This is a genomic window from Occallatibacter savannae, assembly GCF_003131205.1.
Taxonomy (GTDB): domain Bacteria; phylum Acidobacteriota; class Terriglobia; order Terriglobales; family Acidobacteriaceae; genus Telmatobacter; species Telmatobacter savannae.
In genome coordinates this window covers 1-57,671 of sequence record NZ_QFFY01000007.1, presented here as the reverse complement: position 1 = coordinate 57,671, position 57,671 = coordinate 1, and the positions used below count along the sequence as shown (strand labels likewise).

The following is a 57,671-nucleotide window of genomic DNA, read 5'->3' as shown; positions in this document are numbered from 1 at the left end:
GCGATTTCGGTCGTGATTACGGCGATGGAGATTCTTGTCGATAACTCGGGATATCCGACGGAAAAGATTGCGCGGAACTCGCATGACTATCGGCCGCTTGGCCTTGGGTATGCGAACCTGGGCGCGCTGCTGATGTCGTTTGGTATTCCGTACGATTCGGCGACCGGACGCGATCTGGCTGCTGCTCTGACAGCGATCATGTGCGGGCAGGCTTACCTGCAGTCGGCTGTGCTGGCGGCGAATGCGCCATCCCTGGCGTCCGCCACGCCGCTTACCGCGAGTGTGGAGCGGCAGGGCGGAGCTTGCCCTGGGTTCTATGTGAACCGCGAGCCGTTCTTGAACGTGATCCGCATGCATCGCGCGGAGGTGAACAACATTGGCAAGTCGCGTACCAGCGGCGAGCCGTTCATGCTTCCGCAACTCGAGGCGTTGATTGAATCTAGCCGCGAGTGCTGGGATATGGCTCTGGTGTACGGCGAGCGGTATGGCTATCGCAACTCGCAGACCACGGTGCTGGCGCCGACGGGTACGATCGGCTTCATGATGGATTGCGACACGACGGGGATCGAGCCCGATCTTGCGCTGGTGAAGTACAAGAAGCTTGTGGGCGGCGGCATGATCAAGATTGTGAACAACACGGTGCCTGCAGCGCTGTTCAAGCTCGGCTACAACAACGATCAGGTTGACGCGATTGTGAGCTACATCGATGCGACCGGAACAATCGAAGGCGCGCCGGGCATCAAGCCGGAGCATCTGCCGGTGTTCGACTGCTCGTTCAAGCCGGCAAAGGGCACGCGTTCGATTCACTACATGGGCCACATCAAGATGATGTCGGCGACGCAGCCGTTCCTTTCCGGGGCGATTTCGAAGACTGTGAATCTGCCGAACGAGGCGACGGTTGAAGACATCGCGGAAGCCTACGCCGAGAGCTGGCGTCAGGGCATCAAGGCCGTGGCTATCTACCGCGACGGTTCGAAGGGCACGCAGCCGCTGAACACGAGCATCGACACTAAGAAAGAAGCGACGGCACTGGACGTGGCGGGGCAGCGCGTCCTGGCGCAGCTCGCGGCTGGACAGCCTGCGGCCGATGCGGATATCAAGGTGCTCGAATCGAAGCCTACCGAGAAGGTTGAAGTCGCGGCGAAGTCGGTGGTTTCGGCAGCCGGTGTGTTCCAGCGGGCGCTCGATGAGATTGCGAAGGCTGCGAACATTCCACAGTTGACGGCGGCGTTGTCGCCCGAGGCTCAGTCGCAGGATCTGAACGCGCCGCCGCGCGCAGTGCGCCACAGGCTGCAGGAAGAGCGGGCGTCGGTAACGCATAAGTTCTCGATTGCGGGTCACGAGGGGTATATCACTGTAGGTTTGTATCCGACGGGACAGCCGGGCGAGATCTTCATCAAGATGGCGAAGGAGGGTTCGACGGTATCCGGACTGATGGATGCGTTTGCGACCTCGATCTCTTTGGCGCTGCAGCACGGTGTTCCGCTGCGCGTGCTCTGCGAGAAGTTTGCGCACACGCGGTTTGAGCCCTCGGGCTGGACGGGCAACGAGCAGATCGGCTACGCGAAGAGCCTGATGGACTACATCTTCCGCTGGCTCAATCTGCGGTTCCTGTCGGGCGAGCAGCTGACGTTGTTTGCGGGGCTTGCTCCGCAGGCGGCGCCGATTCCAGAGACGCCGACGATTCTGGACAGCGAGCCAGAAGCGGATGAGCACAACCAGCTGTCGAGACTTGCAGAGGAGATGGCGAAGCGCAGCTACTCCGGCATGGGCAGCACGTCGGCGCCGGGCGGCAGCATTGCGCCCGAGGCGACCAGCTCAAGCCAGGTTTCGGGTAGCGCTCCGGCACTGCAGGATCGTGGACTCTTTCACGCGTCGGACGCGATGAGGGGGATGTACGAAATGGGCGATGCGCCAAGCTGCTCTACCTGCGGAGCCATCATGGTGCGCAATGGAAGCTGCTACCGCTGCATGAGCTGCGGGTCGACGAGTGGATGCAGCTAGGAACTAATTGCTACTTTTACGGGAGCAGAGAGAGCTATTCTTTGCTCCTGTTTTCGTCTAAGGGGCATATTGCGAGCTAGAAGTGTTTTTAGTTTTCCTGTCTGTTCCATAACCGACTTAGATCAAGCCGTTTCTCAGGCATAGGGCGCGTTGGGTGGTAATTTACTTCGGCGCGAGTTGGACGGCTTGTCGTATGGCTTCGAGAAGGCTGCGTTCGTCCGCCACTCCGGTTCCCGCGATGTCGAATGCTGTCCCGTGATCGACTGATGTCCTGACCACCGGCAGCCCAATGGTGATGTTGACGCCAGACTCGAGTCCGAGCACTTTCACGGGGCCGTGGCCCTGATCGTGGTACATGGCGATGACCAGATCGAAGTCGCCGCGCTGTGCGCAATAAAAGAGTGTGTCTGCGGGCAAGGGACCCTCTACGTTCCAACCACGGCTCCGACAGGCTTCGATTGCCGGAATGATTTTTTCTTCCTCTTCGCCATGTCCGAAGAGTCCATTCTCGCCGGCATGCGGGTTGATTCCGCAGACACCGATGTGCGGGTTCACGATGCCGGAACGCTCAAGCGCATCGCGCCCGCGAGCGATGGTGCGTTCGACCAAGCCCGGCTCAATGCGGGCGATGGCGTCGATCAAGCCGATGTGCGTCGTCACGTGCAACACCTTCATCTTCGGGGTGGTCAGCATCATGGAGACTTCGGGAGTGCCGGTGAGATGGGCGAGGGCTTCGGTGTGGCCGGGAAATTTGTGGCCTGCCAGGTGGAGAGCTTCCTTGTTCAGAGGAGCAGTGCAGATGGCGGCAACTCGTCCAGCCAAGGCGAGGCGAGCAGCCAACTCAAGGTATCTGTAGGCAGCCTCGCCGGCTTCACGCGAGAGTTTGCCCCAGGGAAGGTTCTGCGGGATCAGTTCAAGATCGATGCAATTCACCGTGCCGGAGGTGAAGCTTACGTGCTCCAAATCAGACTCCGAGATGCTTTCAACCTTCAGTCGTGTGCCGACGATCGAACCGGCCGTGCGCAGGCGACCGGCATCGCCGATGACCAAGGGATGACACAGCTTGTGCACCTCGGGGGAAGCAAGGCTCTTCATGATGATTTCAGGGCCGACACCAGCGGCGTCGCCCATCGTGACTGCAATGATTGGTAGTTGCATACTAGATCTCGCGAAGCTTCAACGGGCTCTTCTCTGAAGTCTGTGGTGGCACGCGTTTGAGTTTAGCCAAGAACTCGTGGGACCGCACGAGGGTTTGCGGTGAGCCGAATGCGCCTGCCTTCGTGATTACGGGCAGAGGACGCAGCCAACGGTCGGCAACTGAAAATGCCAATCCCGGCTCAACCTCGCCCAACAGACGCAGTCGATCAATTCCGAATTCATTGAGGACGGCTCTCGCTGTTGCTCCACCCGTTGCAACTACTCCACCCAGGAACTGTGCGCATGTGGAAGCTACCTGCGAGAGAGCCTCCTGAATGAACCGTTCTTTATAGCTCGGGATTCGGTCGACGCCGTTCAGAGTCAGCAGAACATCTCTGCCGGACTCGAGCTTTTGCATGACCTCAGTTCGTATGCTCGAGAATCCCTGCATGCTTGTGGGATCTGCACATACGGTTGCAACTTCCGAATCCTCCCGGAGAAGTCGTACCTGCTCTCGCGAGATAGACGAAGTTGTGCCGACCACGAACAGAGTAGGTCCGTCAGCGAAGTTCCATTCGCAGGGGCCTGGCTTCGGCGTCATGCCGATTGCGCGTGGAAGCTGGCAGGCGAGGCCGGCGGACCCAACCAATGCGGTGATTGCGGGAACCTCTAGTGATGCCTCTGCAATTGCACAAAGATCGGAATCGGTTTCCGCGTCGCAGACGACAACGTCGGATTTTTCTGCGGATCGGTGAATCGCTTCGTGAAGACTGGTGGGGCTCGATCGAACTGTGTCTATATCGATGAGTTCAGATGACAGATGGGCATGGGCAAGGAGGTGAGAGATATTGGATTGGGGTGTGCCGGCCTCGGCTTGCCATATATCGGTTTCTTCCAGAGGCACTCCGCGCACGAGGAGGCGCCCGTAAACCATGGTGCGGCCGAGGGCTGGGGCTGCTGGAGCCATAAGGATCGATATTGTCGAACTTCCATGATTGGAAGAGCGTCGTGCGCTGAGCAGAGCAGTCAATTCTGCAGCGACGTTGCCTCGCAATGTCGAATCGATCTTTTTGTAGAGGACGTATCCGGGGCCGCCGGCAAAACGCGCATCCCATCGACGAACTAACTGGGACGTCACCTCGGAAGCCTGTTCGACCGGAAGGCATCGGGTGTTCGCGTCGATGGAGAGAATGTCCGCGTCCGAGCAGCCTTCCTCGCATCTCTGGTCGTCCAGAGGATGCATCAGGATCACGGCCTTATAACCGAGTGCGGCGGACGAGGCCGCGCAGTCAGCCGCGCCGGTCAGATCGTCGGCAATGATCACCATACCGGGCAAAGTCAGACTCCACCATTCACTGCCTTGAGGATATCCGCGAAGACCACCAGGCTGTAAGGAAGGGAGCAGCAATCGCAGTGACAACTACACTGCACGCTACGAGAACGGTAGCGGGAGCGGCGGCTGCAGCATACTTGGGGTTTGCCGCAGCAACCAGGGCGGGAACAGCGGCCGCGTTGCCCGCGGTGGTTGAAGCGGCTATACCAGCGGTCCCGTTGCCGCCGATCAGCCGGTCTGCGCATGCGAGGAAGAGGGCGGAGAGGACAAGCACCGAGATCCCGAGAGCCAGCCCGGACAGCCCTGCCTTCCAGACGAGTTTCAGATTGAGAGTAGCTCCGAGCGCGAACGCGAAGAAGGGAATCAGCACAGGCGCAGCTCTGCCGAGGAATTCGCGAAGATCGGGATCGAGGTTTCCGAGGAGCATACCAATTGCGAGTGGTAAAACTGCACCGACCAGCGCCTGCCAGGGGAAAGCAGACAGGCCCGCGACGCCGAGCGTGACCATCGTAAGGAAGGGGCCTGATTCGAGGGACATGACTGAATACGCGGCGGCATCTTGGGGACGGCCAAATTGATTCATCAAGGCCATGTACAACCCACCATTGGTGTCGTTGATCGCGGCAACTACAGCAAGGGTTGAAAAGCCAGTGAACCACCCAGTCGCTACCGGCTCAATGCCTAGCCAATGCCCAATAAGGATTCCGGAAGCGATGCCGAGAAGCACCTTCGTTCCGAGGAGCACTCCACCTTTTTTCAAAACGCCGGGAAGGGATCGAATAGAAACAGTGGCACCAATGCAGACGTAAAAGACTGCGAGGATGGGCAGCGATCCGGTAAAGAGGGCCCCAGTGAAAGAGCCGAACAGCCTGGGTGTATTTGGCGCGATTGTAGAAACGATAGCGCCCACTGCAAGGGGCAGCGTCATCATGCCGCCGGGCACACGTTCTACGAAGCGCTTGATTGGGATGGACGTTAGCGCCGGCTTGGCTTCAGCGGTGCGAGAGGGATGCAATGCACGGTGAGTTTAGCATGCGGATTAAGAGTGGTTGCCGGCACTGCGTGCTTTGGCGACAGAATTTGGAGATCAGTGCAATTGCGGTTCGGTATATTCGAAGCGAATATGTACCCGACCGACGATGATCTCATCGTTATCAAGCAGGAGAACGCCTTTGCTGGCGCCCTTAGGCACGGTAATCAGTGATCCGTCTCTGAACAGGGTTGTACCCTGAGCGCTGCCGTCGTCAAAGAGACGAAAGCGCAAGGCTTCGGCGTCGAATTCGATGTGGGCGTGCGAACGCGAGACTGTGGCGTTTACTCCGGAAGCTTCGTCTTTGAGTGCCACATGATTTCGGCGAATCGGACGGAGGTGGCTGTCCAGAACCTCTGACAGACGGCCGATGTTGATGCGCTGTTGCGAAAACAGATATTCACTCTGGTCGGCGATGCCGGTCAAAAGTGTCAACCGGATTTGGAGTGGCTGGGCTGATACCTCTTTGAGTTGCGTGTTGCTGTAGGTGACGTCGAAGCCATGCGCTTTCACGTCGGGGGGAAGATCGTCGACGAGTTCGATTTGGATTTTGAGATTGGCAGGGTACTCGATGGAGGCATCCTCGAAGTAGCCTTTGATATCGCGTTCGAGAGACGCTCCGTCGACGAAGACCTTTTCGTATGAGCGTCGGCGGTCTGCTTCGGCAAGTATCTGGACCTGGATATTGGAGTAGCTGAAGCCACGTTTTCCGCGAGGCAGGGAATCGACACGGGATCCGATTTCTTCCAGAATCGCTCGATGGACCTCGATGATTTCGCGGCGCTGTTCGGGCGAAGAGGACCGGAGCAGCGCGCGGAGCGCCCGGTCGATTCGCTGTTCGATTTGCTGCAGACGACTCATTGTTGCCTCTCGAAGTATCCCATGGATTTTGCTTCTTTCATCAGCTCTGCGGCCAGCGGGGCTGCTGCCGTGCCGCCATATTGGCCGTTCTCAACGAGCACTGCGAATGCGAGCTTGCGCGCTCCGCCGTACGGAGCGAACCCGATGAACCACGCGTGCGAAGCGGCATGCTCGAGCTCGGCGGTTCCGGTCTTGCCGGCAATGGGGAGGTCGGCGAGTTGCGCGCCGCGACCGGTTCCGGAGGTTACAGCGTCGCGCATGTAATCTCCGATGAGAGTGGCTGGTTGGGGGCCGAGTATCGCCTGGGGCGGCTGCAGACGCGGATTATTCGCGTCGGTGATCCAACGGCCGTAAGGCATCGATCCTTTTTGTGCGATGGTGGCAGCAACGCGCGCCATCTGGAAGGGGCTGGCGACCACCTGGCCCTGTCCATAGGAGGCTTGCGGGAGTTCTTGACGGAGGGTCTGGGCATTTGAAGGGTTCGCAACCGAGATGCCGAGATGGTTTGCCGTATCGAATAGCGCTTCCGCGCCGACCACATAGGTTCCGAGCTGAGCGAAGTAGGCGTTGCAGGAGACGACGAGACCAGTGCGCATCGCGATGTCTCCATGCGGCTCGGTGTCTTTGATGTCGTCGTGAATCGGGCGCCTGAGGCCTCGAATGAAATTGCCAGTGCGTCCGTCGGGGAGGCGCTTACATTCGAATCGGCTTTCGGCGCTGGACGGGTCTTTGCGTAGAGCTGCGATCGACGTGACGATCTTGAAGGAAGAGCCGGGGGGATAGAGCCCATAGCGCGCGCGATCGAGCAGCGAATCGTCGGAAGATGCGGGGTTGAGCGCAGCAGGAGAAGCGCTAGGCCAGGGGTAGCTTACGGAGGCCAGCAGGTCTCCGGTTGCGGGGTCCATGATGACGACCGCGCCGCGTGTTTTCCCGAGCTTGCTGAGTTGGGCTTGCAACAGCTCTGACGCGCGGACCTGCAGTCGGGCGTCGATGGACATATGCAGGTTTCGGTCGCGGTCCAGCACCTTTTTCACCTGAGGTGAATTTGGCTGCCATCGATGGCGCAGCAGGGGCAGGAGTTCGCGATAGTCATAGCGGATGCCGTAAGTCTTCGTGGCGGCGTGGCGATCTGATGTTTCGACGACGGTCGCGCGATCGTCAAAGCCCTGGAGCGCGGTGCTGAAATCGCGCTCTGCAAGAGAGCTGTTTGTTGCCGACCAGTTTGCGTGAGTTCGCAAATCGCCGAGCAGGTGGAATGCAAGAGGCCCAAGCGGATAGAAGCGTGTTGTTCCTGGGTCTGGGGCCGCTGCAATGGTCACGCCCATGCTGGCGTATGCCTCACGGCTTCTTGAAAGCTCGTTCCAGTCGCTGGTGGCGAGCGGGAGCCCGTTGCGGTCGTAGATGGTGCCTCGTGGAATGGAGTGTGCGATGGAAAGGAGGCGGGGATTGTATTCGTAGCGGCGCTGACCGTCGGCTTGCAGAGCCAGGGCTCCTGCGCCGGCGGTGGCGTCTGCGCGAACGACTTGCAAGTATGCGGCTTTTACGAGCAGGACTGCACCGATGGCCGCGAGGATATAGGCGAGGCCGCGCGTACTCGCACGGAAGGGCTGAGTTGTGGCTTCACCGGTCGAGCCGTTGGATGCGAGGGAGAAGAGAATTCCGACGATGGCGAAATTCGTGATCAGCGCGGTGCGGCCATAGCTGAGGAAGGGCACGACAACGCCTGAAAGCGGAATGAGGTCCAGAACTCCGCCGGCGATAAGGGCAACCTGGAGCGCGAGTGCAAGGGACAGGCCAAGAGCGAGGAAGAAGTTGTAGTCGGATCGTGAGCGAAGGGCCGTACGGATGCCGAACCAGACCAGACCGCTGTAGATGGCCAGCACACAGAGCACGCCGACGAAGCCCCATTCTTCGCCGAGGGCGGCAAGGATCAGGTCGGTGTGAGCTGCGGGCATGAGTTGGGGATCTCCCAGCCCGAGTCCGGATCCGAAGGTCCCACCGCTTGCAAAGGCCCAGAGGGCGTGGGCCACCTGCTCGCCACCGCGCACGGAGTTGTCCCAAGGCGAGAGCCACATGGAGATGCGTCCGGCAACGTTCTTTGGGAATCCGAGATAGTAGCCCGATGCAAACCCGGCGAGAATCACGGCGAAGCCGCCCAGCGCGAACAGGGAACGGTTACGCGCGACAGCGTACATGGCGAGGAAGAGGCAGGCGATGAGCAGCGCCGGTCCGAGGTCTTTCTGAAGGAAGAAGAAGCCCAGCGAGACGACAACTCCGGCGAATACCGGCAGGAAGTACTCGCGCCTCGGCACCTCGATCCAGCGTGAAAGTTTGGAGGATCGAGCGCCTTGTTCGCGCAGGGTGCGAAGGAACTCCCAGCGTTCTGCGAAATATCCGGCGAGGAAGAAGACGATCAGGATTCGGATGACTTCGGCAGGTTGGAATCCGAATAGATTCACCTTCGCATCGCTACCGGCGGGTCCGGAACCAAACAGGATGAGTGCAGCGGAGAGCACGAATGCTGCGAGCAGGAACACATAGCTCAGCTTCCCTGCAAGACGGCGAAAATCCAATGTGGCCGCTGCCGCAAGCACCACGCAGCCGACGGCGGCTCCTTCGGCGAAGTTTACGAAGGCGAGCGTGTCTCGCAGGGGGTCGCGCAACGTGACCATCAGCGTCATGCCGATTCCAGTCAGCAGTTGCACGGCGGGCAGCAGGTATTGCGGGCCTTCGATACGTCGCAGGGTCCAATAGAGGTGCACGCCGAAGAAGCAACAAAGAAACAGGACGCTCCATAGAACGAGTTGCCTTGTGAAGAGGCCGGCTTCGCGGACAGCGAACAACGGCTTGAGACGGGCTACATCGGCCGATGTGAGTAGCGCGATGGTGGTGGCGTCGGGGTGAGTGGAGAGGGTCAATCGGGCTCGCGCCTGCAACTCGGTGAGGCCGCGGGTTGAGAGAACCTCGCTGATTGGCACACGAAGCTGGCCGATCTCTCCAACATGGGAGATTCCTTCGCCGTTCGCGGGGAGGTGTTGGAAAACCTTGCCAGCGATATATTGGCGCTCGGCCGCAGAAGAATTCGCCGGGAGGTAGGGAAGCAATTGCTCGCGCCTGTCGACGGTTGAAAGGTTCAGAGGTGCGGGTTGAACATCACTCACGCGCGATAGCCGCGCACGGGCCGTAAGAGCTAATGCGGACAGGATGACGATTGAAGTTACGATGAGCAGCAGGCGCTCTACGCCTCTGCCTTCCTGCCGCCCAGACGTGAAGTGATCCCGTTTCTCTGTTCGATCTGCAACCGTTCTGCGAGTGATGACCATTGGTTCCTTGCGCTCTATCGGCGGCTCGTTAAACGAGCCTGGAGTTTGTTTACCCTCTGGAGGCTTGCCGCTGCACCGGCCCAGGGTAGGATGCTTTGGTACAACTCCCGGGCATGGTTCAGGTTCTGGTCGGCGATCTCGTAATACCGTTGGGCGTCGGAGCTATCTCTGGCGCTATTGCCGAGGTCGACGGCCCGTTCGCCTTGATAGCGGTAGCCGTCAGCCAGTTCCGCCGTCTCTCGCTTGCCGATTTCATGCCCTCTTCGATCCGCTTCTTTGATGGCTGCCTCTCCGTGCTCGAGATCGTGGAAGGAGTAGATGTCGAGTCGTGCGAGGCCGAGCCAGGGATCTGGAGACTTCTTCATATACTTCGCTGCATCTTCGAAGTCCTGCCGCGACTCCTCGAGAAGCCTGCTGTCGTGTCTCGCGGTGCCCCGTATACGCGCGAGATGACCGTCGATCAGGCGGAGCTTGCCGTGGATATCTTTGTCGTTGGGTTCGAGCTGCAGGGCGTGAGATGCCTCGGCCTGTGCACGCATCCAGTCTGATTCCGGCACGAGGGGCGGATCAGGCTCCTCATACCTCGCAATCACATGGTCGACGTCGTTCATCAAGCGATTGCTCAGCGCATCTCTGGCTGACCACAGGCTGATACCAACATGAGACCGCGATGCGAGCTGGGAGTAGCGGCGCCATGCCGCGTCGAGGTCTTTTTGCTTTTCGCTTTTGAGATCGCTGGCAAGCTGGTCGGCACTTCGCCAGACCATGTATTCGTTCACAGCGTAGAAGACGGGTACGAGGAACAGCACGAGCACGACAAGCGCGATAACGCGAAACAGATCTTTGAACCAGCTACGTTTGCTTGGCTTCGCAGGCGCAACGATGGGCCGGAAGCCGGAGCTCGCGGTGGAGGTTGAGCGTGGTGGCGCCGTCGCCGTGGTCTTCCGCGTGGCGTCCGACTCTGCTGTCGCAGTTGAGCCGGTCGCAAGATCGGCTTGCGTCCGGACGGTTTGTTGCGAGACTCGGCGGGTGGCTTCGGGGTCTGCGGCGGATTGGATTCGGACGGTCTTCTCGTCGATGGGCTTCGATTCAGTTCGAATCTCTTCGATGGCGTGCGCAAATTCCCGTGCAGTGGAGAATCGGATCTCAGGGTAGGGGCTCAGAGCGCGGGCTACGACTCCGCGCAGAGGCTCAGGCCAGGAGGTTGGGATCGGCCGGAGCTGGTGGTAATCACGGATCATGTGCTCCAGCTTCGATCCGTTCTCAGCCTCGAAATACGGATGGCCCTCGAGGATTTCGTAGAGAACGACCGCGACTCCCCAAAGATCGGAGCTGACGTCGACTTCACCGGTTCTCAGTCGTTCAGGCGATGAATACTGAACGCTTGCAAACACATTCTGAGTGAAATTGCGCGTTGCCGAGAGCGCCTTGGCAATTCCGAAGTCCAGCACCTTGATTCCGCCGTCCGGTGTTACGCGGATGTTGCGAGGCTTTACGTCGCCGTGCACGATGCCGCTTGTCGCGCGGCCGTCAATGGTCGCGGCCAGATGATGAGCGTGGTCCAGTACATCGAGCACATCCTGTGCGATGCGCATGGCGAACTCTGGGGGCAGGCCTTTTCCCCTGATCAGTTCGGAGATGTCCTCGCCTTCGATGTACTCCATGGAGATGTAGAAGTAGCCCGGCATCTCGCCGAATTCATAAATCTGAGCCACGCGAGTGTCGAGAGCGCAGAGCTGCTTCTGCAGTTCCGCTCCGCGCCGCTCGGCCCGGAGGATCTCCTGGCTGTCAGCGTCGGCGCCGAGATCGATCAGCTTCAAAGCGACGCGCCGACCGCTCTCCGGGTCCTCCGCCTCAAACACACGGCCCATCCCACCGGCGGGCAGTTTGCGAAGGAGTGTGAAGCGGCCTGCAGTCTGAACGCTCATCGTGTGACTACTTTGACGCTGAGCTCCCCGCGTTTCGATGCAGGGGCGATTTCGTTATCTTTCAGCAGGGTGCCCTGGTTGAAGAAGGGAGAGATCCATACCTGCTCCTTGCCGTTCCCCGCAATCACATTTGCCCAGAGGTGCGGAGTAGCCGAACCTCCGACGAACAATCCCGGGAGGGGCTCGGAACCATGCCCATTGTTGCGGATTACGTTGTGGTCGATATTGGCAGATGTCAGGCCGTGGACGTAGACGCCGGTACCTCCGTTTGCTTCGATGGTCGATCCTTGAAGTGAAGATTTGCCACCGTCGATTTCTACTCCGGCCTTGCTCATCCCGGTCACTTTTAGGTTTGTAAGCTCAACGTCTGAGTTCACGAGCTGGATGCCGATCTCGCCGGGGCCGAGGATCTCAAATCCCGAGAAACGCGCGTCGTGCACAGAATCGCCGATGACTGCCACGCCGGGAGCGATGATCTTCGCGCCGTAGACTTCGAGACTGACGAGCGAGACGCCGCTACGCAGATGCAGAGCTTCGTGGTACTCGCCCGGCGCGACGGAGATGGTGTCACCTGTTGAGGCTTTCTCTAACGCTTCTTCGATGCTGCTGATTCCGCCCGGGCCGACCGACCAGGTATGAGGCCGCCGTACGGTTCCGAGGTTGAGTTTATTGCCGGATGAGGTCTGCTCGATGTAGGGGCGCAATATGCCGAACAACGCTGTGGCTACGAGCAGGCCTGCGAGGAACCACAGCCAGCCGAAATTGGCAGATGTCCGCACCTTGCGTTTCTCAGAGATTCCGGCGTACTGAGCCGTCTCGACGAGAATGGCCGATACATTGTCTTTGCCTCCTGCATCGTTCGCGGCTTCGATCAAGGCGAGGGCTGCGGCATTCGGATCTGCGGCGTGGTGTTCAACGATACGTCGGATCTGTTGCGCAGGAACCTGGTCCGTCAGGCCGTCGGAGCATAAAAGCAGCGCCGAACAGTCCGGTAGAACAAACGAATGGACTTCGACGAAGTCAGGATCGTCGGGCGCGTGGGGTGCGCTGCCAAGATCGCGATAGACCTGACTTCTGCGCGGATGGCGCATCGCGTCTTCTTCGCTGAGCTTGCCTGCGTCTTCCAATTCGCCGACGGGAGAGTGATCGCTCGTCACCTTGCGGATGCTGGCGGGTTCGAGCAGGTAAAGGCGCGAATCTCCGACATGTCCTACGACAACTCGGTCACCTTCAATCAGCGCAAGCGTAGCGACGCAAGCCATTCCTTTCAGTTCTGGCTGCTGCGCTGCCAGATCGTAGATTTCGGTGCTGGCGAGCGCGAACGCCTCGCGCACTCTCTTTTCAGCGTCGCCGGTCTGGCGAGCGAGCCGCATGGCGATGATCCTGGCCGCCACCTCGGCAGCGCGTTCTCCAGCTGCTTGTCCGCCCATGCCGTCTACGACGAGGAACAGGCCTTTCGGCAGATCCACGAGGACCCTGTCTTCGTTGTTGGATCGTGTGCGACCTGTGTCAGAACGGCCGGCGGCGATCAGTCGTGGGGGCATGTGTTACCTGCTCCGCCGGAAAAGCGCCCAGGCAAGACCGAGGACACTGAGGACTAACACGATCAGAAACGGGATTCGTAGATAGAAGAGCGTTGTGGTCATTCCGTCTGTCTCGCCTCAAAGTGCATGACGAGCACATCGGCCAAGGCGATATTCGCGGTGGCGGGTAGGGGAACCTCGAGGTTGCGATCGACTGCGCCGCCTCCACTGCGGTCGATGCTGGGCGGTACGGTGGCACCATCGACCGCGGTTCCGAATTGGCTGAGATCCTTGAGGAAGAAGCGACCGCTCGCGGTATCGTGCCGAATGCGGCAATGCTCTCGCGAGATGTCGGGGAGTCCCTCAACCTTCAGGTCGACCCAGACGGCCTTTCCGCCCCGACCAACGACGATCTCTTCCTTGGTGATGGCGAAGACCTTTTCTCCGCCGCCGTTGCTGTATCGGAGTGTCGCGAGCACAGGCGGTCGAGCAACCGCGCCGGTCTTCTCGGAGCGTCCAGAGTTCTCGCCTTCCGCTCGGCGGGTGACAAAGGTTGTTTTCGCGCCCGAGCCGAAGTCCGGAGTTTGCGCGGTACCGAGGTCTGAATAGATCTCGATCTCCCCCGGACGCAGACGGTCATCCTCTGCGGGATGGAAATCGATGCTCCAGTCTGTCTCCTGGATCTTGTATTTCGGGGAATCGCCAGGCTTGCCGATGCCTAGCCGCTGCATGAGCTGGGGTTGTCGCCGCACCTTGTTCAAGCTCTCGAGGTGTTCGGTCAATGCCTGTTTGGCCTCTCTGCGAATTACCTCTGCGACAGGTGAGATTAACTCGTAGTCAGCGGGTTGGAGGTACACGTTGAATCTGCAGGGCAGGAGGGTCGTGTAGCGGAGCCTGAATTGCCCAACCTGCGCGTTGTGAAGGATCTCAGAGATGATTTCGTCGCCGTTTATCCGGCTCGCCGGAGTCTCTGACACGCTGCATGCCCCCCAAAAACTTGTTTGAAACCCGGGAGTGGATCGTCCCAGTGTGTCGGGGAGGGAGCCACTCACCTTTCGATCAGATGCACGAAGACTGTTGACCGGTCGTCGCTTACGCGGACGGCCCGCGAGCCGTCCAGACTAAGGAGTACGCATTTCGTGGCGGTATGGTTCTCGGATGATCGAGACTGGCGTGAGCTTGCGGCGGATCATTCGCAGGCCATTGTTTCTGCTGTACTTACCGTCGCGCGTGTAAAGTCGGTCGTGGAGTGCCCGGGTTCATTGTGAGCTCGCCGGGAGACTTCCATCGAGATTCAGGTTCGGGGACGGAAGGGAGAATCCTGGCTCAGCCTTTTCACCTTGCCGCTGTTGAGATCTAGGCGGAAGTTCGAGTGTTCAGAAGCCTTATAATTCTCCCGCATTGCACTTCTGACAATTCCTACTGCAGATCCATTCCTACTGCAGATCCCTGGAGGAGCAACTCTGATGGAGCGCTTCCGCTTCGCCGTCATTCCTGTCGCAATCTTTCTCGCGCATGCAATCTGCATCGCCCAGTCCGTGCCTACGGCGGCCATCAATCAGGACATACTCTCGAAGATTCCGGAACGCATGGAACACTTTGTCGACGAGAAGACGGTGGCAGGGGTGGTCACGCTGGTCGCGCACGGTAAGGACGTTGTTGAGTTCGATGCGCAGGGTATGGCGGACATCGAGGCCAATCGGAAGATGCAGAAGGATACGATCTTCCAGATCATGTCCATGACCAAGCCCGTGACCGCGATCGGAATCATGATGCTTGCTGAAGAAGGCAAGCTATCGCTGCGCGATTCTGTGGATCAGTATCTGCCGGAGTTCAAGAACCTGCAGGTCAGGACAAACACCGGACCGGATGCAGCACGTGTCGCAGAGCCTGAGCATGCCATCACAATTCGCGACCTGTTAACGCACACCGCTGGTATGACCGACTCCGCGCCCGCCGCGATCGGCAGCTATCAGAGCGCGATGAATGTGCCGCTTGACGAAGTTGTGCGGCAGCTCGCCAAGGAACGATTGTTGTTCCAACCCGGAACTGCCTGGAGTTATTCGAGCGCAGGGATAGAGATTCTGGGCCGCATCATCGAGGCATGTTCCGGGCAGAAATACGAAGACTTTATCGCCGCGAGAATTCTGCGTCCGCTGGGCATGAAGGATTCGTTCTTCTTTCCTCCTTCGGACAAGGTTGCACGCATAGCGATGGTTTACGTCAGCAAGGAAGGCAAACTGGTGCCTGCTCCCGCAACCATACTCGGCGGCGACCCTACGAAACACCGCGCCGGATCCGTGTTTTCCGCTCCCGGCTGGGGACTCTACTCAACCGCAGAAGATCTATTGCACCTGTACCAGATGATGCTGAATGGCGGCGTCTACGAGGGGCATCGCTATCTGTCACCCTTCTCCGTTCACCTGATGACAGAGCCGCATACGTCAGAGATTCGACCGGTGGGTTGGATGCGAGGTTCAGACTATGGCCTTGCCTGGGAAGTGGTCACCGACCCGATGGGAGAACTTGCCGGCCACACTGTGGGCAGTTACGGGCACGGTGGTGCATTCGGCACTCAGGGCTGGATCGACCCCAACAATCAACTGATAACCATCATGCTCATTCAACGTGCTGATGGTGGGGCTGACACAATGACGCGAGTGTTCCTGAATATGGCCGAGTCCAGCGTGAACAAAGCAGCAGCTCAATAGAAGATTCGACGTTCTGAAACGCATCCCTCTGTCGGATGGTATGTTGTTGCGATGCGATCCTCATGGCTGTTTCTACTATCCGCTACCGCATGCTTCGGCGCCGCCCCGATGGGCTGGAATTCCTGGAACAGTTTCGCCAATATTGTGAACTCTCAGATCGTTCAGCAGCAGGCGAAAGCAATGGCGTCGAACGGCATGAAGGAAGCCGGCTACGAGTACGTGGTCATCGATGAAGGATGGTGGCTGGGAGAGCGCGATTCGGCAGGAAACATCGTCGTCAATCCCAAGCAGTGGCCTGCTATCCAGCCCGGTCAGAAAGACGGCGACATGGCGAACATCGCCTCCTATATCCACAGCCTGGGTTTGAAGGCCGGCATCTACACCGACGCTGGCCGTGATGGGTGCAGCATGTATCCGGACTCTGGCCCAAAGCTCTTCAACGCGGGAAGCGAGGGTCATTATGACCAGGACTTCCTGCAGTTTTCGAAATGGGGATTCGATTACGTCAAGGTGGACTGGTGTGGAGGCGCCAAGGAGAGGCGCTCGGGCGCGATCCAATATGCACAGATCGCCCACGCCATTCAGAACGCTGAGAAGACTACTGGAAGGAAGCTGTTTTTCTCGATCTGCGAGTGGGGCAGCCAGAATCCCTGGTACTGGGGTCCGGGTGTCGGAGATGTCGAAAGCACTATCTGGCGCACCGGGGGAGACATTATTCCGCCGATTGTGGAGAGCCTGCATGATCCCGAGCATGACAAGCGTGTTATCACCGCACGAAATCTACTCGATTCGTTCGACACAGGGATGCATCCCGAAGCTCAGCACACTGGCTACTTCAACGACCTGGACATGATGGTGATGGGTATGCGCGGCATGACCGAGGCTCTCGACCGAACTCACATGGGCCTGTGGGCGATCTCCAGCGCTCCACTGATGATCGGATCAGATCTGACGCGGCTTTCTCCGAGCACGCTATCGCTGCTGACGAATCGAGAAGCGCTCGCGATCCATCATGATCCGTTCGGACTGCAGCCTATCAAAGTGGATGAGACCACTCCTGGGGTTCAGATCTGGGTAAAACCGATGGCGATTGCCGGACGGCGTGCAATCGGGATTCTGAATCGCACAGACACCTCTGCGCAAATCCGGATTGATTGGGAGAAACTCGGCCTGAAAGGCGCTCCAAGATCGTTGCGGGATGTCTGGAATGGAAGGGATGTCGATGTCACTCATGCGGCGGTCTCTGTTCCGGCGCATGATCTTGTGCTGATGCTCGCAGATGGGGAGGACAAACTCGCTGCAGAGTATTCGGCGAATAACGATAGCTTTGCAGGAATTCAGGCGACGGGAGGGCCGACTTTCGCGCGCCTCGAGTACGCGAACAGGTCCAGCCACGTTGTGGTAACAAGGGTAAAAAGCACATCAGGCCTGTTTACGGCGGTTGCTCTGCCGCCCACGACCGGTTCGGACACGGGCACAATCGGTCTCATTCTGCCCCGCGGAACTGCCGACCTCTCTTTCGAAGGGAGACCTGTGACGGTCAGCAGACTGAAAGTGCAGGCTTGGTGATGAGGGGTAGCGAGTGTGATGCAGCCTGTTACGACTAATCTAACCTGGGCCTAATTTTCGGAAGGCCGGTCGACGTGCTGTTGGTTGCCGTGAATCGACCGCCGCCGATGGCCGTGATCCCTCCTCCGCGTGGTCCTGTTTTGTTTGCTCTCACCGCGGCGACTTCAAACTCCAGCGGCTTAGCAGACTGCCCAAAGGCACTCGCAACTCCGCAAACCGCTATCGCTGCGATCTGAAGTCCTATTCGCATGTAGAGATCATAATCAGGGATCCATTTCTGCAGGTGCTGGAGCCAAAGGCGAGCTCTCTCAGGCGCGATCCGGAGTTGTGTCGGGATGGGCGTTTGGCTGCGTTGTGACGGGGATCAGGGCAAGTGTGGAGGGCGAACCTGTAAGGTCAATTTGCTCTGCGATTTCGAAACATTACACATGTTAAACTTGCGGAATATGAAATTTAAGAGCTCTGGCGTGGCAGCCGGAGCCGATGCGGGCGGCAGGAGCCACATCGGTCTTGTGTTGCGTACCCTCGTGTTCAAGCAGATCGGACCTTTACTTTTCGGTACGCTCGTAGCATCTTTCTCAGCCGCGCAACAGCTTCCAGGGAGCTCGACGGACAACGGCCAGCGGACTCGAAGCGGAGTTGATTGCTCCGATCCTCTCGAGGCAGCTTCTTCGCCGGAGTGTTCGAGTCAGAGCCAGGGAAGTATGCTGCAGGGCGGGCAACAGCAGCGGACTCCGATCCCGGGAGTGAACACTGCCGACCAGACACGCGGGGTGGTTCCAACTTACTCCGACACCGAGCCACAGTCGACCTCGAATAACCGGAATTTGCAGACGGGTGCGCTGCAACGGGAGCCGCTGCAACCTGAACCCCTGACCGAATTCCAGAAGTTCATTGCGTCCACGACGGGGCAGGTTCTGCCGATATACGGAGCGAAGCTTTTCCGCAATGTTCCGACTACCTTTTCACCATTGGACATGGCGCCCGTACCACCGGATTACGTGATCGGGCCGGGCGATGAACTTCGGATCAGAGTATGGGGTCAGGTCAACTTCCAAGCGAATACACGGGTCGATCGGACCGGAGACATCTACATACCCCTATCGCAGGTTGGGCCGGTTCAGGTCGCCGGGGTTCCTTACTCGGAACTGAACAATCGGCTTCGCGCGGCGATCGGACGTGTTTACAAGAATTTTGATGTTGTCGGCGACATCGGCAAGATCCGGGCGATTCAAGTGTATGTGGCGGGCGAGGCGCGGAGACCGGGTGTCTACACGATCAGCTCCTTGAGTACGCTGGTGGATGCGATCTTCGCGAGTGGCGGACCGTCGGTTCAGGGCTCACTGCGTCATATTCAGTTGCGACGCGGAGCGGAGACGGTCGCGGAGCTGGACCTATATGGGTTCCTCATTCACGGCGACAAGTCGAAGGACGTGAAGATCCTCGCCGGTGACGTGATCTACATTCCGCCAGTGGGTCCGCAGGCGGCAGCTACCGGCAATGTGCGGAATCCCGCGATTTACGAATTACGCGATCAGGAGACGATGGCCGATCTGCTGGCGGATGCGGGCGGCGTTTCTGCGACTGCATCGAAGGCGCGCATCTCGATCGAGCGAATCGAGGACCATCGCGAACGGCATGCAATGGAGGTTGCATACGACAAGAACGGGCTGGGGACAGCTTTAGCCGATGGAGATGTGATTCGAGTTTTCTCGATTGTGCCCACTTACAACGAGACGGTGACGTTGCGCGGCAGCGTGGCTAATCCGGGGCATTTCGCATGGCATCCGGGTATGAAGCTCAGCGAATTGATCCCTGATAAAGAATCGCTTGTTGCCCGCGATTACTGGTGGAAGCGTGCGCAACTTGGATTGCCCTCGCTGGAGTTCGAACCGATGGCGGGCTTCTCAAAGCTGAGGCAGCCCGTTGACAGCGAGCCGCGGTCGATTCGCAGGCAGATGGATCAGGCGAACCAGACAGGTCAGACGAATCAGAGTGATCAACCGAACACGCAATACTACTCCGATGATTCGCAGAATCGTGGTCAGTACGAGTCGCAGACGCAAGATCGTCGCGTCCTGCCGGCGGACCAGCGCGGTGCGAGCAGTTCTCTCGGCGCGCAGCAACCGACAGACCGATTACAACGCGGCGTAGAGCATACAGAGATTCTGCGGCCCATTCCGGAAATCGATTGGGATTATGCCGATATTCTCAGGCTGGATCCGAAGACCCTGAAGACCAGCATCATTCCTTTCGATCTTGGCAAGCTCGTTTTGGATCACGATGCGAACCAGGATCTCGAACTGCAGTCGGGCGATATTGTTTCAATCTTTTCAGAAGCCGATATCCGGCTGCCCATCTCGCAGCAGACGAAATTTGTGAAGCTCGAAGGCGAGTTTCTCCACGCCGGAATCTATTCTGTGCACCCCGGGGAGACTCTTCAGGAGTTGGTTTCGCGTGCCGGTGGGCTGACCCCCAATGCGTACCTTTACGGCGCGGAGTTTACCCGTGAGTCGACACGCGTTCTTCAGCAGGTGAGGATCGACGAGTACGTGCAGAGTCTGGATTTGCGCATCCAGCGCAATACATTGGCTGCATCTGCTTCGGGAGTAGCGTCGGCACCAGATATTGCGAGTGCGTCGGCGGCGCAGGCAAGCGAGCGTGAGTTGCTGACCAGGTTGCGGCAGATTCGCGCATCTGGCCGGGTCGTGCTGGAATTCAAGCCGTCGAGCAGCGGGATCGGAGTGATTCCGAAGCTGCCGCTTGAAGATGGAGACCGCTTCATTCTGCCCTCGGTTCCGGCGACGGTGAACGTGGTTGGCGCAGTCAACGACCAGAATTCGTTCCTCTTCTCGCATACGAATCGCGACATCGTGGGAACTTACCTCAAGAAGGCGGGCGGGTTGACCCGAGACGCGGATCGCAAACGCTCCTTCGTTATCAGAGCCAGCGGGGAAGTGGTCGGCTACGATGCGACGAAGTCTGCTTGGAGGAGCGACTTCGACTCCCTGAGAATCTACCCGGGTGACACGATCGTTATCCCAGAGAAGACGTTCCGACCGTCTGTTCTGCGCGGGGTAATGGAGTGGTCTCAGCTGTTCTCGCAGTTTGCGCTGGGGGCGGCTTCGATCAGCGTCATCCGGTAGGGGTAAATGGGCTGTCAAAGGCCGAGTCTAGACCCAATTTTCGCGGAGATGATGAGGGTGGGAAGGGGCTGGGGGACCGGAGTCAAAGTGACTCCGCCCTGATAGCCAGCAGCCCGCCGCTTTTAACTGAGGATTAATATCAGACGGAGCGAGCCGTAGCGAAGGAAGCCCCTGTTTTTTCAGGTAGTTGCGTACTCCTTCGGGCGAGACCCGGTTCAACAGTAGTTACCTCAGTCAAGAAACTCGCAGTTACTTTTCTAAACCTCTGGTATCCTTTCGCTAAGTACTCGCTTCAGCAAGATGCTCGTCGATAAGGATCGCTCCGAAGTTCTGTGTCTACTTCGGTTTCAATCAGGCGAGCAGTGAACCGGCCAAGAAGAGCCGAAGCCGCTTCACGGGACCGAGTTCTTCACGACTGAACTAACAGTGCAAACTTTCAATGACGTCAAAATTTTGAAGTTCCTAGTCCGAACCTCGAGCTAATCGCAGTGTGAGTGGGCGGAAGGATTTATCACCAGGGTTAATTCGGGTCGCATACAGAAGGGATCTGGGTAGATGCGCAGGCAGACGAATACAGCGGTTGTCCCCACCACCTCTGATTCATTTACTTCAATCGGCATTACCCAACCTCGCGACTTGTTTCAGGTCCCCCGCACATCGGTGGATCGGAAAAGTTCCACCATCGACGAAAAGCGGTGGAGCCTCTCTGCGGCGAAGCGAACTCTCGACGTCGTCGTGGCAGTTCTGGTCCTAACGGTTTTCGCCGTTCCGATGCTTCTGATCGCACTTCTCATCCGGTGGACCTCAGAGGGTCCTGCTCTGTTTGTTCAGGAGCGCGTGGGCTTGAACGGACGGCTGTTTCGCATCTACAAGTTCCGGAGCATGACCGCCTCAACAGACAAGTGTGCCAGTCTGACCCGCGACGGCGATCACCGGATCACATCGATGGGCCGATGGTTGCGCAAGTTCAAGCTCGATGAGCTTCCGCAGTTCTACAACGTGCTGCGAGGGGACATGAGCCTGGTTGGTCCCCGGCCGAAGCTTCCACAGTATGCGGAGCAGCTGAGCGTTCAATTCAGACCGGGCATCACCGGCGCTGCGACGCTTGCGTTTCGATGCGAAGAAGAGATTCTGAAGCAGGTGCATCCGAGCGAACTGGATCAGTTCTATCTCAAGCGCATCAAGCCGCTGAAAGAGCGGATCGATTTTCGCTACATGCGAGGGGCGACACTGTGGAGCGACCTGGCACTGGTTTTCAGGACGTTTCGCGTGTCTCTGGTGCCGGCTCAGATACCCGTGTCGTTTCGGAAAACGCACGACGAGTTCTCCGCGCCAACGGCAGCTAGCAGGTTGACGAATACCAGGAATCGAGTGTCTATTGAGCCGAGATGCGATGCCTGTGCTGAATCTGACTGCAAACTGGCTATTGGAGATTGAGTGAGGAGAATGCGACTCGGAGAATTGGCCCTGTGGCTTGGCTTAAACTAACTGGGACGAACTAAAGTCTCCCATATCGAGTTTCCATGTCTTTTGAATCGCTCTCCGTCGAGGAATCTAATGCCGGTTCAGTTGCTTCCCACGATGAGCGGCTCGGAAACGACTCTGCGTACTCGGAACCGACTTCAATTATTGACCTTGCCACTACAATAGCTGAGCAGCGCCGCTTCGTATCGATTGTGACCAGCATCGTTGTCGCGCTCACCGCTGTTGTATCGCTCTTGCTGCCTAATTGGTACACCGCCAGTGTGACTCTTATGCCTCCGCAGCAGGGCTCCTCTCTTAGCGCAGCTCTGGCAGCCCAAATGGGCAGCCTGGGGAGTCTCGCCAGCGTGGCCGGGGGAGGGCTCGGACTGAAGAACCCGAATGACATGTACGTTGCCATGCTCCGAAGCCGGACAGTCGAGGATGCCATGATTCAACGGTTCGGGCTCTTAGAGCGTTATCGGTCTCATAATTTCACGGACGCGCGTAAAGCGTTCGAGCGTCATGCAAAGGTTGACGGGAGCGGCAAGGACGGTTTGATTCACATCTCCTTCGAGGACCGGGATGCAACCCGCGCAGCGACGATGGCAAATGCGTACGTGGATGAGTTTCGCGAACTCTCTAAGCACCTTGCAATCACGGAAGCGTCACAACGCCGTGCGTTCCTGGAGCAACAACTTCTTCAAGCGAAGGACAACCTGGCCTCGGCAGAAGAGAGCCTGAAGGATACGGAGCAGAAGACAGGTCTGATTCAACTGGACAACCAAGCTCGCGCGCTCATTGAGACAGCAGCTGGTTTGCGCGCGCAAATCGTAGCAAAGGAAGTTCAGATTCAGTCGATGCGAACATTCGCGACCGATGAGAACTCTCAGCTTGTTCAGGCGAACCAAGAACTGCAGAGCTTGCGCGCGCAGCTTGCCAAACTGGGTGGCAACGGTGACAACGTCGATGCAAGTCTTTTGGTCCCCAAAGGACGGGTTCCGCAGGCCGGTCTCGAATACGTACGAAAACTTCGTGACGTGAAGTACTATGAGGCAATCTTTGAGATTCTGGCACGGCAGTTCGAAGCTGCCAAACTCGACGAAGCCAGGCAGGGCGCAGTTATTCAAGTTATAGATGCGGCCGTTCCTCCGGATAAGAAATCTTTTCCAATGCGAACCATCATGGTGTTGTGTTCGGTTGTCATCGGATTTCTTCTCGGCAGTTTCATTGTGGTTGCGCGCGGGATATTTGACTCAATTCTCGCGAGTTCCGAAAGCGGGCCCGGGCTGAGGAGGTTCCTCGCGGCGTTTCATCGTAAACAGCCAGGTTATCTCCCTAGGTCATAGCGCATTGTAGAGTTAACGACGTTGCACGATCCGTCGGTTTTAGGACTGATATTCCGCATCATGTAATCTGTGTGGGCGAGAAATCCGCGAACGGGCCAGGCATGGGATGAATGCCGGAGTCTACCGTGTGGAACGTACGCTTTTCGATTCACGTAATCTGCTCGATAGCTTTTCGTTCGAGACTGATTTTTTGGCCCCGAATATCGAAGAATTGCGCCCACTCGGTTTCAGGACCTTTGGGTACTTTATAGATAGCGGAGTTCCAGAGGACCGCGCTGGCGCAGAAATCCCGCAACTCAGGATTTCCGACTCGCACGGCTGACGCGAGTTGAATGGAGACTTCTATGTATACGCGAGTGTACCTTCGCGTTTCGGAAGCAGAGTCATTTGTTGTATACTAGTGATCTACGTATAAAAATTGTCGACAGAGGTCGTCTAAAGTCCTAGTACCTCACCGAGTTATGCAGAGCAGTTTTCCAGCTGAAGCCGGACGATATACGCGCGGTTTACCTCCAGGCAGTGCAGAGCGAGCAATACCTCAGGATCGCACTACAGGTCCAGAACATGAATTACGCGTGTATACCGACTGGTCACAGGTCCCTTTTAAGCTTCCGCCTCTGACGACATCAGAGCGCGTACGTGAACTAGTGATCGACGCGATCTGCTTTGCAGGCACGGTCGCCTTTGGCGTGTGTCGGATGTTTAATCGGCGAGCAAGCCTCAACATGCCAGTTGATAAGATCCTCCTTGTGCGGCGTGGCGGGGTAGGGGACCTGGTGATGCTGACTTATCTCGCGCGCGCTCTGAAAGCCAAGTTCCCACAAGCGAGCGTGCATTTGCTCACTGGGAAACAGGCAATGGGCCTGGCAACGATGTGTCCCTACGTTGACGAAGTGCTGCCGGTGCCCAAGGCGTGGGGCGACTGGCTGAAGCTGGTTCTTCGTCTGCGGAGAGAACGATTCGACACCGCATTCATTCACCATCGTTTTTTTGCCGGCCCCGCTTTGGCATGGCTGTGCGGCATTCCAACGCGCATCGGCTATTACTGGAAAAACCATGGGTTTGCGTTGACTCACGGAGTTCCGTTTCAGCCCAGCAGACCACAGATCGAAGAGGCGTTCAAACTGGTGGAACTGTTCGGCAGTCCCGTTGAGATGAGGCGATCGGGTCTGGTCATTCGAGATGAGGACACTGCAGCGTGCACGCGGATGCTGGAGGCCTCGAAGTATGATCCAGCTCGCGCACTAATCGGACTGCATGTAGGAGGGGCTGAGGCGGTCGGCAACTCTGATTATGCTGGTGCTCCCGTAGATGCTAAATCCGCCAAGGCGTTTACCCCCGTGCGCCGCTGGCCCGCGGAGCATTTCGCTCAACTCGCGGACATGCTTATCCGGGAACAAAGCGCGCAGGTTGTGATCTTCCGCGGGCCAGGGGATGAGCCAGCGATCGATGCGACTGTAAAGGCCATGCACGAGAAGCTGTTTCTGATTGCGCCTCTGATGCCGATTCCGCAGTTTGCCGCATTGGTGAGCCTTTGCGATCTGGTCGTAGCAGGCGATTCAGGGCCGATGCATATCTCGGTTGCGGTGGACACTCCCACACTGGCTGTGTTCGGCCCCACGCATCCGGGCCATAGCGGACCTGTCGGCCCGCAACACAGGATAGCTTGGTCAGGAACTAAGTGCTCGCCTTGCTGGCTCAGCGAGCAGATCGCGGTTACGGGCCAGTGGAATGGTGGCAAAATGCCTGTTTGCTGGCGGGAGACCCGCGAATGCATGACCGGTCTGTCGCCCCAAGCCGTGTACTCCATCGCTGCAGAACAACTCAGCGCAAGCAGGCAGGCATCAAGGAGAGCCAAGACGCAAAACTATGCCGGCGGAAATTAGCACGTCACCGGGTCGGGCTGATTCTCCGGCATACGCAGCCGAGACCCATAAGATCGGTGTAGTCACGGTTCTGTACCAGAGCGCAGCGGTGTTGCCCGACTTCTTCGCGTCCCTCGAAGCACAGACGCATACAAACTTTGTGGTTTACTGCGTGGATAACGCCTCGAGCGATGGTTCTGCCGATCTATGTGCCCAGCGCGGGGTTCACTATGTGACCATCCGTAACGAGCGGAATCTCGGTGTTGCCGAAGGGAACAACATCGGCATTAGAGCCGCAATGCAGGCGGGCTGCGATTCCATCCTGCTGCTCAACAACGACGTCGTATTTAATCCCGAGATGTTCGTGCGTCTGCTGCAGGGTCTCGAGCGTCATAACGCCGATATGGTAACTCCGATGGTTTATTTCGCGGACCCGCCAGATATGGTATGGTGTGCGGGCGGAGCTTTCAATCGGTGGACCGGTTATAAGTCGATCCATTCGGGAGGTGGAGTTCGCGACAGCGGCCAATTCAAAAGCGATCGACGAATCGAATACTCACCGACCTGCTGTGTGTTAGTCAAAACCGAGGTGTTTCGCCGGGTCGGACTCATGGACGAGCGTTACTTCGTATATTGGGATGACGCCGACTGGATGTGGCGCGCGAAGAAAGCCGGTGTTTCCTTATGGTATGTCTGTGAAGCCACTCTATGGCACAAGGTCGGTAGTCTTACGGGCGGCAAGCAATCGGACTTCAGCATCCATTACGGCGCTCGCAACATGGCCTACTTCCTCTACAAGAATGTGAACCGGATCGCTGCTTGGATTTTTCGGGTTGCTTACGGATGCTATTACTTTCTTAACCTGCTTGTGCCGAGCCGCAGAGATGTCGCCGCGAAACGACTGCGCGGCTGGCGCGAAGGTCTCCAACTCTACCGCTCTTCTGTGCGGGAGGCTCGGAAAAGCGTAGTCTCCTCGTGGTGATTACGTTGCAGGAAGTAGATTCCTGGCAGCGGGCTGCAAATATATGAAGTGCTATACTCCAGTATCCGCAGATTGCCAGCCATGATCCTCTTGAGCACTGCAATTTTTGTATTGATCCTGCTCTTTGTCGCGCTGCTGGTAGCCGGTGATGCGGCAGTCATCTACTATCTGCTGATCGCGTACATGCCCGTCAACACGTTGCTGCCAGAGGGATTACCGTATCGGGAGGCCCAAGCCCTGCTGCGCTTTGCTGCAGGGGCAGGAACTGTTCTCTTCTGCGTGCTTCGTCGGGTACCGTTGCGCAGGATCTTTCTGGGCGATCCCCTTTCGCGCCTGCTGCTGGTTTGGCTTGGTGCGATGTTCTTGTCGCTCGTTATCTCAGGACACTACTCGCTATGGGCTGAGAGAAGCATTCTTCGAATGGCATCGTACGTTGCGGTCTACTTTGTATATCGCACCTTCCGTTGGAATGCTGCGAGATTCCGTCACGCCTCCTGGGTGCTGTCGACCATGATCTTCGCCTGCGCGCTGTTCGCGCTGGTGCAAGTGGCTAGCGACAGCTATACGCCGCTCTTCGACTTCCTTCACAACGCGCCGCCTTACGCGGAGTGGCTGGGGCGTCCACCCTCATTCCTCAACTCGGGCACCAATGCTTTCGGCGGATTCATGGGGCTGTTGCTTCCTTTTGAAATCTCGCTGCTATACCTTGCTCCGCACCGGTCCGCAGCACGGCTCTTTCACTGGGCAGTCATTATCGCCGGCTTTGCTTCCGTGATCCTGAGCGGCAGTCGGGGTGCGGCCTTATCCGTCACGGGCAGTTGTCTTCTGGCCGTGCTCTGCTTTTCGCGCGAGAGGCGTACGCGTATCGTTGCCGTGGCCGCAACTGCAGTCGGACTGCCTACTTTGGTCCTACTTGCGGGAGTCATTTCTCCACGTTTAACGCACGTAGATGAACAAGAGTCGGTGGCCACGCGGTATTTACTCTGGGCGGAAGCGGGACAGATGTTCCTGTCGCACCCGGTCACTGGTATTGGCGTTGGCAACTTCAGGGAAAGTTATGATCCAGAGGCCGTGGCTGAGGATCCCGGCAAGGTAGATGTTCACAACCTTTATCTGCAACTCCTCACCGAGACTGGCGTGATCGGATTCGCGAGCTTCGTTGTGTTGAGCGGGCATATCTTTCGAAGGGCAGCCAGAAATCTCAAACAGTTTCCCGCTCACTCTGTAGCCTATGCGGTATCTTACGCGGCGTTAGCAGGGATGCTATCTGTGCTCATTCACGGGATGGTTGACTTCTTCTTCATCGGGAGTACGGAGTTCGGCGCGGCTTTTGGCACGCTGCTCGCAATTTTTGCCGCGATCGATCATGAGGATTGGGCCGCGATGCCAGCTGCGCCACCGCATACGATTCCCAATCACCTGGGCGGAGCCATTGTACTGACGTGAGGATAGGGTTTGATGCTCGGTGGAACTACCACAATGGCGTGGCGACGTATGTCACCACGGTCCTCGGCATTCTGCCGGAGATTGCCGCGTCGCGAGGAGTGGAAGTAGTCGCATACGAAGCTTCTCAGCGGCCACTTGAGGCTTCTCATCCCAACCTGCGCAAGATTCGCCTTGATTCGGGCTGCTACTCGCTCGCTGCGCAGTTGCAATTGGCAATCCGGGCCGAGCGTGATGGGCTTGATTTGCTGCACACGCCCTTCTATCTGGCACCATTTTTTGTGAACTGTCCTACGCTTATTACCATCCACGATGTGATGCCGTTCCTTTTTCCTATCTATGATGGTCTTCGGGGATGCATTGTTCGGGCCGGATACCGCGCATCTGCTCTGCGAGCAAGCCATGTCGTGTGCGTCTCGGACACCACCCGCAATGACATCATTCGTGTGATCGGCATACTGCCGCCTAAGGTTACCCGCGTCTACGGCGCCATACGGCATCATCTATTTCATCCCGCACAGGATCCTTCAGAGCTGCATCACCTCAAAGCACGTTTTGGCATCGAGCAACCGTATGTCATGGTGATGAGCGCTTCCAATTGGAAAACGAAAAATCTGTCGGCCTCACTAGAGGCAATTGAGGCTGCACGGGACTTCACTGCAATTCCATTTCAAACCGTAATCACTGGATCGCCTATCGGCCTCGATCAAACCGGTTGGAGAGGGAAGTTGCGAAATGCAGTTGAGACTGGCTTCATTGAATCTGGCGATATGCAGAAGCTCTATCGGAATGCTGCACTGTTCATCACTCTCTCGAAGTACGAGGGCTTTGGGCTCCAGTTGGCCGAAGGGCTCGCGAGCGGCACGCCCTGCGTTGTATCCGACGGAGGCTCCCTTCCGGAGGTGGCTGGCGACGGTGCGATCGTATGCCCTCTCTCCGATCCGGATTCGGCTGTCAGAGCCATAGTCGATCTGCTGCAAAGTGATAACCGCCGTGACGAATTATCTCGAAAGGCGCTGGCACGGGCGGCTGCATTTTCTCGTGAACGGTTAGCTGAAGGGCTGCTTGACCTGTATGCGAAAATCAGCAGGTCTTCCGAGGTCCCCCGGCCGCAATTGCAAGTTGAGGGCCGATGAAAAAACCGATTCGCGCACTATTCAGAAAATTGCTCGAGACGCCAGCCCTGCCGGCCGGGGCAAAGCTGTACCTAGATTTCGTGAAGGCGTCGCACCGGCCTCCGCGACCTGCGGAGAAGTTGGCGTCTTCCATTTTTGTTTCTTTCCCGTACAACAGCCTTGGAGATGTGCTCGCACTGCTGCCGTTGCTTGAACGCATGCACGCTGTACATCCCGACGCACGGATCGATGTGGCAGTGGGCAGTGCTGTCGCCTCATTTGTACAGAGTGTGCCATTTGTTCACGTAACTCCGGTCCCGGCCGTCCCTCACAGAGGTTTCGTCTTTTGGCGCCTGCGAGAACTGCGGGAACTTGTGCGCTGTTTCCGAGATAATCTCAGCGCGAATCGTTATGCGTTCTCGATTTCGCCACGTTGGGGATCAGACACCTATGCGCGCGCCAGTCGATATCTGATGTACCTGGTTTGGGCGGAGCGATACGTGAGCTACTCAGCGCGCGTGGATGGAGGCCCTGCTCTACTCGATTGCCTCAGCACAGACCTTGCTATGGGCGGAGAACTGGAATCAGAGAGTGTGCGCCAGATCCGGCTGCTTGAACGCGTCGGGATACTTTCTCCGGATGTGACGCTCGCATCCGGCCTCGACTCCGAAACGAAATCGCTGGTTGACTTAGCCAAAGCCCAGGATAAAAGTCTTGTTGAATCCGTGTTGCGGAGAAGCTGCGGAACCGCTGTCGGCGGGTACATCGTCGTCTCTCCAGGTGCAAGCCGCTTGAGCAATCGTTGGCCTACGGAGCGATACGCCGAAGTGCTATCGTATCTTCACCGCTTCTATGGACTGCCGGCATTCGCCGTGGGCGCTCCGGCGGATTTGTCTTCTTGCGAAGAGTTGGAGGCTGCTCTGCCCGGCGTAGTCAGTTCACTGGGTGGCAAAACTACTCTACACGAGCTTGCCGCAATTCTCCGCGGTGCAAGACTATTCTTGGGGAACGACTCGGGGCCCGGCCACATGGCGGGTGCACTCGGGATTCCCACAATTGTGCTCACTGCATTCGCCCTTAGAAGCGATGAGGCTCACAAACACTCCGCTTTGCGATGGCGGCCTAACGGCCCCAAAGTTTTGCAGATCATGCCCACGAATCCTAAGTCGCCGTGCATCTCCGGATGCGATGCTGATCGGGCCCACTGCATTCTTGAAATCGAGCCTCGGCAAGTAATCGCGGCTGCGGAAGCGCAGCTTACGGGAGAGCATAAATCCGACATACATAGGGATCGGAGTGTGCCGTGCTGAATTCCCGACCCGCTCGGCTGCGCTCACTTCTGAAGATCTGCAGAGATTTAGCTCTGCTTCGCCAACCCTTCGGGCTCGCCTCTCTCGGTTTGGGGTCGGCAATACATTGGCCACGCAAGCTGTATGGTAGACGCGTGATCCGAGTGGGATCTCAGACTATGGTCCGCTCGCATGCATATATTGACGCAATTCTTGCGTACGGTGGGCAGCAATTTCATCCTTCAATTGAAATCGGCGATGATGTCTACATAGGGCGCCACGTTTATCTGACCGCCTGCGACCGAATCGTCATCTCGACTGGCTGCGTACTGAGCGAGCATGTGTACATATCTGATTCGGCGCACGGTATTGATCCCCAACAAGGCCTTATCATGAAGCAACCTCTCAAGAGCGAAAGCGTCTACCTTGGTCCCAATTGCTTCGTGGGATATAGAGCGGTCATTCTGCCGGGAGTCTCTTTAGGCGAGTGGTGTATCGTAGGCGCGAACTCTGTTGTCACGCGCTCGTTCCCCGCGTTTTCCATGATCGCAGGCGCTCCGGCGCAATTGATAAAGGTCTATGCGCACGACCAGGGGCAATGGGTGGTGCCAGCCGCAAGCGAAAGGGTTGGACGATGAAGGGTGAAGTGCTCATCACTGGGGGAGCAGGGTTCATCGGTTCGAGAGTCGCTATCGACCTACTCTCGAGAGGATACCCGGTAACTATTCTGGACAACTTTTCGCCCCAGATTCACGGCGGGAACACAGAATTGCCTGCCGGTCTGCGCGACGACGCGAAACTTCTGCGCGGCGATGTGCGCGATCCTGAAATCTGGCCTAAGGCGCTCTCGTCTTGCGAAACGGTAGTACACTTGGCGGCCGAAACGGGCACTGGCCAGTCGATGTACGAAGTAGCCCGTTACGAGCAAGTCAACATTGCCGGTACCGCGCATTTGTACCAAGCGCTTATATCAAATTCAAACGCTCATGTTGAACGGATCGTGGTCGCCTCATCCCGCGCCATCTACGGCGAGGGGGCGTACCGATGCGGCGCGCACGGTACTGTGTACCCGGAATCCAGGTCGAACAGCGACAAGCTTGCCGGGAATTTCGAACCGCTCTGCCCAGTCTGCTGTGGTAAATGCATTTCCGTAGCTACGTCTGAAGAAGCTCCGCTGAAACCGTCATCATTCTACGGGCTCACCAAGCAAGTGCAGGAACAGTTGACACTCATGTTTGGACAAGCAATGGGAATTGCTTCGTTCGCACTGCGATACCAGAATGTTTATGGGCCCGGCCAATCGCTTAACAATCCATACACCGGCATATTGGCTGTATTCTCCACCCTGGCGCGCGCAGGCAAAGACATAAATGTCTTCGAGGACGGGCTTGAGAGCCGTGACTTCGTTTACATCGATGATGTGGTTCGGGCAACGAGCGCATGCGTGGAAAGCAGCTTGATTGGTACGCACGTTTGCAATGTCGGATCTAACGAGCGCACCACCGTGATGCAGGTGGCGAGCGCTGTAAATAAGTTCTTTGGATGCCGGTCAAATGTTCGTGTCACGGGGAACTTTCGGATGGGCGACATTCGTCATGGGTTGGCCGACCTAAGTCGCGCCGGCATGTTGCTGGGTTTTTCTCCAGCATGGAAATTTCAAGATGGACTGCGCAAATTCTTAGAGTGGGCAAATGAAAGGGAGCCCATCGGCAGCACCTACGATCAATCTCTGCAAGAGATGCAAAGACACGGCCTGCTGCATGGAAGATAGAGCCAGTTTGGAGGAGGCTGCGCGCCGAGACCTGGCGCCACCGCTCCTCTCTGGAAAAGATCCAGTGTCCTTGCGGGTGTCTTCCGAAGGCGGGGAAACATCCGACCTAAATGCGGCTCTTGAGGCAAGGCAGAATCGCGGTAAGCGATTGTTGCATGCGGTCGGGTCCGCGGTGGCCAGCAAGGGTATCGTAGTCGCGGCCAACGCTCTCTCCATTCCCATCGCGATTCGTTACCTCGGTGGAGAGCGATTTGGGATCTGGACGATCATCTCCACCGCACTCACCATGCTGCTGGTCCTCGACCTTGGTGTGGCCAACTCACTCACCAACTTCGTCTCCGAAGCCTACGCGCGCAATGATCGCGAACATGCCAGCCGCTACACGACGACCGCATTGCTGGTGATGACCGTGCTCGCAGTTCTGATGGGCATAGCCGGCGCTGCCGTGTTCCCGCACCTTGACTGGTTCCACCTTTTGAAGCTGAACTCACGCTCTGAAGTGTCCGAGGTCGTGCGTTCAGTCGCGATCGCCTTCATTATCTTCCTGCTCGATTTGCCCTGTCGCTTGGCTACCAAGATTCTTGGTGGTTATCAGGAGCTTCGGACAGCAAGCGCGTTTACGGCAATTGGCGGAGCAGGAAACTTGGTGGCCATCCTTATAGTTGTGAAACTTCATGGTGGTCTGCCCGCCATGGTTGCCGGATCTTCCGCCGCCCTGGTTGGTTCTGATTTGATATGCCTACTATGGCTTATTCGCTTCAGCAAGCCATGGCTGGCCCCACAAATAGCGCATCTTAGCGGTGAAGCAGCCAAGCGCATGATGCGCCAAGGGCTCGAGTTCTTCATAATCCAGATCGCAGGGCTCGTTGTCTTCAACAGTGACAATCTGATCATTACGCATTATCTGGGGCCAGCTGAGGTAGCTAGATACAGCGTTGCCTGGCGCTTAGTCGGCTATGCTGCCATTGTTCAAACGCTTATCACTCCGGCGCTCTGGCCCGCATTCAGCGAAGCCTTTGATCGCGGCGATCTTACCTGGGTCCGTGCGGCGTTTCGGCGTATCATGGCAGTCACGATGTCCGTCTCTGTCCTCATGGCCGGCGCATTCGCTCTCAGTGGTCGTCCTTTGATCCGGCTATGGGCTACCGACGCCGCAGTGCCAACGCAGACCTTGATCGTGCTAATGGGCGTGTGGGTGGTCATCAGCACGTATATGAACAACACAGCCACCGTGCTGGCTTCGAGGGGGCAAACGCGAATCCAGGCATGGTGCTCAGTGGCTGCGGCAATTGTGAATCTGGCCCTTTCTATTTGGCTTGTGCAGCGGATCGGGGCTACGGGCGTCATTCTGGGAACCATTCTCTCGTACATTGCCGTCTTGATCGTTCCCCAGAGCGTCGAAACGCTGAAGGTTCTCCGTCAGCAGAAGCTGAATGGCCAGTGAGCTTCTCAGGCTGCTTGCCATGCACGGCTTCGCGATCTCCTTTAGGCGAGCTTGTCTTACACGGGAATTTACAAAGAGCTTAGTTTCATTAACTCCTCAACTGCCTGGGGCAGGGAGGCGAAGCTCAGGTCAGCCGCCTTTGCGGCAGTCTCCCACCCGCGCTTGCGGTTCTGTTCGGGGCCTGCAATCCATACGGTTCGCATGCCCAAAGCCGAGCCAAACTCGATGTCTGATAGGGAATCGCCGACCATAACGCTGGTCTCAGGTGAGAGGTCCGGGAACTGCTTCCTGGCTTGCTCATACAGTCCCGGCAGCGGCTTGCGGCAATTGCACGAGCTTTTGTCGTGAGGGCAATAGAAAAATGCGTCTATCCGGGCCTGGGACCGGCGGAGTTCGGACTGGAGGTGTTGATGGATTGCATCGACTGCCGCAGCGCTATAGAGACCAAGAGCGATGCCGCGCTGGTTGGAGAGGACAATGACCCGCATTCCCGCACGATTCATCTGTGCAATTGCCTCGGCAACTCCCGGGAGCAGTTGAAACTCGTCGATCGTTCGGACGTATTGTCTCTCCGGCATCTTCTTATTGATGACTCCGTCACGGTCAAGGAATACTGTCTTCAATTGATAGCCGGCCGAACCAGACTGGGAGAGCACGTTTGCTATGATAGCAGTGCAATCCGAGCCGGTACGGCGCACGTCAGAATTCCTCATGTCTCGAGTTAGCCAAAGATGAACCGAGAAGGCGAAGAAGTTTTCCGAACAACCATCGCGACTCACATTGATACCGTTCGTCAACTTTCTGAGAAGACAGAGGTGCTTGCGGCGATTGCGAGGGTGATGCTCTCGTCTCTTCGAAGTGGTGGAAAGATTCTGTTCTGCGGAAATGGCGGCAGTGCGGCCGACTCGCAGCACCTCGCTGCCGAACTCGTAGGCCGATTTCGCCGAGAACGAGTTGGGCTGCCGTCCATAGCTCTTACAACGGATACTTCGATCCTGACTGCAGTGGCCAACGACTACGGGTATGATTCGGTGTTTTCGCGACAGGTGGAAGCGCTGGCCCGTGCCGGCGACGTGCTGGTCGGCATATCTACCTCGGGCAACAGCCCGAATGTTGTTGCTGCACTCGAGAGGGGCCGCGGAATCGGCGTTTCAACCGTCGCCTTCACGGGACGTGGTGGTGGCAAGATGGCGCACCTGGCCGATCACCTCCTTGCAATTGATGCCTCTGAGACCGCTCGAGTTCAGGAGACACATATCCTTGCGGGCCACATGCTCTGTGACTGGGTGGATCTGCATTGGGCGTATGAGGAAAATCCGAAAGTCGGGAATCAGATAAGTGCTTGAGCGGCTGGACGAAATAATTCGGGACATCGAACAGGGGTGGCGTTCCCGGCGACTGCTCGTCGTTGGGGACGTGATGATCGACAAATATGTATGGGGAGAGGTCAGCCGCATTTCGCCAGAAGCCCCTGTACCAGTTGTTCATTTCAATCACCAAAGCCATCAGCCGGGCGGCGCGGCAAACGTCGCGATGAACCTGGTGCGGCTTGGCGCGGAGGTCCTGGTTGTCGGGTACACGGGTGACGACGAGGACGAAAAGCTGCTCCTGAGCATTGTTTCCGACAACGGGATCACTGCGCGCTTTGTCCAATGTCGCGAGTTCCCGACCATCACGAAGCTGCGGATCGTTGGGGGAAAGCAGCAGATGTTACGTTTGGACCGAGAGCGTCTCGGGCCGCGCTCTGCTGAGGATCAGCAACGCCTGATCGATACGTCACTGCAGCACATCTCTTCGTGTCATGCGGTGATTCTCTCAGATTACGCCAAGGGAGTTCTCACTCCCGAGGTATGCCAGAGCATCATCTGTGCTGCGCGCGAGGCTGGAATTCCAATTCTCGTTGATCCCAAGAGCACAGACTTCTCACGCTATGCCGGCGCATCCACGATCTGTCCAAATCTGAACGAGTTGAGTCGCGCTTCCGGCTTGGAGACGAGAGATCTGGATGTGTTGCTTGATGCAGCACAGCAGATGGTATCCAAATACAAATTGGACTTTCTAACGGCGACCTTGAGCGAGAAGGGCATCGCCCTAGTGCGATCGGACCGGAGGACACTTGCCGCTGCCAAAGCGCGTCAGGTATTCGACGTTTCTGGCGCCGGCGATACTGTCGTTGCTGTTCTTGCTTTGAGTCTTGCCTCGGGACTTTCCCCCGAAATTGCTATTCGTCTCGCAAATGTTGCAGCGGGTGTAGTCGTGGAGAAGGTCGGCACTGTACCGATCGAGAAGCACGAATTTCTGGCCGCTCTGACTCCCGAGCTCGCATTGCAGGCACATAGCAAGGTGGTATCTCGAGACGAATTAGCGATGCGGGTCGCTCTGTGGAAGCAGAATGGCGAGCGCGTAGTTTTTACCAATGGGTGCTTCGATCTATTGCACATCGGACACATTACTGTCATCGAACAGGCCCGTCAGCTAGGCGATCGGTTGATTGTTGCCATCAACAGCGATCGATCTGTTTCACGTCTCAAAGGGCCGGATCGTCCGATCGTGGATGAGTCCGCGCGTGCCCGGGTGCTTGCTGCGCTCGGTTCAGTAGACGCGGTTACTGTTTTCGATGATCCCACTCCGCTTCAGCTGGTCTTTGCGGTGCGGCCGGACGTGATCGTGAAAGGTGGCGACTACAATCCTGAGACTGTCGTGGGGGCGAGAGAGGTTCAGTCCTGGGGTGGCGAGGTGAGAATCGTGCCAACGGTGGAGGGGTTCTCGACGACAAGGCTGATCGAGAAGAGCAAGCGGTAGCGCGGGAATTTAGCTCATTTGAGTCGGGATGAAGATCAGTAGATCCCGGGGTCGGCGAAGAGGAATTGCCAGGAGCTGTCGAGGTAGAGCCAGCGCTGGTCGCTGAACCAGCTGGTGGGGAGGGCGGGGACGTGGAGAAGAGTGTGGCCGCCCATGCAGATCATCTCTGTGCCGTTCCAGCCGAGGAAGGTGCGCGAGGCCAGGCCGACGCTGGCGGGATTGGTGACGCGGCGGAGGCAGACCGGGCAGCGGTGGCGCTGGTCAGCAAGAGCCCAGCGAAAGCCGAACAGACAAATTGCGAAGCAGGAGACTAGCTGGAGGCATTCGGCTGCGGGCGAAAAGCTAGCCGTATAGCAGTAGGCGATGTCGAAGGACGCGAAGAGCCCTATGCCGGCCACGAGGATGAATTTGCCACCAAGAAAGCAGAAGCGGCGCAGGCCCTCTCTGGACGAGATGCGGTGGTTGGTCATTTGTGTTTCCCCGAGGGAAACGGAAGAGACCGCGGGGAGCGCGACGAGCGCCAAGAACAAGGCGAATCCGTAGAGGTTCCAGGGACCCTCGACGGGCGCGCTGATGGGCGTGGCTGAGAGGTCGATCAGCATGTCTTCGAGGTTGTGGGCCGAGATGCTGTCCCCGGATTGCTGCATGGCGTCGAGCCCGCGCTCGGAGAGCTGAGCGACGAGGAAGCCGCGGGTTTTATAGGGCAGATCCGTGGCGATCTGGGTGTCTGATTGAAGCAACCAGACGTCGGGCGCGCCGGGGAGCTGCCAAGCCGCGGCGGGAGCAACACCGGCGATGCGGGCGTTGCTGTTTCCGATGCGAACGACCTTGCCCGTGACGCTGGGGTCTCCAGCGAACGAGCGTATCCAGGTTTCGTTGCTCAGAACTACCGAGGGTAGGCCGGAGTTGTCGTCGAATGCCTGCTTCAGCGGCACCCCAAGAAGGCTGAAGAGATTCAGCGAAGAGCGAGCGACGTTCCACAAGATGCGGGCGGAGCCGGCATGAGCAGTTTCGCGGCTGACGTGGTAGAAAGCCAAGTCCTGGAAGAAGCGCTGGTGGGTGTACTTCCAGTTGAGGTAAAGGCCGGCGGGTATTGAGGGTTTCCAGCTGTGGTCGGCGGCTTCAGAGATTATGAGTGCGTTTGGATTGACGAGGAACTGCGCGGCTTCGCGTTCCGCACGGACGCCCGGGAGGAGGCTGGTGATCAGGAAGCAGAGCAGCAGGATCGCGGCCAGCCAGAGTAGGGGCTGTGCGGCAGATCCGTGCATATGCGACCGGGGGTGGCCGGATGCGGTGGCGAGTTCACGGACGCAGAGCGCATCGGAGAAGGCACCGAGGCAGAACCAGGTGATTTCGCTCTGAGATTGCAGGGAGAGGGTGTCGTCGAGGCGGAGATAGGAACTGCGCACATGCCAGAGCTCGGAGAGCCACTCGCAACGCCAGTCTTGGCGTTCGGCGGCGGGTACGAGAAGGGAGGCGGTATGCAACGCGGTCCGCTGAAGCGCGGAGAAGGCGACATCGGAAGGAGATTTCATACGGAGCGAGCCTCCTCTGTCGGCATGAGCCGCTCGAGCAAGGGGTAGCGCTTGCGGGAAGCGTCGAGCGTGGTCCGTCCGGCGGTTGTGAGCTTGTAGTACTTGCGTGGCGGGCGTTGCTCCGCGTCTGCAATGGATTGGCGTTCCCACTGGGAGCGGATCAGGTCGTCGCGTTCGAGGCGGCGCATGGCGGGGTATACGGTGCCGCTGGGGAGCCCGGTGACTTCCATGATGCTGAAGCCGTAGACATAACCGACAGAAATCGCCTGAAGGATCATGGCGGCGGTGTGAGAGAGTTTTGCCTCGGCGGCCATGCAGGGCATTGTAGCTATGTAGAAATCTACTTGACAACTGGAAAATCCATAGCAATGCTGAATGCTACATAGGGGGTCCGATCGTGCTTCAAGTTCAGCGTCTCTACCGCAGTTTCCGAACGATTCCGGCAGTGATCGATGTGAGCTTCAGTGTGGGTGCCGGAGAGATCGTTGGTTTTCTGGGACCGAACGGGGCGGGGAAGTCGACCACCGTAAAGATGATCACCGGGATGCTGCGGCCCGACGACGGCAAGGTGCTGTTTGAGGGTAGGAATATCCGGGAGGACATGGAGAGCTTCAGGGCTGTGCTGGGATATGTGCCGGAGGAAGCACATCTATACTCGTACCTCTCGGGCCTGGAGTATTTGCAGCTGATCGGGCGGCTGAGAGGAATGGATGAGGGGCTGATTGAGAGAAAAGCCACGGAACTGCTAGCGTTGCTGAACCTGCAGTCCTGGCAATACTCGCCGATCTCATCGTATTCGAAGGGCATGCGGCAGAGGGTGTTGATTGCGGCCGCGCTGCTGCACGATCCGAAACTGCTGATCTTCGATGAACCGCTATCGGGACTGGATGTGGTTTCGTCGCGGCTCTTCAAAGACCTGCTGGAGATGCTTGCCGCTCGAGGCAAGGCGGTGCTGTACATCTCGCATGTTCTTGAGACGGTGGAACAGGTGTGCGATCGCGTGATTGTGATTGGCAAGGGGCGAGTGCTGGCGGATGCGCCGCCGCGAGAGCTGATCGCGCTGAAGGGACTGCCGAGCCTGGAGAGCGTCTTCGCGCAACTGGTTGAGCAGCAGGATACGCGAGTAACTGCGGAGAGAATCGTCGAGGTCATGAGGATTGCCCATGGGTGATGGATTCCAGAGACTGATTGTTGATGCGCCGCCCGCGGTGATGTCCTTGAATGTGCAGGCTGCCATGGGGCCGGTGCGGGAGCCGAAGCGCAGCCAGTTTGAGCTTCTGGTGCGGCACTTTTTGGAAAGGTTCTTTAATCACGAGACAGCTTCGGCGGATGGGGACGCTAAGACGAGACTGGTGCAACTGGCGTTCGCGGCTGGGCTGCCGGGGCTCATGGTTGCGGTGTATTTGTGGCCCTTATACCACCCTGTCATTGTCTATCCGCCGCATCCGGGCGTTGCGCCGGGGCCGCCGCCGTACTGGGTGCAGGTAAATCATCATTTCTTCTTCGTGATTTATTCGTTTGTGGTAATGGGCCTGATCACGGTGTTTGAGTGGGACCTGTTTTTTCCCGACCTGCTTGACGTTCAGGTGATGGGAACGCTGCCGATCAAGGCGCGTCGCGTGTTCATGGGCAGGGTCGCGGCGATCGGGCTGCTGATCGGGGCGTTTTTGTTCGATGCGAACTTTCTGGCGCCGATCGTTCTGCCGATGTCAACTGATCCGCCGAGCCTGATGCGATTGGAGGCGGGACATTTGGCTGCGGTGGCCGGGAGCGGGCTGTTTGCTGCGTTCTCGATTGTGGCGGCGCAGAGCGTGCTGCTGGCTTTGTTCGGAGAACGGGTATTTCGCAAGGTGTCGCTGTTGCTGCAGGGAGGGGCGGTTGCGGGACTGGTGATGCTTCTGCTGCTTTTTCCGGTGTTGTCGGGAGTGACACCATCGCTGCTGCAGTCGGGCAATCGTGCGATGTGGCTGTTCCCTCCTTACTGGTTTCTGGGCATGTACCAGAATGTGCTCGGTGGGCCGGAGGCGATTGAAGAGTTCCGAACACTGCAGACGATCGGCTGGGTTGCGCTGGCAAGTGCAACGGCAATCGCGATATGCGCTTATCCGATCGCATATGTCCGGCGCGTGAAGAATCTGGTGGAAGGAGCGGTCACGCGGCGGAACAAGAACGGGGCGCTCGCTCCGGCGAATACGGCGGCTCATACGCTGCTTGTGCGGAAGCCGATTGGCCGCGCTGTGTTCCATTTCATTAACCAGACCCTGCTGCGACTGCCTCGGTACCGGATCTACCTTGTGCTGTACGGCGGGGTGGGGCTGTCGGTGTTGATTGCGACTGTTCTTCGCCTGGACGTGGTTCGTGGAAGCCTGCGGGCGGAGGCATCGGCAGACGGCATTCGGGCGGCGGCGGGGATCGTGGCGTTCTGGGTCACGGTGGGCTTGCGCACGGCGTTTGTTTCATCGGGCAATCAGCGGGGTGGATGGGTCTTCAGATTCACGCATGGCAGGCCGGCGCACTTTGGCGCAGCGATTCAGGAGTTGCGGGCTGTGAAGGTGTGGGTGCTGGCGTGCGCGGTGGTCGTGACCGTGTTGGTGGTTTTGGGGTTGAGGGCTGTCGCGCCTCCGGAGTTGCTCGGCGGACATTCGGCTGCAGCTCAGCTGCTGGTGGGCGTGGGCCTGTGCGTCATCTTGACCGATGCTGTTTTCGCGCAGGTACTCACTGTCCCGTTTACAGGAGAGGCGGCCGGAGAGAAGCCGAATATCGCGTTTATTCTTCTGAAGTTTTTCACGTTCTTTCCGTTTGTGACGGCAGGCGCTCTTGGGGCGGAGATGTGGACGGAGATTAGTTGGGCGCACTTCGCGGGGGCAGCGCTGGTGGTGCTTGTGGTGCATCTCTGGTTTCGCTACCGCCATCGCGAAGCGGTGAGGATCAACAGTGCGCAGGCTGAGGTGGAAGAGGGCGAAGACGAATTCCCGATGCGACTGGGGCTGAGGTACTAAATCGCGGCAATTACAATTGCCCGGTATGAAGAGGATTGCCGCGCTTGCGGTTGTTGCGATCGGTACGCTGTCGGCGGCGGCTGCCGAAAAGGATGCAGTCGCTTATGTGAATCCGCTGGTGGGTACGCAGAAGAGCGCCATCGGTTACGGCGGGACGATGCCGTTCGTTACGCCGCCGTTCGGAATGACGAACTGGACACCGCAGACAAGACAGAACAAGATCAGCGTTGTCTCGTACAACTACGATGATCCGACGATCTCGGGTTTTATCGGCACGCATCAGCCGGCTATATGGATGGGGGACTACGGGTACGTTACGGTGATTCCGCAGACGGGCGAACTGCGGACTGAGCCTGAGGCGCGGAAGATGGCGTATAGCCATGGAACGGAGACGGCGCGTCCGGACTACTATCGCGTGTCGCTGGGTAGCGGCGGAGATGGGAAGATTCTCGCGGAGATGACAGCCACCAAGCGCTGCGGGATGTTTCGATTCACGTTTCCGAAGGGTGCGCAGGCGCGCGTGATCATTGAGGCATCACGGCCGGGGATTGCGGGTTCTGCGTCGGTGAATTCGGAAACGCACGAAATTACCGGTTACAACCCGCATCGCATGGACGCACATCTGGGTCTGCTGGCATTGCCAAACTTCAAGGGATATTTCGTCGTGGAGTTTGAGCATGCGCCGGTCAACATGAAGACGTATGGGATGGAGGATGCCAAGGCTGCGAGCAGCCGAGGAGCATACGCGGAGTTCGAGCCCAAGCAAGTGGTGCTGGTGCGCGTTGGAACATCGTTCATCAGCATCGAGCAGGCGCGTGAGAATTTGAAGCGTGAGATGCCTGACTGGAATTTCGACGCTGTTCAGGCAAAGCTAAGGCAGCAGTGGAATGAGAAGCTCTCGCGCGTTCAACTCGGCGGCGTGCGGGATCGAGACAGGACGCTGATCTACACGGCGATGTATCACGCGCTGCTGTATCCGCGTATGTTTTCCGAGTACGGTCGCTATTACAGCGCGTTCGATGACAGGATCCACGAGGGCGAGAGCTATACGGCGTACTCGATCTGGGATACGTTTCGCGCAGAGAACAGCATGCTGACGCTGCTGGCGCCGGAACGCGTCGATGGGATGATTACGGCGCTGCTGCAGAACTTCAAAGAGGGCGGCTGGATGCCGAAGTGGCCGAATCCGAGCTACACGAACATCATGATCGCTACGCATGCGGATTCGCTGGTGGCGGAGGCAGTCCGGAAGGGATTCCACGGCTTCGATCGGGATTTGGCATGGCAGGCGGTCTACAAGGATGCGATGACGCCTCCGGATGGCGATACGACGCGGCGGTGGCTGGACCGGGAAGAGCATACGCCGTATGAGGCGCGAGCCGGGCTGACCTACTATAAGCAGCTTGGGTTTATCCCCACCGACAAGACAGATGAAGCGGCTTCTCGCACTCTGGAGGACAGCTATGATGACTGGTGCGTTGCGCAGATTGCGAAGGCGCTGGGGAAAACGGATGAGTACAGATTCTTTCTGAAGCGGTCGTTGAACGATCGCAAACTCTACAACCCGGCGCTGGGATTGATGAATGGGAAAACGTCGGACGGGAAGTGGGCACCGATCGGCGGCGAGAAGGATGACGACCGGAACCGATCTGTCTCCGGCTGGACTGAGGGTGATGCTTGGGTCTACACCTGGTCGCCGTTTCACGATCAGGCGGGGCTGCTTGAATTGATGGGCGGAGCGGAGAAGTACAGCAGCAAACTGGACCAGCACTTCAGCGGCGGCCATAACGTGCATAGCAACGAGCCGAGCCATCACTACGGGTACTTGTATGATTTCGCGGGCCAGCCCTGGAAGACACAGGCGAAGGTTCGCGAGATCGCCGCGAAAGAATATGACGCTACGCCTGGTGGTCTCGATGGGGATGACGATTGCGGGCAGATGTCGGCGTGGCTGCTGTTCACGGCTTTGGGCTTCTACCCGGTTAATCCGGCGAGCGGGGAGTACATGATTGGAAGTCCGATGTTCGAGCAGATGTCGCTGACGCTGGGCAATGGAAAGACCTTTCGAGTGGAGGCGAGCGGCAACTCTGAGAAGAATGTCTACATTCAAAGCGCGACACTGAATGGCAAGGAACTGACGATTCCGGTCATCACGTGGGAAGAGATCCAGACCGGGGGCGTGCTGCACTTCGTGATGGGAGCGAAGCCGTCGGAGTGGGGAAGCGCGTGGAGACCGACTCCGATTGCGGTGAACTGAAGTGGAAGTGCGGCCTTGCGGAGAGTCGAAGTGGCAACTGAGAGCTTCATCATCAAGGTGAACCGGACAGAGGTGCGGGTCACGACAGATATGAGTGTCGCGGCCGCGATGATGATGGCGGGAGAGCCTTGCCGGATTTCAGTGCGCGGCGAGCCGCGGGCGCCGATGTGCGGAATGGGAATCTGCATGGAGTGCAGGGCGACAGTGGATGGCCGAAAGCACCAGAGGACCTGCCAGGTGATGTGCGTGCCGGGAATGGAAGTCGTCACGGAATGACCAGGACCTTCGATGTCGTGGTTGTGGGCGGAGGGCCTGGAGGGATTGCCGCGGCCGCTGTTGCCGCTGAAGCCGGCCTTCGCGTCTGCCTTGTGGATGACAACCGGAGCCCGGGCGGCCAGATCTGGCGAGAATTTGATCGGGACGGGACGAAGGATAATCCGCACTGGCGCGAGTTCGCTCGTTGGACAGAGAGACTGCGGCGCACGCGTTGCGAGATATGGATGGGATCGCAGGTGGTGGATCAGCCTGCGGCGAACGTTCTGCGGCTGGAGCGCGATGGGGAAGTGCTGGATGTAGGCTTCGGCAAACTGATCGTTGCGACGGGAGCGCGCGAGCGGTTTCTGCCGTTTCCCGGATGGACGCTGCCGGGGGTGACCGGGGCAGGCGGGCTGCAAGCGCTCATGAAAGCCGGGCTGGAAGTTCGCGGAAAACGCGTGGTGGTTGCGGGGACCGGGCCTTTGCTGCTGGCGATTGCGGCGGGACTGAAGGGAGCCGGGGCGACGATTGTTGCGATCTACGAGCAGGCACCGCTCAGGAAACTGGCTGGGTTCGGATTTTCTCTCGCGAGTTATCCCGCGAAGATCGCCGAAGGATTTGGCTATGCACGAAAGTTGCGGGGCGTGCCGTACCGGACCGGTTGCTGGGTGAAGTCGGCTGAGGGATCAACGCAACTGAATCGAGTCAATGTCACGGATGGAGCTAAAGAGTGGGCGCACGATTGCGAGTGGCTTGCGTGTGGCTTTCATCTGGTGCCGAATCTGGAAGTACCTTTGCTGCTCGGATGTGAAGTTGTGGACGGGTATGTTGCGGTGGATGCGTTTCAGCAGACTTCGGTGCCGGCCGTGGCGTGCGTGGGCGAACTGACCGGGATCGGAGGGCTGGAGAAGGCTCTCGTCGAAGGACAGATTGCCGGGTGGATTGCGGCGGGTCGCGAGGAAAAGGTGCGGGCATTTTCAACGCGGATGAAGAAGCTGCAAAGTTTTGCGCGGCGATTGGATGAGGCTTTCGCGCTGAGAGATGAGCTTCGGAATCTGTGTACGCCGGAGACGATTGTCTGCCGGTGCGAAGATGTGGCGTATTCGGCCGCGAAGGCTTGCGGGTCATGGCGGGAAGCGAAGCTGCATACGCGATGCGGGATGGGCCCATGCCAAGGGCGGATCTGCGGGCCGGAAACGGAGTTTCTCTTCGGGTGGCGGGACACGGGGGTGCGGCCGCCGATCCTTCCAGCAAAACTGGGGACTGTGGCTGGGGTGCTGGATCCGGATCAGAGTGACGCCTCAGTGCTGGAGCAGGTGCCGACCTAGCCAGGGAACGGGGTGCTTGGAGCGGCGATCGGCGGGCGATTCGCTTGAGCGGCACGGAATGCGGCACGCGCGTCTTCGAGTTCGTTGCCGACGAGTTCGAGGCGCGGCGGACGTACGCGTGCGGACCCGATGCCTGCTTCCTGCTGGACCTGTTTGATGAGTTGAATGAACTTCGGAACGGTGTCCATGCGAAGAAGAGGCAGGAACCAGCGGTAGAGTTCTAATGCCTGTTGCGTGTTGCCGGTTCGAGCGAGGTTGAACAGGTCGACGGACTCGCGCGGGAATGCATTGACGAGGCCGGCAACCCAGCCCACGGCTCCGGCTGCGATGCCTTCGACGATTGCGTCATCGACACCGACGAAGATGGACAGACGTTCGCCGAGGAGCGAGCGGATTGCCGTCACCCTGCGGACGTCGGTGGATGACTCTTTTACCGCGGCGAAGTTTTCGTGCTCGGATGCGAGCTCTTCAATCTGATCGGGCAGGAAGTCGACGCCATAGGCGACAGGGTTGTTGTAGAGCATGCCTGGAAGAGGAGTTGCTTTAAGGATTGCGGCGACGTGCGCTTTGTTTTCGCGCCAGTCGCCTTTGTAGACGTATTGGGGCAGGATCATGAGGCCGGAGCAGCCTTCCTGGTGTGCGGCCTGGGCAAGAGCAACGGCTTCTGACGTGGAGAGTGCGGAGATTGCAGAGACAACTGGAACGGAGCCGTTCAGCGATTTCACGACTGTCCGCAGGATTGCGACCTTCTCGTCAAAGGCGAGGGTTGCTGCTTCGGCGAGGGAGCCGAGGCAGATAATACCGGAGCAGCCATTCTCGACTAGCCAGCGTGCGTGGCGGGCAACGAAGTCGTGATCGATGCTCAGATCCTGCTTGAAGCAGGTGGTCATTGCGGGCATGACGCCGTTCCAGTTCATGCGGTCTCCTGATGTATGGGCTCTGCTGTTTGCTGGGAGGTTTCGAAGCGAGAGGGGAGATATGGTTCGGGTGGAATCGGCGGCTGAGAGCCGGAGAATGTGCAGGCGAGAATTTCAGCGGTGGCTAAGGCGGTGGTGATACCGAGGCCTTCGTGGCCGGTGGCGAGGCACAGTGTGCTGTCGGAGAGTGAGGCGCCGATGAGGGGGAGTTTGTCGGGAGTTGCGGCGCGGAACCCTGTCCAGATACGGATAACGCTGAGCGATGAGATGCCCGGCATGTAGAGCTGGGCGCGCTGGAGCATGCGGGAGAGGATGGCGTGGTTCACGTCGGGGTCTTCGGCGCCGTACTGGCGGGAGGAGCCGATGAGGATTTGTCCGGTCTTTCGCGGCTGCACGTTGAATGCGACGGAGTCGGAGCTGATGGAGTGGGCGCTCTTGAGATAGCCGAGCTCAACAAGCTGGTGGCGGACGAATCCGGGATATCGATCGGTGATGGCGAGGTGGCCTTTGCGCTTTTTGACCGGGATGCCGGGCGTCAGCGCCGGAGCGTGCGCGCCCAGAGCATTGACGAGGCGCGGAGCGCGGAGCACCGCACCATCATCGAGTATGGCCTCGCCGTGCCCGAAGGAAGTGATGCTGCGGCCGAGAAGCACGTGGGAACTGAGGGCCTGCAGTTCGCGAGCGAGATGGAGAGCAACAACAGGCGGGTAGACGACGGCGTCGTCTGAAACGAGCAGGCCTCCGGCGAGACCGGTGCGGAGGTTTGGCTCGAGGGAGGCGAGCTCAGCCGACGAAAGCATGCGCGAGGGGATGGAGCGTTCCTTCAAATTGGCGTGCTTGCGTTCGGCTTCGGCGTACTCCTCGTCGTCGGCTGCGACCCAGAGGGTGCCGGTGGCTTCGTATTCGGCGGCGTCGGGAAGGCTCGATGAGAGGCTCTGCCAGAGCTGCTGTGAGCGCCGTGTGAGCGCGAATTGCGCTTCGGAGTCGTCCATGACGACGATGTGGCCCATGCCTGCTGCTGTTGCGCCGCCGCCCAGGATGTCTCGTTCGATCAGGGCAACATGCATGCCGGTTTTCGCAAAGGCGAGCGCGCATGCTGTTCCGACGATGCCGCCGCCGGCAACCACGACGTCGTAGTTGCGGGGCGAGGAGACTGTCATTCCGGAACTCCGAGGCGGAATGGATCGGCGGGATCGAAGAGCAGAGTGCCTTCGGCGGTGACGTATGCGGAGCCGGTAATGGAGGGCCGGATGCGAAGTTCGTGTGCAGCAGGTGCGCTGGCGGGAGCGTTTGCATCGGCTTCGAATTCGAAGTTGCCTTCGAAGACAGTTCCCAGTATTCCTTCCTGTCGCCAGGGATGACTGGCCTTTAACGTGGCGTCGGCTGCAAGGCAGGCGATCTTGGCGCTGGTGCCGGTTCCGCAGGGAGATCGGTCGTAGGCCTTGCCGGGGCAGAGCACGAAATTGCGACTGTCGTTTGCTGCGCTTTCGGGATCGGCGAATAGCTCGATGTGATCGATTTCAGAGCCGTTTGCGCCGGTGATGCCGGCTCGGTTCAAGGCTTGGCGAATTGCCCAGGTAAACGCAGTGAGCGGTTCGACGTTGGCGATGTGGAGCTGATGGGCGGTCGGAAATGAGTGCCGGCGTACGAGGAAGAACCAATTCCCGCCCCAGGCGACATCCCCAGCGACTTCACCGTAGCCGGGGACATCGACCGCGAGGTCGCGATGGAGCCGGTAGGAGGGCACATTGCGAACAGTGACGCGTTTGTCCGGGTGCAGCGTGATATCGACGATTCCGACGGGAGTTTCGATGCGGTGTTCGCCGGGCGAGATTTTGCGGAGATGGGCAAGCGTGACGACGACGCCAATCATGCCGTGTCCGCACATACCGAGGAATCCGGCGTTGTTGAAGAAGATGACTCCGGCGGTACAGGCGGGATCCGATGGCTCGACCAGCAGCGCGCCGACCAGAACGTCGGAGCCGCGGGGCTCGCACAGTATGGCGCGGCGGTAGGCATCGAAATGCCGGCGGAAATGCGCGAGTCGATCGGACAGAGATCCGGAGCCGAGGTCGGGACCGCCGCTCAGGACGCAGCGCGTCGGTTCGCCCGCGGTGTGGGAGTCGATGACCTCAATGCGGGAAGGGAACTCGGGAACATGCATGTCGGATGCTGCAGAAAGTATACGAGCCCGGGAGAGGGCGTGGCACGGGAGGGGACCATAGACGGGAGTTTGTATCTTTGCAGTTCAGTTTCGGGGATCGGCTTGTGTTGTGCGATGCGCGGCGGCGGAGCGATATGAGGTGCCGCCGCGCATCCTTCCTCAATCGAAGTACGCAGTCAGCGTAAGAACAAGTAGCGTGACTCCAATGAAGATCGCGGTGAATCCGACGATACGGGCGAAGCGAACATACCAAGTTGCCGGGGCTTCGCCGAGGCGGGCATCGAGCTTGCCTTCCCGAACCATACGGGCGTACTCCTGCGGGCGTTTGTGCTCAAATTCCTTTTCGCTTTCGACACCGGTGAAGATCACCATGTCCATGGGGAAGCTGTCGGGTCTGAGATGCGTGTTGACGAAATGGATGGAGAAGATGAAGAGAATGGCGAGAAGGCCCTCTTCGCTGTGGATGACGAGCGCCGCGTTTAGAGCCCAGCCGGGAAGGAAACGGGCAAAGAAGGGCGCGAACCACATCGCGTAGCCGGAGAAGCCGATGACGATCATTCCCCAGAACACCGCCCAGTAGTCGAACTTTTCCCAGTAGGCGTACCGTTCAAACTGTGGCTTGGGGCCGAGGCCGAGGAACCAGCGCATGTGTGCGAAGAGGTCTTTCGCGTCCTTCCAGTTGGCGACCATCGAGGTTGCGCCCCAGAAGATGCCTTTTTCTCGACGATAGAGGCCGCGTGTGAAGATTTCTTTCACGTGAATCAGAAACGCCACGGTGAGCGCGAGGGCGCAGAACTTGTGGAAGGAGAGGATGGCGCCGAAGCCGCCGACCGCTCCGGCTAAGCCCCGAGCCCAGATGCTGTCGCTGAAGCGGAGGGGCAGGCCCGTCCCGGCAAGCCCGAGAAATGTGGTGAAGAGCACAGCGTGCATGGCTCGCTGCTGACGGGTGAAGCGAACGAAGAAGCGTTCTGTTGCGGGAGCGGGCATTTTCGTTTCCAGCGAAGCTTGAGCCAACTCAGGCATTCTTGCCTCCATTTCCTGAATTCCTCTTCACCTGATCGAACCGGGAGCGAATGAGCCAGAGAGCTGTGTGAATCACGAAGAAGGTGAGCACGCTGATCAGCAGCAGGTTCATGAACAGCCGGATGAAGTAGAGGGCCGGGTTCAGCTTGCGATCGCGCGCATTTGCATGCGGCTGGTACTGGACGAAGCTGGTGTTCGCGCCTTTGTGGCACTTGCCGCACGTTGTGATGAGGTTGGTGCGGTTGATTGCGGATCGCGGATCGGAGGCTGGATGGATTTCATGCGCATCATGGCAATCCCAGCAACGCGCGGTTTCGACATAGCCGCCAAGTAGACCAAGCTGGGAGTGGAAAGTGTCGTGATAGGTGGAGAGCTTGTCTTTGTGACACGATCCGCAGATGGGAGTGGACTGCATGCGGAAGGCAGACTCTGTGGGCTGCAGGATGGCATGGGCGGTGTGGCAGTCTGTGCAGACCGGCGCCTTCAGGTCGCCTTTTGCGATGCCCTGGCCGTGTGCGCCGCGCTGGTACTCGTCGTTGATCTTGGCGTGGCAGGCGCCGCAGGTTTTCGGAATGTTGGCTTTGGAGGTGGGGCTGTTCGGATCCTTGTGGCTCAAGATGCCGTGGGAGCCGTGGCAGCTCTGGCAGTTGGCGGCGACGAGGAGGCCTTCCTTGTTGAGTGCGTTGCCGTGGATTGAGTCCAGGTAGTGCGGGTAAACGCTGGGCAGGCCTTTTCTGGTTGCCATGGCGCCATCGCTGTGGCACTGTCCGCAGGTTTTTGGGACGTTCAACGGGTAGACGGCAGATCGCGAATCGGTTTTCGGAAAGATCTCATGGGCGTTGCCGTGACAGCTGGTGCAGGGGTGGTCTTTCGAGGAGGAATGGACGCTGGCGGAGAGTTTGGCGCCCTCGTCGGCATGGCAAGATTTACAGTCCACCTTTGCGATGTGATCAGGATGCGGATATTCCTTGATGTCGGCGTGGCAGTTGTTGCATTGCAGGCTGCCGTGGACGCTGGCGCCGAACTTGTCGCCGTCTACGGAGATGCTGTGGCCGGCGGAGTCCTGCATTGTCTTGTCGGCGTGGCAGGCAAGGCACTCGGATTGTGCGAGAGTCCGGAAGGGCGTGAAAGAGAGAGCCAAGACGGCGAGACTCAGGGCAGAAGTGCGACGGCAGCTTGACAGAAGAAACTGCGATAGCCAATCAGCGGGCCAGGAAAAGACTGCAAGAAAGTAAGCAGCGATACGCGCGGCTCTGGTCATGATCTTCCTTCAAGGCGCGTGAGCAAGTGCCCGTGCGCACGAGGCTTCCCCGGAGCGGATGTTCCGCTCGGATCCTAAAGTGATCTCGCGGGGATTGCACTTTCGAGAAGACTCCTTTTCGGACAGCTGCGGCAGTGATAGTGGTCACAACTGCAATTGAGTGAAGGGAGGCAGTTCGATTTCGTTTTGTGAGGAGAGCCACTTCACCGGCGTGAAGGGCAGCGGAACGCGGCGCTTCTGCAAATCTTGATCACATCGGGGCGCGTAGCGCTCAGCGTTTTCTCGATGCAGGTAGTCGTGATGCGAGTCACATGCCTTGATGCGCGATTTTCAGGAGAATTGTCGCCGATCGAGGTGTGCTTCATGGCGACATCTGCCACAGCTTCGAGTGCAATCATGCTCACTCTTCCTACAGACGGAATCCGCCAGATGCAGTGGCGGTTTGCGGATCGCTATGACCTGCAGATGCTGGTGCAGTCTGCGCGCGGCGTTGCCCGCGGAACGGTGGCGCAGATGGTTGCGAGCGGCGAACGCAACAGCCACGAATGGACTCCAGCGAAGAACGAAATGCTGGAGGCGTTCGATCGTGCGGGGATCACGGCGGCGTTCATGGAGCCTGAGGAGGGCGGGTTCATCTCCGGGCCCAAGAACCTGGCGCTGGCGCTGGCGGCATTTGAATTGGCATGGGTAGATGGTGGCGCGGCTACAGCAAGCCTGGCCGGCTTTCTTGCGCTGGCGCCGATTCACGAACGCGGAACGCCGGAGCAGTCGCGGCATTACAAGGAGCTCTCAGCTCCTCCTCAGCCGGGAGAAGATCGCAAGCCGTGGCGCGGCGCATTTGTGCTGACGGAGCCGATTCCGTATGTCGGCGTGGATACAGGGATGCTGAGCGGCAAGGTGCGGATCGCAGAGTGGCGGGAGGATGAGGAGCCCTGGCTGCAGGTGGAGAAGCGCGGACGGTTCATTACGAATATCGCATTTGCGAATTTTGTGACTGCCGCGGTGGCATCCGATGATCCGCGCATCAAGGGCAGTTGTGTTGTGATCCTCGAGGAGACGGACGAGGGAACTTTCGATCACGGAACACCGACGAAGAAGCTTGTGCACCAGTTGTCGTCGACAGGTGACCCGATTTTTAACCTGAAGGTTCCGGCCGGGCGGATCGTGGGCGGATATGCGGTCAGGGAAGGAGTGCTCGTTCCCAACTTCAATCACAGCGAGGTGATTGAAGCGGTTTTTCGCAGAACCCGGGTGACAGTGGGACTGATGACCGCGGCCAAGCTGCTGTCAGCGGTTGAGCCGGTCATTCGGTATCAGCGGGGGCGTTTCCGTGGAGCTGAGGGAGCGAAGCCCGGAACGGTTCGCTACGAGCAAGGCATTCAGCAGCGCGAGGACGCGCTGCACAGGCTGGTGGAAGTTTGGGCGACCGGTGAGGCTGCGGCATCGCTCGGATTTGCGGCCGCGCGGCTCTTCGATGAACTGGATCCGATCGAGAAACAGAAGACAGCGATTATGGCTGAGCGCGGAATCAGCGGTGGACGCGCTGAGTTGAAAGCCTTGCGCGCGAGCGAGGAACGGGCAGTTGCATTGCTGAGGATGAGCGAACGCGACCCCAGGCGAGAGGAGATTGCAGCCGACCCGCTGGTTCAGTTTGTGCTGAAGGATGCAGAGGCCAACGTGCTGTGCCCGGCAACCAAGCTTTGGAATACTGGCGTCGGCGCAAACATGATGCGCGAAGCCGTGAGCCTGATGGGAGGGTATGGCATCACGGAAGATTGTCCCGGGTTCCTGGCCAGTAAATGGATGGATGCACAGCTGGAGGCGACGTACGAAGGACCGGAGGCGGTGCAACGCAGACAGCTGACGATCACGATGACTTCTGAGGTCTTCCTGGCGCAGTTCTCTGCATGGACCGGGGAGATGAGAAAGATTGCGGCCACTCACCCGGGGACGGGCGCCTGCACGCTGGCGACCGCGATGCGGATGTGGCAGTGGACACTGGAGCATTTGCAGAAGGCGACGGACGCATCGGGCAGCAAGCTCTATCACGGCCAGCGGCAGGGTGTGACGTTTCCGCTGGCGGATGCGCTGTGCTGGCTGCTCGCGTGCCGGTACCAGATCTTCGATGTGCTCGAGCTGGAGCGGCGGGGGTATGCGGACGTCACGAGCGGAGGCGATCTGGCTGGGACAGTCCGATTCCTGAGCGAACTGTGTCACGTGCAGAGCGCGCGGGCTGCGGGAGAGGTTTCCCGTATTTGCGCAGAGCTGGTTTTCGGGTACAACGAACATCCGTCGTGGGAAAGCGAGAAGTGCGCGACGTGCTGCTTCTCTGCGAGCGAGGTTGATGAGTTGGAGGAGACGATGCCCGGCATCGCAGCGATGGCAGTGGATGTGATTGGGCCAGACGGCAGTCACCCCACGAAGGCTGGGCCGTGCGCCGGCTGCGCAGGCGCAAACGATTTCCTTCAGTTGCAGAATAAGCTGTGCAGCTGCCTCAGCGGTTCAAGGCTGGCGAAGGATCGCGCTGCGGAGACGGTGAGCAAGGTAATGATTCCCGAGGCGCTGGATTACCCCGCATGAGCCGATTGGAAGACACTGCCGACTGCGGCGCACCGATTGTTGAACGGCAATCGATGGAAGCCGATATTGCGTGTGTTGGATTTGGGCCGGCGATGGGCGGGTTTCTCACAACGTTAAATCGCGCGTGGATGGAGAATCCTTCCGATCCGGTGTTTGAGAGCCAGGTCGCGCCGGGCTTGCCGCTGCAGGTGCTCTGCTATGAGCGCGCGGATGACATCGCTGCGGGAGTAAGCGGCGTGGTGACTGCGGCACGCGGGATCCGGGCCAGTTTTCCTGATTTGAATGCAGCCGATATACCGATGGCTGCGCCGGTAACGTCGGAACGCATCCTGTATCTGCTGGATCCGATTCGTGCGAGCCGGCGACCGTGGATGCTGCGAGCGGGAGATCGACTGCTTCGCGCTTTGGGCGGGCATCTGGGCGTGAAAGATGAAGCTTATGGATTGCCCTGGGCTCCGCGATTTCTGCATAAGAGCGGCGGCCTGGTGATGTCGATCGGGCAGTTCAATCAATGGGTCGGTTCGCAGATCATGGCGTCGGGGCTGGTACAGATATGGCCCGCAATGCCGGTGAGCGAGCCGTTGTTTGCCCCGAACGCGGAGCGTACGGGTGACAAGGTCGTCGGCATTCGCCTGACGGATCAGGGAGTGGATAAGCAGGGTGCGCCGGAATCAGGTTTCGTTGCTGGGATGGATGTTCGCGCAAGCCTGACAGTGATCGGAGATGGGCCGTTCGGGTCGGTAGGCCGTGCAATCGACAAGCGAATGGGGATGCCGGCAGGACACGACAAGCGCGAATGGGCTCTGGGCATGAAGTTTGTGATCGAGTTGCCGGCTGAGACTACGCTCAAGGCCGGCACCGTTTGGCACACCTTCGGCTATCCCGAGCCGGAGATCTTCGGATTTCTGTATGTGCATCCGGAGCGGCTTGCATCGGTGGGCATCTTTGTACCGTCGTGGCTTGGCGATCCTTCGCGAACGGTGTACCGCTACCTGCAGCACTACATTCGGCATCCGGCGTTGTGGCGTTATCTGAAGGGGGGCACACTTCGCTCGTGGGGAGCAAAGTCGCTCGACGAATCGGGGCAACATGGGGAGCCGTTTCTTGCGGGCGACGGGTATGCGCGGATCGGCGAGGGATCAGGGTCAACGAACATGCTGGCGGGCTCGGGCGTGGATGAGGCCTGGACGACGGGAGTGCAGCTTGCGGAGTCTGTGATTGAGTTGCTGCGGAACCGCCGAAGCTTCACCCAAGAGAACCTGGCCGGAACTTATGAGCGGCGCCGAAGAGCAAGCTGGGTTGAACATAACGCAAGGAATGCGATGAATGCACGGAACGGATTTCATCTAGGGTTTGTTCCGGGGCTGATCGGGATGGCGCTGGCAGGATTGACGGGAGGAACTCTCTCAATTGGCGCGAAGATCCCAGCAGCGCATGAACAAATTCGAAAGAGGCATACGCGCTCGATAAAAGAACTGAAGCGGCGTGAAGCGGCCATGGTCGCAGTTGAGGATGGAAAGCCGCTGCACGACGCGATGATGTCGGCACGGGGATGGCCTGAGATTCAGTTTGACGGAAAGCTGCTGGTTTCGCAGCAGGATGCATTGCTGATGGGGGGCAAGGTGCAGGCGATGCCGGGGTTTGCCGATCACGTGGTGTTTCGAGATGCGGGCTTGTGCATCCAGTGCGAGGACAAGACGTGCATTGCGATGTGTTCGGGACAGGCGCTGACGCTGGGAACTGAGGGCGTACCAGCTTTCGAGCGCGAGAAGTGCGTGCACTGTGGCGCGTGCCTGTGGAATTGCGGCCGCATTACTGGTGAAGGTCTGACCAACATTGAATTCCGCAGTGGCGCGGGCGGATTTCATTCGGCAGAAAACTAGCCGGTAGCTTGTAGCCGGTAGCCGGTAGTGACCCATCAGCAAGAAGATCAGAAAGCAGAAAAGATAATGGCCCAGGACTATCGAGAGCTCATCGTTTGGCAGAAGGCAATTGAACTTACAGTTTTGGTTTACAAGATTACCCAGTCATTTCCTCAATCTGAGTTGTACGGGTTGAGCAGTCAAATGCGAAGGGCCAGCGTGTCTGTTGCAAGCAATATCGCTGAAGGGAGAGGCAGAATCAATAGCATGGAATTCCGACAGTTCCTTGGAGTAGCGCGAGGGTCTACATGCGAATTGCTGACGCAGATTCATGTGGCCCGTGCACTTGGGTTCAGCACAGGCGGAAATCTGGATGAAGCCGAATCCCTTGGAACCGAAATCTCAAAGATGCTCCTGCGGTTCATCCAGACTCTTGAATCTCGCAAGATTGCTGGCAAGAATACAGGGGCTCGCTGTGCTGCCTTTATAGCTCCAGGCGCCAGGTCTACTGACGGCTGGCGAAAACAGGGAGAGTTTTGACATGCTGCACGCACTACACATCGTCGTCTGCGCTGGCATTGTGCCGGATCCGTTGCAGACGTTGGAGCCGGTGACGGGCGCGAATGGGCCGGCGCTCAAGAACGAGACGATGCTGCCGGCAGTTCTTGATCCGTGGGCAGCGAGCGCCCTTTATGAAGGTGCAAATCTCGTTGCGAAGAATCCCGGCAGCAAGCTGTGGCTCGTTTCAATGGGACCGAAGGCGAAACTGCAACAGGTGATGATGACCGTTGCGCAAAAGGCGACCTTCGAACTCGTGCCTATTGATTCGGCCAGCAACGGATTTGCGGATGCCCATGCAACGGCAGCCGCGGTCGCGGATGCGATTGAAGGTATTCCGGGGCTTGAGAAGACACGACTGCTGATTTTTGGCGGATGGGAGTCGGCTTCACGCGGAGCCGGTGTCACGCTTCAGGTCGTCGGCGAGCGGCTCGGCATCACCGATCAGTTCATGGGGGTCGACCAGATCGAGATGCGCGAGGATGGTTCGTTTGAAGTTCTGGAGCGAGTGGAAGGGGGCAAGCACCAGGTTTCAGTGTGCGCGGGCGCTCCGGCGGTTTTTGGCTGGGCTACAGGGAATCTTCCGGAGCCGCGCGGCAACCCGCAGATTGGAATGGCGAACATGCGAACGGTAATGCCGGCTTTGCAGAAAGCCAAGCCGACAACACTCGCCGACGGGGGACTGAAGTTTGTATCTGCCACGCTGCCGAGCCAGCAAAGGCAGACGCGCGTGGTCAAGGACCTGGCCCCAGAGGTGATTGCAGCAGAGCTGGTGGAGTGGATAGGAGCGGAGTGATGGCGGAATCGATTCTTGTTTTAACTCACGCTGACGAGACGGGCCGGTCGCTGACGAAGCTTTCTATGGAGGTTGTGAGTGCCGGGAAGGACTTGGCCGCGCGGCTCGATGCCCACCTCGCGATCGGTATTCTCGCTGTGGATTCGGTCAGTGCTGCCGGCACTGTCGGCGGGATCGGTGCACCTGTCTTCGGGGTGTCGGATGAGGCGTTTGCGCAGGCACGTTATGGGACCGATATTGCCGGGTACGAGGCTCTCTATAGAGCGGTCCAGCCTACGATCATTCTGGCTCCCCAGAGTTCTCGCATGGCGCGTGTGGCAGCGGGGCTGGCTCATCGGATTGGGGGGAAAGTCGATACCCACATCACTGCGATTCGCACCGAAGGGGGCCTTGAAGTTTCTCGCTGGCTTTATCGCCAGCGGATCGAGACGGTGATTACGCGGTCGGAGCGGCCATGGGTTCTGACGTTTGAGGCTGGGGTGTACCCGCCTTTCGAGGGTACCGGTGGCGATGTTGTTGTCGAGCCGGTTGCCGTCGAACTGCCGCCGAAGCGCACCAAGGTAATTGGGGTTCGGGCTCCAGCACAGGCGGCCCAGACCATCAGGCCGGATGCAAGGATGCTGTTTGTAGCTGGCGCGGGGTGGACCAAAAAGCAGGCAGATGGGCAGACTCACGCACTGGAAGCGGGTGAGCTGATTCTTGGTTTCCTTCAAAAGACTGGAGCCTCGCTCGGCAGTTCGAAGTCGCTGGTTGACCAGGGCGGGGATGGCCAGCCGGTGCTTCCATTTTTGACTCATATGAACCAAGTGGGGCAGACGGGCTCGACTCCACGCCACGCTAAGGGTTTGGCCACTTGCTGCCACGGGGAGGAGCCGCACGTGGTGGGTTGGCGCTTCATCGGCGACCGGCGGGCTATTTCGCTCGACCCAAACTGCGGCTGGGCGCGCGGCAAGGCGGATGTGGTTTATGTGGCCGATGCCTTCAAGGTGCTCGCGAAGGTGAACGAATTGCTCGGGTCGAGAAGGTAGCGAGCGGTGGGAGAGCTGGTTTTCACGCATTGAGATGGCAGCAAGCGAGGCCGCCCGGGCAGCGTCTAACATCTGGACGTGCCCGACAAACCCCTGAAGGACTACCGTCGGCGCAATCTAGAAGACAAAATACCGGAACGCTGGGGCAACCCTGGCGAGACCGGGCAGCATCTATCTACACGCTGCAATCCATCATTCGTGCGCTTTGAGGGGCCGGTTCAGGGGTCAGTTGCGCACGTATAGCACCCGGATTCGCAGGTCCCACCAGGAGCACAACGAAGATGTCTACGACCATTGAGACGCCCGTCAGCGGGCAAGATGGGGACAATCGCTATCCAATCAGCTCGCTGGAGCCGTCGATGGCTGAATGCCTGACGACAATCCTGCAGAGTCTCCAGACAATGAAGAATGGCGATTTCAGCGTGCGGTTGCCGGTCGCCTGGACGGGACTTCCCGGCAAGATTGCCGACAACTTCAACGAGATTGTTTCTGCCAACGAGCAGATGGCATCGGAGTTGAAACGCGTAGGGCAGGCCGTGGGTAAGGAAGGAAAGACCCGGGAGCGGATTCGGGTAGAGCACCGGCGCGGGGCCTGGGATGACATGGAGACCTCGGTCAATACCCTGGTAGAGGATCTGCTTCGGCCGACGACGGAAGTGACCCGCGCTATCGCTGCCGTTGCCCAGGGCAATTTGACCCAGACGGTGCGGCTGGACGTGGATGGCCGGCCTCTGGAAGGCGAGTTTCTTCGCTCAGCAAACATCGTGAATACGATGATTCAGCAGCTCGGCGTGTTTACGGCCGAGGTGACGCGTGTGGCCCGCGAAGTAGGAACGGACGGAAAGCTCGGAGGCCAGGCAGTGGTGCCGGGCGTGGCGGGCACGTGGAAGGATTTGACGGACTCGGTGAACTCCATGGCGTCGAACCTGACCGGCCAGGTGAGAAACATCGCGGAGGTTGCTACGGCTGTGGCCAGCGGCGACCTTTCGCGCAAGATCACGGTGGACGTTCGCGGCGAAATT

General features: G+C 58.6%; 43 protein-coding genes and 1 pseudogene (1 of these 44 running past the window's edge). 28 read left to right on the top strand and 16 right to left on the bottom strand.

What is annotated here, in order from left to right; all coding sequences use genetic code 11:
- A protein-coding gene (locus tag DHV10_RS22835; protein WP_109488741.1) for a vitamin B12-dependent ribonucleotide reductase crosses the window boundary here: on the top strand, positions 1–2,004 show its 3' portion. It extends 1,284 nt beyond the left edge of the window; only the last 2,004 of its 3,288 coding nucleotides appear in the window; the start codon falls outside the window, past its left edge; the stop codon is at positions 2,002–2,004.
- Between the two features lie 162 nt (positions 2,005–2,166).
- Here the strand turns inward: DHV10_RS22835 and pdxA are convergent, their stop codons facing one another.
- From pdxA to DHV10_RS22795, 8 genes are all read right to left on the bottom strand, one after another.
- Positions 2,167–3,162 (bottom strand): 4-hydroxythreonine-4-phosphate dehydrogenase PdxA, encoded by a 996-nt coding sequence (gene pdxA / locus DHV10_RS22830; protein ID WP_109488740.1) that lies wholly within the window; start codon positions 3,160–3,162, stop codon positions 2,167–2,169.
- A 1-nt stretch (position 3,163) separates the two neighbouring features.
- Complete coding sequence (locus tag DHV10_RS22825; RefSeq protein WP_109488739.1) at positions 3,164–4,468, bottom strand: four-carbon acid sugar kinase family protein; 1,305 nt, start codon at positions 4,466–4,468, stop codon at positions 3,164–3,166.
- 25 nt (positions 4,469–4,493) lie between these two features.
- Positions 4,494–5,489 carry a 2-keto-3-deoxygluconate permease gene (locus tag DHV10_RS22820; RefSeq protein ID WP_239461993.1) on the bottom strand — a complete coding sequence of 332 codons (996 nt, stop codon included), beginning with the start codon at positions 5,487–5,489 and terminating at the stop codon, positions 4,494–4,496.
- Between the two features lie 72 nt (positions 5,490–5,561).
- Positions 5,562–6,365, bottom strand: a complete 804-nt coding sequence (locus DHV10_RS22815; protein WP_109488738.1) for an FHA domain-containing protein — start codon at positions 6,363–6,365, stop codon at positions 5,562–5,564.
- Positions 6,362–9,688, bottom strand: a complete 3,327-nt coding sequence (locus tag DHV10_RS22810; RefSeq protein WP_109488737.1) for an FtsW/RodA/SpoVE family cell cycle protein — start codon at positions 9,686–9,688, stop codon at positions 6,362–6,364. Before DHV10_RS22810 ends, DHV10_RS22815 begins: the two co-directional genes overlap by 4 nt.
- A 14-nt stretch (positions 9,689–9,702) precedes the next feature.
- Positions 9,703–11,616, bottom strand: a complete 1,914-nt coding sequence (locus DHV10_RS22805) for a serine/threonine-protein kinase (RefSeq protein ID WP_109488736.1) — start codon at positions 11,614–11,616, stop codon at positions 9,703–9,705.
- Entirely contained in the window at positions 11,613–13,160 is a 1,548-nt protein-coding gene (locus DHV10_RS22800; RefSeq protein WP_109488735.1) for a protein phosphatase 2C domain-containing protein, read from the bottom strand. The genes DHV10_RS22805 and DHV10_RS22800 overlap by 4 nt, the downstream gene beginning before the upstream one ends.
- Before the next feature lie 98 nt (positions 13,161–13,258).
- The gene (locus DHV10_RS22795) at positions 13,259–14,116 is read right to left on the bottom strand and encodes an FHA domain-containing protein (protein WP_109488734.1); all 858 of its coding nucleotides are present in this window, start codon (positions 14,114–14,116) and stop codon (positions 13,259–13,261) included.
- Positions 14,117–14,605: 489 nt separating this feature from the next.
- Here DHV10_RS22795 and DHV10_RS22790 point away from each other — a divergent pair, with 489 nt between their 5' ends.
- The 14 genes and pseudogenes from DHV10_RS22790 to DHV10_RS22725 all read left to right on the top strand — a co-directional run bounded on the left by DHV10_RS22790 (position 14,606) and on the right by DHV10_RS22725 (position 33,284).
- Positions 14,606–15,850: a serine hydrolase domain-containing protein gene (locus DHV10_RS22790; RefSeq protein ID WP_109488733.1), complete on the top strand. Its 1,245-nt coding sequence runs from the start codon at positions 14,606–14,608 to the stop codon at positions 15,848–15,850.
- A 108-nt stretch (positions 15,851–15,958) separates the two neighbouring features.
- Positions 15,959–17,419: a glycoside hydrolase family 27 protein gene (locus DHV10_RS22785; RefSeq protein ID WP_162601810.1), complete on the top strand. Its 1,461-nt coding sequence runs from the start codon at positions 15,959–15,961 to the stop codon at positions 17,417–17,419.
- A gap of 704 nt (positions 17,420–18,123) precedes the next feature.
- Entirely contained in the window at positions 18,124–20,565 is a 2,442-nt protein-coding gene (locus DHV10_RS22780) for an SLBB domain-containing protein (RefSeq protein ID WP_162601809.1), read from the top strand.
- A gap of 555 nt (positions 20,566–21,120) precedes the next feature.
- A complete protein-coding gene (locus tag DHV10_RS22775) occupies positions 21,121–22,002 on the top strand; it encodes a sugar transferase (protein WP_109488730.1) in 882 nt (293 codons plus the stop codon).
- Positions 22,003–22,088: 86 nt separating this feature from the next.
- Positions 22,089–22,472 (top strand): annotated as a pseudogene (locus DHV10_RS28425) (Wzz/FepE/Etk N-terminal domain-containing protein); the annotation flags it as partial.
- A gap of 3 nt (positions 22,473–22,475) precedes the next feature.
- Positions 22,476–23,375 carry a GNVR domain-containing protein gene (locus tag DHV10_RS22770; protein WP_239461992.1) on the top strand — a complete coding sequence of 300 codons (900 nt, stop codon included), beginning with the start codon at positions 22,476–22,478 and terminating at the stop codon, positions 23,373–23,375.
- A gap of 725 nt (positions 23,376–24,100) precedes the next feature.
- Positions 24,101–25,261 (top strand): glycosyltransferase family 9 protein, encoded by a 1,161-nt coding sequence (locus tag DHV10_RS22760; RefSeq protein ID WP_162601808.1) that lies wholly within the window; start codon positions 24,101–24,103, stop codon positions 25,259–25,261.
- Entirely contained in the window at positions 25,245–26,222 is a 978-nt protein-coding gene (locus DHV10_RS22755; RefSeq protein WP_109488726.1) for a glycosyltransferase family 2 protein, read from the top strand. The genes DHV10_RS22760 and DHV10_RS22755 overlap by 17 nt, the downstream gene beginning before the upstream one ends.
- Positions 26,223–26,303: 81 nt before the next feature.
- The gene (locus tag DHV10_RS22750; RefSeq protein WP_109488725.1) at positions 26,304–27,668 is read left to right on the top strand and encodes an O-antigen ligase family protein; all 1,365 of its coding nucleotides are present in this window, start codon (positions 26,304–26,306) and stop codon (positions 27,666–27,668) included.
- 38 nt (positions 27,669–27,706) lie between these two features.
- On the top strand, positions 27,707–28,801 hold the full coding sequence (locus DHV10_RS22745; protein WP_162601805.1) for a glycosyltransferase family 4 protein: 1,095 nt from the start codon (positions 27,707–27,709) through the stop codon (positions 28,799–28,801).
- On the top strand, positions 28,798–30,090 hold the full coding sequence (locus tag DHV10_RS22740; protein ID WP_109488723.1) for a glycosyltransferase family 9 protein: 1,293 nt from the start codon (positions 28,798–28,800) through the stop codon (positions 30,088–30,090). The genes DHV10_RS22745 and DHV10_RS22740 overlap by 4 nt, the downstream gene beginning before the upstream one ends.
- Before the next feature lie 158 nt (positions 30,091–30,248).
- Positions 30,249–30,707, top strand: a complete 459-nt coding sequence (locus tag DHV10_RS22735) for an acyltransferase (protein ID WP_109488722.1) — start codon at positions 30,249–30,251, stop codon at positions 30,705–30,707.
- On the top strand, positions 30,704–31,840 hold the full coding sequence (locus tag DHV10_RS22730; RefSeq protein WP_109488721.1) for an NAD-dependent epimerase/dehydratase family protein: 1,137 nt from the start codon (positions 30,704–30,706) through the stop codon (positions 31,838–31,840). Before DHV10_RS22735 ends, DHV10_RS22730 begins: the two co-directional genes overlap by 4 nt.
- 7 nt (positions 31,841–31,847) lie before the next feature.
- Entirely contained in the window at positions 31,848–33,284 is a 1,437-nt protein-coding gene (locus DHV10_RS22725; protein ID WP_162601804.1) for a lipopolysaccharide biosynthesis protein, read from the top strand.
- Positions 33,285–33,352: 68 nt separating this feature from the next.
- Here the strand turns inward: DHV10_RS22725 and DHV10_RS22720 are convergent, their stop codons facing one another.
- A complete protein-coding gene (locus DHV10_RS22720; protein ID WP_239462006.1) occupies positions 33,353–33,940 on the bottom strand; it encodes a D-glycero-alpha-D-manno-heptose-1,7-bisphosphate 7-phosphatase in 588 nt (195 codons plus the stop codon).
- A 75-nt stretch (positions 33,941–34,015) separates the two neighbouring features.
- Here DHV10_RS22720 and DHV10_RS22715 point away from each other — a divergent pair, with 75 nt between their 5' ends.
- Together DHV10_RS22715 and hldE are read left to right on the top strand one after the other, a co-directional pair.
- A complete protein-coding gene (locus DHV10_RS22715; protein ID WP_109488718.1) occupies positions 34,016–34,630 on the top strand; it encodes a D-sedoheptulose-7-phosphate isomerase in 615 nt (204 codons plus the stop codon).
- Entirely contained in the window at positions 34,623–36,086 is a 1,464-nt protein-coding gene (gene hldE, locus DHV10_RS22710) for a bifunctional D-glycero-beta-D-manno-heptose-7-phosphate kinase/D-glycero-beta-D-manno-heptose 1-phosphate adenylyltransferase HldE (protein WP_109488717.1), read from the top strand. Before DHV10_RS22715 ends, hldE begins: the two co-directional genes overlap by 8 nt.
- 35 nt (positions 36,087–36,121) lie before the next feature.
- Here hldE and DHV10_RS22705 read toward each other — a convergent pair whose 3' ends face one another.
- Positions 36,122–37,621 (bottom strand): ABC transporter permease, encoded by a 1,500-nt coding sequence (locus DHV10_RS22705; RefSeq protein WP_109488716.1) that lies wholly within the window; start codon positions 37,619–37,621, stop codon positions 36,122–36,124.
- Entirely contained in the window at positions 37,618–37,935 is a 318-nt protein-coding gene (locus tag DHV10_RS22700) for a PadR family transcriptional regulator (RefSeq protein WP_109488715.1), read from the bottom strand. The genes DHV10_RS22705 and DHV10_RS22700 overlap by 4 nt, the downstream gene beginning before the upstream one ends.
- Before the next feature lie 83 nt (positions 37,936–38,018).
- Here DHV10_RS22700 and DHV10_RS22695 point away from each other — a divergent pair, with 83 nt between their 5' ends.
- The 5 genes from DHV10_RS22695 to DHV10_RS22675 are packed head-to-tail and all read left to right on the top strand — an operon-like array spanning position 38,019 to position 44,460.
- The gene (locus DHV10_RS22695; RefSeq protein ID WP_109488714.1) at positions 38,019–38,792 is read left to right on the top strand and encodes an ABC transporter ATP-binding protein; all 774 of its coding nucleotides are present in this window, start codon (positions 38,019–38,021) and stop codon (positions 38,790–38,792) included.
- On the top strand, positions 38,785–40,620 hold the full coding sequence (locus tag DHV10_RS22690; protein ID WP_109488713.1) for a hypothetical protein: 1,836 nt from the start codon (positions 38,785–38,787) through the stop codon (positions 40,618–40,620). The genes DHV10_RS22695 and DHV10_RS22690 overlap by 8 nt, the downstream gene beginning before the upstream one ends.
- A 25-nt stretch (positions 40,621–40,645) precedes the next feature.
- A complete protein-coding gene (locus DHV10_RS22685; RefSeq protein ID WP_109488712.1) occupies positions 40,646–42,877 on the top strand; it encodes a GH92 family glycosyl hydrolase in 2,232 nt (743 codons plus the stop codon).
- 30 nt (positions 42,878–42,907) lie between these two features.
- Positions 42,908–43,153, top strand: coding sequence for a 2Fe-2S iron-sulfur cluster-binding protein (locus DHV10_RS22680; RefSeq protein ID WP_239461990.1), 246 nt, complete (start codon positions 42,908–42,910; stop codon positions 43,151–43,153).
- The gene (locus DHV10_RS22675) at positions 43,150–44,460 is read left to right on the top strand and encodes an NAD(P)/FAD-dependent oxidoreductase (RefSeq protein WP_109488711.1); all 1,311 of its coding nucleotides are present in this window, start codon (positions 43,150–43,152) and stop codon (positions 44,458–44,460) included. Before DHV10_RS22680 ends, DHV10_RS22675 begins: the two co-directional genes overlap by 4 nt.
- On the opposite strand, the gene DHV10_RS22670 is transcribed toward DHV10_RS22675, so the two are convergent.
- From DHV10_RS22670 to DHV10_RS22650, 5 genes are all read right to left on the bottom strand, one after another.
- Positions 44,457–45,377, bottom strand: coding sequence for a dihydrodipicolinate synthase family protein (locus DHV10_RS22670; protein WP_109488710.1), 921 nt, complete (start codon positions 45,375–45,377; stop codon positions 44,457–44,459). The two genes, DHV10_RS22675 and DHV10_RS22670, sit on opposite strands and share 4 nt — an antisense overlap.
- Positions 45,374–46,537 (bottom strand): NAD(P)/FAD-dependent oxidoreductase, encoded by a 1,164-nt coding sequence (locus tag DHV10_RS22665; RefSeq protein WP_109488709.1) that lies wholly within the window; start codon positions 46,535–46,537, stop codon positions 45,374–45,376. The genes DHV10_RS22670 and DHV10_RS22665 overlap by 4 nt, the downstream gene beginning before the upstream one ends.
- Positions 46,534–47,541 carry a proline racemase family protein gene (locus tag DHV10_RS22660; protein ID WP_109488708.1) on the bottom strand — a complete coding sequence of 336 codons (1,008 nt, stop codon included), beginning with the start codon at positions 47,539–47,541 and terminating at the stop codon, positions 46,534–46,536. Before DHV10_RS22660 ends, DHV10_RS22665 begins: the two co-directional genes overlap by 4 nt.
- A 159-nt stretch (positions 47,542–47,700) precedes the next feature.
- Entirely contained in the window at positions 47,701–48,564 is an 864-nt protein-coding gene (locus DHV10_RS22655) for a formate dehydrogenase subunit gamma (RefSeq protein WP_109488707.1), read from the bottom strand.
- Positions 48,557–49,705 carry a cytochrome c3 family protein gene (locus tag DHV10_RS22650; RefSeq protein ID WP_162601803.1) on the bottom strand — a complete coding sequence of 383 codons (1,149 nt, stop codon included), beginning with the start codon at positions 49,703–49,705 and terminating at the stop codon, positions 48,557–48,559. The genes DHV10_RS22655 and DHV10_RS22650 overlap by 8 nt, the downstream gene beginning before the upstream one ends.
- 483 nt (positions 49,706–50,188) lie before the next feature.
- Between DHV10_RS22650 and DHV10_RS22645 the strand changes: the two genes are divergently transcribed.
- The 6 genes from DHV10_RS22645 to DHV10_RS22620 form a co-directional block, all read left to right on the top strand.
- On the top strand, positions 50,189–52,405 hold the full coding sequence (locus DHV10_RS22645) for an acyl-CoA dehydrogenase family protein (protein WP_109488705.1): 2,217 nt from the start codon (positions 50,189–50,191) through the stop codon (positions 52,403–52,405).
- Positions 52,402–54,288 carry a hypothetical protein gene (locus tag DHV10_RS22640; protein ID WP_204101508.1) on the top strand — a complete coding sequence of 629 codons (1,887 nt, stop codon included), beginning with the start codon at positions 52,402–52,404 and terminating at the stop codon, positions 54,286–54,288. The genes DHV10_RS22645 and DHV10_RS22640 overlap by 4 nt, the downstream gene beginning before the upstream one ends.
- A gap of 66 nt (positions 54,289–54,354) precedes the next feature.
- Positions 54,355–54,807 (top strand): four helix bundle protein, encoded by a 453-nt coding sequence (locus DHV10_RS22635; RefSeq protein WP_109488893.1) that lies wholly within the window; start codon positions 54,355–54,357, stop codon positions 54,805–54,807.
- 1 nt (position 54,808) lies between these two features.
- Complete coding sequence (locus DHV10_RS22630) at positions 54,809–55,621, top strand: electron transfer flavoprotein subunit beta (protein WP_109488704.1); 813 nt, start codon at positions 54,809–54,811, stop codon at positions 55,619–55,621.
- On the top strand, positions 55,621–56,649 hold the full coding sequence (locus DHV10_RS22625) for an electron transfer flavoprotein subunit alpha/FixB family protein (protein WP_109488703.1): 1,029 nt from the start codon (positions 55,621–55,623) through the stop codon (positions 56,647–56,649). Before DHV10_RS22630 ends, DHV10_RS22625 begins: the two co-directional genes overlap by 1 nt.
- Before the next feature lie 281 nt (positions 56,650–56,930).
- Positions 56,931–57,671 (top strand): HAMP domain-containing protein (locus DHV10_RS22620; protein WP_162601802.1); only part of this gene is annotated, 741 nt, incomplete at its 3' end.

Coding starts and splice junctions, on each gene's coding strand:
- DHV10_RS22730 (WP_109488721.1), top strand. CDS start 30,704: ATGAAGGGTGAAGTGCTCATCACTGGGGGAGCAGGGTTCATCGGTTCG.
- DHV10_RS22705 (WP_109488716.1), bottom strand. CDS start 37,621: ATGAAATCTCCTTCCGATGTCGCCTTCTCCGCGCTTCAGCGGACCGCG.
- DHV10_RS22640 (WP_204101508.1), top strand. CDS start 52,402: ATGAGCCGATTGGAAGACACTGCCGACTGCGGCGCACCGATTGTTGAA.
- DHV10_RS22790 (WP_109488733.1), top strand. CDS start 14,606: ATGGAGCGCTTCCGCTTCGCCGTCATTCCTGTCGCAATCTTTCTCGCG.
- DHV10_RS22675 (WP_109488711.1), top strand. CDS start 43,150: ATGACCAGGACCTTCGATGTCGTGGTTGTGGGCGGAGGGCCTGGAGGG.
- pdxA (WP_109488740.1), bottom strand. CDS start 3,162: ATGCAACTACCAATCATTGCAGTCACGATGGGCGACGCCGCTGGTGTC.
- DHV10_RS22805 (WP_109488736.1), bottom strand. CDS start 11,616: ATGAGCGTTCAGACTGCAGGCCGCTTCACACTCCTTCGCAAACTGCCC.
- DHV10_RS22635 (WP_109488893.1), top strand. CDS start 54,355: ATGGCCCAGGACTATCGAGAGCTCATCGTTTGGCAGAAGGCAATTGAA.
- DHV10_RS22755 (WP_109488726.1), top strand. CDS start 25,245: ATGCCGGCGGAAATTAGCACGTCACCGGGTCGGGCTGATTCTCCGGCA.
- DHV10_RS22735 (WP_109488722.1), top strand. CDS start 30,249: ATGGTCCGCTCGCATGCATATATTGACGCAATTCTTGCGTACGGTGGG.
- DHV10_RS22750 (WP_109488725.1), top strand. CDS start 26,304: ATGATCCTCTTGAGCACTGCAATTTTTGTATTGATCCTGCTCTTTGTC.
- DHV10_RS22665 (WP_109488709.1), bottom strand. CDS start 46,537: ATGACAGTCTCCTCGCCCCGCAACTACGACGTCGTGGTTGCCGGCGGC.
- DHV10_RS22690 (WP_109488713.1), top strand. CDS start 38,785: ATGGGTGATGGATTCCAGAGACTGATTGTTGATGCGCCGCCCGCGGTG.
- DHV10_RS22715 (WP_109488718.1), top strand. CDS start 34,016: ATGAACCGAGAAGGCGAAGAAGTTTTCCGAACAACCATCGCGACTCAC.
- DHV10_RS22775 (WP_109488730.1), top strand. CDS start 21,121: ATGCGCAGGCAGACGAATACAGCGGTTGTCCCCACCACCTCTGATTCA.
- DHV10_RS22760 (WP_162601808.1), top strand. CDS start 24,101: ATGCCAGTTGATAAGATCCTCCTTGTGCGGCGTGGCGGGGTAGGGGAC.
- DHV10_RS22815 (WP_109488738.1), bottom strand. CDS start 6,365: ATGAGTCGTCTGCAGCAAATCGAACAGCGAATCGACCGGGCGCTCCGC.
- DHV10_RS22645 (WP_109488705.1), top strand. CDS start 50,189: ATGGCGACATCTGCCACAGCTTCGAGTGCAATCATGCTCACTCTTCCT.
- DHV10_RS22785 (WP_162601810.1), top strand. CDS start 15,959: ATGGGCTGGAATTCCTGGAACAGTTTCGCCAATATTGTGAACTCTCAG.
- DHV10_RS22740 (WP_109488723.1), top strand. CDS start 28,798: ATGAAAAAACCGATTCGCGCACTATTCAGAAAATTGCTCGAGACGCCA.
- DHV10_RS22660 (WP_109488708.1), bottom strand. CDS start 47,541: ATGCATGTTCCCGAGTTCCCTTCCCGCATTGAGGTCATCGACTCCCAC.
- DHV10_RS22780 (WP_162601809.1), top strand. CDS start 18,124: ATGCTGCAGGGCGGGCAACAGCAGCGGACTCCGATCCCGGGAGTGAAC.
- DHV10_RS22670 (WP_109488710.1), bottom strand. CDS start 45,377: ATGAACTGGAACGGCGTCATGCCCGCAATGACCACCTGCTTCAAGCAG.
- DHV10_RS22810 (WP_109488737.1), bottom strand. CDS start 9,688: ATGGTCATCACTCGCAGAACGGTTGCAGATCGAACAGAGAAACGGGAT.
- DHV10_RS22800 (WP_109488735.1), bottom strand. CDS start 13,160: ATGCCCCCACGACTGATCGCCGCCGGCCGTTCTGACACAGGTCGCACA.
- DHV10_RS22685 (WP_109488712.1), top strand. CDS start 40,646: ATGAAGAGGATTGCCGCGCTTGCGGTTGTTGCGATCGGTACGCTGTCG.
- DHV10_RS22625 (WP_109488703.1), top strand. CDS start 55,621: ATGGCGGAATCGATTCTTGTTTTAACTCACGCTGACGAGACGGGCCGG.
- DHV10_RS22700 (WP_109488715.1), bottom strand. CDS start 37,935: ATGGCCGCCGAGGCAAAACTCTCTCACACCGCCGCCATGATCCTTCAG.
- DHV10_RS22770 (WP_239461992.1), top strand. CDS start 22,476: ATGATTCAACGGTTCGGGCTCTTAGAGCGTTATCGGTCTCATAATTTC.
- DHV10_RS22825 (WP_109488739.1), bottom strand. CDS start 4,468: ATGGTGATCATTGCCGACGATCTGACCGGCGCGGCTGACTGCGCGGCC.
- DHV10_RS22655 (WP_109488707.1), bottom strand. CDS start 48,564: ATGCCTGAGTTGGCTCAAGCTTCGCTGGAAACGAAAATGCCCGCTCCC.
- DHV10_RS22630 (WP_109488704.1), top strand. CDS start 54,809: ATGCTGCACGCACTACACATCGTCGTCTGCGCTGGCATTGTGCCGGAT.